We start from the raw sequence: 57,671 nt of genomic DNA, 5'->3' as shown, positions 1-57,671 counted from the left end.
GCGACAAGGGCGAGAAGGTCACCGACGGCGGCATCGACAAGGCGAAGGACGCGGCCTCCGAGAAGACCGGCGGCCAGTTCGACGACAAGCTCGACCAGGGGGCGGAGGCTGCCGACAAGCGCGTCGGCAACGAGTAAGCCCCGAGCGTCTCACCGCCGCCTCGGCCGCGGAAGTTTCCCGTTGAGGGGACGGACGGAAAGCACACGACGCCCCATACAGGGTGCCGTGGTGCCGTGGCGCCGTGAGCCGGCGACTCCGCGGCCCGGTCTCCGCGCAAGGAGCGAAAAAAGGACACTAGGGCGTCGTGAGCTAGGCATTTTCGGAGGTTTACTTCCGGACATTCCGTCTGCGCGCCCGCCCCTTCGAGCCGTGCGTCGCAGATTGAGTGGTTTGGTCGACCGCTGAGACGATCCACGGGTCGGCCATCGACGTCAGAGGTCAGCCGTCATCGTCGAGATGTCCGGCACGATACTTCCGAAAATCGCTAGTTCACGAACGCCTCGATACTCTCCACCGGGATTTTGCCGCATGCGCGACGGGCCGCAGGGTCAACCCGATGTCCACCGAAACGTTCGCCGGGCCAGGAGACGCGCCCCGGGGACCGATATGCCCGACCCACACCCCGGCTGGCACAACGCCCCGGCCCGCGCCGCCCCCGGGCCTAGGCCCCGCCCACCACCGGCGCCGGCACCTCCCCCCGGTACCCCAGGTCGGCGGAGATCGCCTGCGCGGCCTCGTGGAGCAGCGGCAGCTGCGCCGTGAGCTCCTCGAAGCTCACGACGGCGGTGGGCGCGGCCACCGAGAGCGCCGCCCACACCGCGCCGTCGAGCCCGTAGACCGGGACCGCGATGTAGTCCGCCTGCTTCTCGTGCTCCTCGCGGTCCGCGGCCCAGTTCCGCCGGGCCGCCTCGTCCCAGGTGGCCAGCACCTGCTCGGGGGTCCGCAGCGTGTTCGGGGCGTGCTCCGTGAAGTCGACGCGCGCCAGCATCCGCTGCCGCTCCTCCGGCCCGAGGCTGCCCACGAGCACCTTCGCGACCGCCGTCGCCCCCAGCCAGGCCGGCAGGCCCACGCGCGAGGGGGTCCGCACCGAGGTGCGCGGCTCGATCTTGTCCACGTAGACGACGTCGTCCCCCTCCAGGACGGCCAGGAGCACCGTGTGCCCCACCTGCCGGTTCAGCTGGACGAGGTGCGGGTGCGCGACCGACTGGATCCCGCGGTCCTCCATCGCGGCCGCGGCCAGGGCGAAGACGCTGCGGCCCAGGTGATACCGCTCGTCCGGGTAGCGCACCACGTAGTGCCGCTCCTCCAGGGCGTGGAGGGCGCGCATGATCGTGGTCTTGTGGACGTCGAACGCGCGGCTCAGCTCGGCCAGCGACGCCGGGCCGTCCGACAGGTGGTCCAGGATGTCCATGGCGCGGCCCAGGACTTGGCTCACGGTCGACCTCCCCCGAGGATGCGCGCCGGTGCGCGGGGTGCGGGCCCGCCCGCGCGTCCGCGCACGGGCGGGACAGCGCCCCCGCCGGCTCAAGGCCGGTCGGACGGCGCGGGAGCCGGGGCGGTGAACGGGAGGGAGACCGGCCGGCGGCCGGTCTCCCTCCATTATCCCCCGAGAAAGGGGAAAAGGACCGTCACGCCCCGGGGCCGAGGGCCGCGGAAGGGGCCCTCACGCCCCCGGGGCCGAGGACCGCCGAAGAGCCGGCCGCGCCCCCGGGAGCGAGGACCGCCGAAGGGGCAGGCCGCACCCCCGGGGGGGGCGAGGATCGCCCAGGGATCGATCACGTCCCGGAGACCGCGGCCGCGGCGGAGGCAGCCGGCACGGGAACGTCACCGCCGAGCCGCTCCGCCCACCACCGGTGGAACTCCTCGATGTGGTGCTCGCTCGGCACCAGCGCCCCACCGCGCTCGTAGGCCTTGGAGCTCATCGAGGGCTGGGTCAGCTCGCAGGCCTCGAAGTCCTGCTGATTGACCCGGTGGAACAGCTCGACCGAGTTCGCGACGTCGAGCCCCTGCTCCACGACCTCCGGCATGAACAGCCAGTCGCAGACCACGATGGTCCGCTCGTGCGAGACCGGGAACATCCGGTGGATGATCACGTGGTCCGGCACGGTGTTGATGAAGACCTGCGGCTTCACGGTGATCGCGTAGTACTTCCGGTCCTGGCCCGGCGCGATGGCCGGCAGCGAGCCCACGCCCGAGGAGCCGTCCACGGTGAAGCCCTCGACGTCGTCGCCGAAGCTCGCCCCGTGGATCTCCCCGTTCTTGCGCTGCGAGGCCAGCCCGTCCGCGAACTCCGGGATGACCTCGGTCAGCTCGGGATGGATCGTGGCGCAGTGGTAGCACTCCATGAAGTTCTCGATGATGAGCTTCCAGTTGGCCGCGACGTCGTAGGTCTTGGTCTCCCCGCACCTCAGGCCCTCGATGCCGTAGTTGTCGATGGACTCGACCTCGCCGAAGCGCGTGCTGACCTCCCCCAGCACGGTCTCGTCGAACGACGGCGGGTCCTCGGCCAGGCAGACCCACACGTAGCCGAGCCACGTCCGGACGTGCACGGGCTTCAGGCCGTACTCCTGGCGGTCGACGTCGGGCATGGAGGTCAGGTTGGGCGCGGCCACGAGGTCGCCCTCGAGCGCGTACGTCCACGCGTGGTACCCGCACTGGAGGGTCTTGCTCTTCCCCTCCCCCGAGGTGCAGACCCGCATGCCGCGGTGCCGGCACACGTTGTAGTAGGCCTTGATGCCCGCCTTGCGGGTCCGGACGACGATGATCTCCTCGCGCCCGACGCTCACGGTCTTCCACTGCCCCGGCGAGGCGAGGGCGTCCTCGCGCAGGACGCAGTTCCACATCTTCTCGAAGATCTCCGCCTGCTCGCGGGCGAAGATCTCCGGGTCGGTGTAGGCGTCCCCCGTGGGCGTGGAGAGCAGGGAGGTGCCGGGGACGGGCTCGTTCAGCTGGTCGATGATCATGGGTGGGCCTCCTCGGAGGGTCTAGCGGGACAGCGTGGCGATCCGGCCCGACGCTGCCGATGTCTGGGATGCGGGGGCGGAGATCTGGCGGCGCTTGCGCCAGCACTTCACGTCGCGCAGGCGGTTGATGCCCAGAATCCCGGTCTCCTCGCCGTCGCGGAGGTACCGCACCAGGAGGTTGCCCTCCTCGGGCGTGCCCTCCAGGACCTCGTGGTGGTCGGCACTGTGGATCCGGCCGGCGCCCTGGATGCGGAGGTCGAACTGGTCGGACCAGAAGTACGGCTCCTGCAGCGAGACCGGGGCGGCCCCGGTCAGCGCGGCGGAGACGACCGCGGCCTCCTCCACGGCCTCCTGCCAGTGCCCCACGGGCCGCAGCCCGCTGGAGTGCGAGGCCCACTGCGCGCAGTCGCCCGCGGCGTAGACCCCGGGCACCGAGGCCGCGCCGGCGTCGTCGCACAGGATGGCGGAGGTGTCGTGGGTGAGCCGGATGCCCGACTCCCGCAGCCAGTCGGTGCGGGGCTGGGCGCCGATCGCGCAGATGACCACGTGGGCCCCCAGCGTCGCGCCGCCCGCCAGGACGACCTCGTGGCGCATCGTGTCCCCCACGTACGCGGTGCGCAGCGCCTCGGCGCGGGCGCCCGGGGCGAACCGGACGCCGCGGGCCTCGTGCGCGATGCGGATCGCCTCGGCCACCGGGCGGCCCAGGCGCTTCTCGCCCGGGTAGTCCTCCCCCGCGGCCACGGTCACCGACTCCGCGCCGCGCCCGACGCAGGTCGCCGCGGTCTCCAGGGCCAGGAACCCACCGCCGACCACCACGACGTCGGCCCCGTGCAGGTTGGCGTCGCGCAGCGCGAGGGCGTCCTCCATGCTGCGCAGCACGTAGGGGCGCACGTAGCTCCCCTCCTCGGCGCTCGCGGGCGGCAGGGTGCAGGCGGAGGCGCCGGTGGTGACGACGACGGCGTCGGCCTCGTGGAAGGCGCCGTCGTCGGTGCGGACCCCGAGCGGGCGCTCGGAGAGCCCGACGACGCCGCGGCCGCTGACCCACGCGACGTCGAGCGGGTTCTCCGGGTCGTCGAGCCGGAGGTCCTCCTCGCACACGGCCCCCGTCAGGTAGGCCTTGCTGAGGGCGGGACGGTCGTAGGCGGGGCGGTTCTCCTCGCCGATCACGGTGATCGGGCCGGTGTGGCCGTGGGCCCGCAGCCCGCGGGCGGTGTGGTATCCGGCGAGGCCGGCGCCCACGATGAGGATGCGACAGTCGGGGGTGACGGTCATGACAGGGTCACCCCCGGGGGCAGCTGGGGCGCCTTCTCGGAGAGCTCGACGAGGACGTCGTCGCCGTCGAGTTCCACCTCGTGGACGCGGACCCCGCGCTTGGCCGGCGGCTGGTCCACCTCGCCGGAGATCAGGGAGAAGGTGCTCTCGTGGAGGGGGCACTCGACCCGGCAGTCCTCGACCCAGCCGGCCGCCAGCGAGGCGTCCTGGTGGGTGCACGTGTCGTCGATCGCGTGGACGGTCCCCTCGTCGGTGAGGAAGACCGCTATCGGAGGACTGACGGAGTCGATGCGCAGACCCTCCCCGGGAGTCAGATCGTTCAGGGAGCAGGCTTTGAATGCCACTTCTGGTCACCAACCATTCGGGCCCGTGTTGCATTCTATGCAACGGTTTATGTAATGCACGCCGTGCGTGTCCCCACAGTATGACCCAGGTCATTCTGGGGTCGTCAAGGGATGTGGATGATGTGATGGGAAATTAATGAGACGGAAACTCCGAACGCTTCGGCGGTGCGCTCTGTGCAACGCTACGGGCCGGAATCATGCGGATCTGCGAGCCCCCTGGGAGTCGCCGGGGAGCCGCCGCGACGCCGATCCCGGGGTCGTCAAATCATCAGCGTGCTGGGGAAATAAGTACAAATAACAGATCAGCGTGCTGTTTGTTTACCGGGGCACCAAATGACTTCCGAACGATAATTTTTATGCGATCCCCCGAAAACTCTTGCCGACCGGATTCGGCTATCCGTACTGTTATCGCCTAAGACACACCGAGGGCTCCTCCCCGGTGCGTTCTCGAGAGATCAGGAGGGTCCGGCATGGCAGAGACTCGGTCCGGAGCGGAGGCGCGCGTCGTCGTCGTCGGGCTCGGCGTGGTGGGGGCCGCGGTCGCGGACGAGCTGGTGCTGCGGGGGTGGCGCAACGTCACCGTCGTCGAGCAGGGGCCGCTGTACGTGACCGGCGGGTCGAGCTCGCACGCGCCCGGCTTCGTCTTCCAGACCTCGCCGAGCCGGTCCATGTGCCTGCTCGCCCAGCGGACGCTGGACAAGCTGGACGGTTGCGAGGTCGAGGGCGAGTGGGTCATGAAGCGCGTGGGCGGCTTGGAGATCGCGACGACGCCCGAGCGCGTCCGCGAGCTGCACCGGCGCCACGGCTTCGCCCGCTCGTGGGGCGTGCCGGCCGAGCTGGTCTCGGCCGAGGAGGTCGGGAGGCTCTGGCCCGGGCTGGACACCTCGGAGGTGCTGCTCGGCATGCACACCCCGACCGACGCCGTCGTGAAGGGCATCCGCGCGGTGCAGTTCCAGGCCGAGCGGGCCGTGGCCGGCGGCGCGAGGATCCTCGCCCAGACCGAGGTCACGGGGATCAGGAGCGAGGGCGGGCGGGTCACCGGCGTCGAGGTCGTGCCGGTCGGCTCGGGAAGCCCGCCGGAGACGCTGCCGGCCGACGTCGTGGTCTCCTGCGCGGGGCTCTGGGGGCCCAAGATGGCGCGGCGGATGCTGGGCACGGACCTGCCCATGCTGCCCGTGGAGCACGGCTTCGGCTTCAGCACCCCCGTCCCCTCGCTGACGGACGTCGACGCCGCGACCGAGGTCGTGAGGCCGATGCTGCGGCACCAGGGGCACGCGATGTACTTCCGCGAGTGGGGCGACCGGATCGCGATCGGCGCCTACGAGCACCGGCCCCTGCCGGTCCCGGACGAGATGATCGCGGACCCGGACCGGTTCCTGGCCAGCGGCGTGCACCCGGCGATCCACGACTTCACCCGCGAGGACTACGAGTCCACGTGGGAGGAGGCCCAACGGCTGCTGCCCGGGCTGCGCGGGGCCGAGCTCGACGAGTCGATGAGCTTCAACGGCATCTTCTCCTTCACCCCGGACGGCGGGCCGCTGATGGGCCCCGTGCCGGGCCTCGAGGGGCTGTGGATGGCCCAGTCGGTGTGGGTCACGCAGTCCGCGGGCGTGGGGCAGGTGATGGCCGACTGGATCACCACCGGCGACCCGGGCATGGACACCCACGACCTCGACCTCTCCCGCTTCGACCCGGCCCTGACCTCCCAGCGGTGGGCCCGCGAGCAGGGCGAGGAGTCCTACGACGAGGTGTACGACGTCGTGCACCCCAAGTCCGCGACGCTGCGGCTGCGCGGCATCCGCACCTCCCCGTTCTACGAGCGGCAGCGGGAGCTGGGCGCGGTGTTCAGCTCGGCCAACGGGTGGGAGCGCCCGCTCTGGTACGAGGCGAACGCGGGCCGGGCCGAGCCGATGCTGGGCGAGCGGCCCCTGCCGGAGCGCGACGCCTGGTCGGCGCGGTACTGGAGCCCCACCGTGGCGGTCGAGGCGCGCGGGCTGCGCGAGTCGGCGGGCCTGGTGGACATGTCCTCGCTGCCGCGGCTGACGGTCTCGGGGGCGGGGTCCACCGACTTCCTCAACGGGCTGGCGGAGCGGGGGCGGCTGAGCCGGCCGGTGGGCAAGACCGTGGGCAGCGTGGTCTACGCGCTGATGCAGGACGACGCCGGGGGCGTGCTCTCGGACATCACGATCGCCCGGACCGGGGAGGAGAGCTACCACCTCGGGGTCAACGGGCACCAGGACGAGACGTGGGTGCGGCGGCAGCTCCTGGCCGACCTCGCGGAGGAGCGCGGGGCGGCGGCGTCGGGGTCCATCCGGGTGGCCGACGCCGGGTCCGGGTCCTGCGGCCTGGGGCTGTGGGGGCCGAACGCTCGGGCGATCCTCGCGCAGCTGGTCGAGGAGGACGTCTCCCACGAGGCCTTCCGCTTCTACCGCTGCAGGGAGCTGCGGGTCGTGGGCGTGCCGGTCCTGGCGCTGCGGCTGAGCTACGTGGGCGAGCTGGGCTGGGAGCTCTACGCGCCGGCCGAGTTCGGGCGCTTCCTGTGGGACGCCATCATGGACGCGGGCGCCGAGCACGGGATCCTCCCCGTGGGGCGCCGGGCCTTCGAGAGCATGCGGCTCGAGAAGGGCATGCGCCTGTGGGGCACGGACATGCACCGGGAGCACACGGCCGCCGAGGCCGGCATCGCCTTCGCGGTCAAGGGCGCGGCGGCGGAGCGGCTGGAGGCGATGGGACCGCCCGAGCGCCGGCTGACCTGCCTGACCCTGTGCGACCCCTCGCGGGTGCTGCTGGGGCACGAGCCGGTTTACCGTTCCGGCGGGGCCGCGGCCGGCGAGCGGCCCGTGGGGTACGTGACCAGCGCGGACCAGGGTTACTCGACCGGGCACTCGATCGCCTACGCCTGGCTGCCGGCCGAGCTGGCGGAGCCGGGGGCGGAGGTCGAGGTCGCGTACTTCGACGAGCGCTTCGCCGCGGTCGTCGCCGAAGAGCCCCTGTTCGACCCGACGGCGGCGCGGATGCGATCCTGAGGGGAGCGGGCGGGCGACGTCGTGCGCCCGCCCGAGCCGACATCGAGCCGAGAGGACGCTCCGTTGACCCCTTTCCGGACTGAGGACCGCTCGATCCTCCAGCGCCGCTCGTGCAGGTGGGGTGCGCCGTTGCTGGCGGCGCTCCTGCTCGGAGCGGCCCGCGAGGTCTTGGTACGGGTGCTGACCGGCGGTGGGACGGTCTCCATGCCGATAACGCTGCTGGCAGCCACGGTGCCGGTCGCGATTATCGCCTGCTGCGCGATCCCGCCCCTCCGCCCCGTCGGGCTGATGCAGGAGGTGCTGACCCATCCCGCCAAGGCCTTCGCCTTCACCACGGCCGCCTGTCTGCTCTACGCCCTGCCCGGCGTGTGGGGCTCGCCGGACCCTCTGGAAGCCGGCATCACGTTGGTCCTGAGCGTGGGGCTGGGCGCCGCTGCCGCAGGAGCAGTGGGAGTTTCCCGGCGCCGACGAACACGGGATGCCGCGAGGCGGGCCGGCTCGTGAGCGATCCCCATTCAATGACGACGCCGCCGCCTCCCGAGGGTCCCCGCGAGGGCCGCCCCGCGAACCCGCGCGGGACTGATCGGCTGAGATGGGCGGTCGCGGCGGCCTGGATCGCAGTGGCCCTCGCCGTGACGCTGCGCGCAGTCCTAGGTACGGGCGGCTTCCTAGTCGTCGTGACCGGCGTCGTGGCGCTGAGCGTCTCTGGGCTGGTCGCCGTCACGGGTTCCTCCCGCTCGGGACGCCCCGGGCGCTTCGGTCGTCGATAATTCGGGCCGCGCGTCGGCGAGCCGTGGGATTCAGCTGTCGGGTGCAGGCTTCCACGCCTGCACCGCGGGATCCCAGATGCCACTCGCGCGCGACCGGCCCAGCACCTCCTCGAGGCAACGCGCCGCCACCTCCAGCGAGCTCCGGAGCGAACGGAGGCCCGGCGGGAACTCCGCGAAGTCCCGGGCGGCCCGGGGGTAGGCGGCCTCCCATCCCGGATCCGGCGCGGTCATCGCCGTGGGGCGCGGCGTCCTCCGTGTCCGGGGGACTCCGCGATGTACAGGAGCGGGTTGCCCTGGCCCTCCAGGTCCCGCAGGGCGTCCCAGAAGGACGACGCGATCAGCGCGGCGCATGCATCCGTCACCTGGTCCGCGGTTGCCGGAGAGGCGAGGGCCACCTGTTGAAAGGCTTGCCGCAGCGAGGGTTCGATGCTCCGCTGAACCTGCGACGCGATCGCGCGCCCCCACGCCTCGGACTGATGCTCGAGAACGTCCTGAGCCGTCTCCGGCAGGCCAGCGCTCCTGAGACACGAGGCGACGAGGTCTTCACCACTGCCGTGGCCGTACATCGCCGCGGCAGGCGAGAGGGCCTCAGCCAACGCGCCGTACGTGCCCGGGGCGACCTGGAGGGCGTCTCGGAGGACGGGTGCGAGGTGGTCGACGTCGATCCCATCCCGCACGAGGTCGGCCACGGTCCTCACGACGGAGGTCACGGGCAGGCCGTCGAGGAGTACCCAGTCACCGGCGACCAGCGACGAGCGATGAAACCTCACGTCCAGCTGCGACGTCTGCCGCCGCACCGGAGACGTGAAGTGATGATGGGAAGCGAGGAGATCCCCCAGCCCGTGCGCGACGGCGGCGGACAGATGCGAGACCACCACTTCTGGCTCCCCCAGGGCTCGTTCGTCGGCATCGAGGGAGGGACCGGTCGCGAGCCAGGCGGCCCGGACATCTTGCAAGGGCCCGGAGCCCGCAGAAGGCAGTGCGTAGACCCCGTGCCGGAGGCGCTGCACCGCGCCTCTGTCGGCCAGACGCCCCAGGGTCACCCGATCCACTCCGCGGCTGACCGCCTGCGCGGAGGTGACAAGACCCCACTGAGCGCCGCCGAGCTCCTCGAGGACGGTCAATGCCTGGATTGATTTCACGAGCCACCTCCTTATCTTGCTCGATATGTAACCTATAACTGTTATCTTTCAAGATAACCCGGTTCCTGAAGGGTCGCCAGAGGCGCATCTTCCCTCCTGCTGAAGATCCTCCGCTCCGTTGGGGCGGCTTGCATCCATTGCGCGCCCAGAACACGCCGGATATACCTGGGTCATGAGGGTCCTCGTCCTGGGCGGCACCCGGTTCATCGGCCGGCGCGTCGTCGAACGCCTGCACGAGCGCGGCGACGCCGTCCTCGTGGTGCACCGCGGCCGCCACGAGCCCTCGCCGTGGGTCCCGGTCGAGCACCTGCGGACCGAGCGGCGTCGTCTGGCCGAGCACGCGGACCGGATCCGCCGCTTCGCCCCCGACACCCTCGTGGACGCCTATGCCATGACCGCCGACGACGTCCGCGCCGTCCTCCCCGTCCTGCCGGAGGTCCCCGCCGTCGTGCTCTCCAGCCAGGACGTGTACCAGGCCTTCGACGGGCTGCGGAACGGCCGCTTCGAGTCGCCCGTGCCGCTGGCGGAGGACGCCGAGACGCGCCGCGAGCGCCGCCCCTACCGCGGGGCCGGGCTCGCCGGCGTCCCGGAGGACTACGAGAAGCTCGACGTCGAGGAGCTGTGGCTGCCGCGCGGCGCCGTCGTCCTGCGCCTGCCCATGGTCTACGGTCCGCACGACCCGCAGCGGCGCGAGGAGCTCGTGCTCCGCCGGATCCGGGCCGGACGCCGCGAGGTGCCGGTGGGCGCCGGGAACCTGCTGTGGAGCCGGGCCCACGTGGACGACGTCGCCACCGGCGTGCTCGCCGCCCTGGACACGCGCGCCGCGGACGGACTGGCCGTCAACCTCGCGGAGCCAGCCACGGCGCCGATCCGGGCGTGGATGGAGCAGATCGCCCGGGCGGCCGGGGCCCCGCTCGAGCTGGTGCGCGTCCCGGAGGAGGCGCTGCCGCCCGACCTGGCCCTCACCGGCGCCCCGGCGCAGCACGTCCTCGCGTCCGTGGAGCGGGCCCGGCGGCTGCTGGGGTGGGACCCCGGCGAGCCGGAGCGGCGGGTCGCGGAGTCGGTGCGCTGGCATCTGGCGAACCCGCCGGAGGACGCCGGGTGGACCGAGGCGGACGCGCGGCGGGACGACGAGGCGCTGCGGGCGGGGTGACGGGCCGACGCCGGGGGTGGGGCGCCTGCCCGGCCGGTCCACCCGCCTCGCCCGGCCCGCCCGGCCTCCCCGCCGCCCCGCCGTCCCGCCGTCCCGCCGTCCCGCCGTCCCGCCGTCCCGCGACCAGGCTAGGCTGGGACGATGGAACCGCCCCGCCCCCAGCCCACCGCCCGCCCATGAACCGAGTGATCCGCGCGGCGCTGCGGTTGTTCTCCGCCCCGCGGGTGAACATGCGCGAGGACTACGAGAAAGTCCGCCGCCTCCAGCACCGCCTGGCCGCGCTGCCGCCCTCGCGCTACCACACGCTGGACCGGCAGATCGTGTCCGAGGACGGCTCCCACCGGATCCCCGTCCGCATCTTCCAGCCGAGGGAACGGCGACGCGACGACGTCCTGCTCTTCTTCCACGGCGGCGGATGGGTCACCGGGGACATCGAGAGCTACACCCCGGCGTGCGCCGCGATGGCCGACCTCACCGGCTGCGTCGTCGCCTCGGTGGACTACCGGCTGGCCCCGGAGCACCCGTTCCCCGCCGGGCTCGAGGACTGCTACCGCGTCGCCCGGCTCCTGCTGGAGGATCCGCGGCGGGCGGGGATCGACGACGCCGGCCGGATCGTCCTGGTGGGCGACTCCGCGGGGGCGAACCTCGCCGCGGTGGTCTCCCTGCGGCTCCGGGACGCCGGCCTGCGCAGGGCGAGCCGGCAGATCCTGCTGTACCCGGTGACGCACTGGGACCACGACCCGGCGACCTCGCCCTTCGAGTCGGTGCGCGACCACGGCAGCGACTACCGGCTGACCAACACGGAGATCCAGGACTACTTCGAGCTCTACGCCCCGGACCCGGTGCAGCGACGGGATCCGCTGATCGCGCCCCTGAACGCGGCGGACCACTCGGGGCAGCCGAAGAGCCTGCTGATCACCGCCGAGCTGGACCTCCTGCGCGACGAGGGGGAGGCCTACGGCCGAGCCCTGGAGGAGGCGGGGAACACGGTGCGCACCCATCGCGTGGACGGTGCGCTGCACGGGTTCATCACCCTGCCCCGCTTCTCACGGCCGCTCCGGGAGGCCTACGAGACGGTCAACCGGTTCCTCGACGAGGACTCGGCGCCCGCTGCGAGGGGCCCGGCGTGACGCGCCGGGCTTGGGTGCGGCTCGACAACGCCTCCAACATCTTCCTCGCCGCCCGCAGCGACGTCGACCCCAAGGTGTTCCGCCTGAGCGCCGAGCTCGACCACGACGTCGACCCGCGGCTCCTGCAGCAGGCCCTGGACGCGACGTACGAGCGGTACCCGCTCTACCACGCGGTGCTGCGCAGCGGCGTGTTCTGGCACTACCTGCAGGACAGCGACCTGCGGCCGCTCGTCACCGCGGAGGACCAGCCCACCTGCGCACCCCTCTACCAGGAGGGGCGGCGCACCCTGCTGTTCCGCGTGGTCCACCACCGCCGACGCATCGTGCTCGAGATCTTCCACGCCCTCTCGGACGGGACGGGCGCCCTGTGGTTCATCACCGACCTCGTGACCGCCTACCTCCGGCTGCGGGAGCCCGGGCAGGCGCCCGCCCTCGACGGCGCAGGCGCGGCACCCGGTGGGCCCGGCCCGCCCGCCGGACCGCGGCACGCCCGAGGCCGGTCCGCGGCGGCAGCCGATCCCGACCGCGACACGGCGGAGACCGTCCACGAGCTCACGACCGACAGCTTCGCCCACTACTTCCGACGACGACGCCGCCACCGCCACCGCGCCGCCCCCGCGATCGAGCCCGACGTCGGCCGCCTCGCCGAGCCCACGGCCGGACGCCTCCCGGGCCCGCGGCCGGACGCCCCGCCGGGCCCGCCGCCTCCGCCGCGCGCACGGACCCCGCCGCGCCGCCCGAGGAGGACCGCCCGGCACGGGCGACCTCCGCACTCCGCAGAATCGACCGGCTGGCGCGTCCCCCCGCGCAGAGGGTGCACCGGGTCAAGGGCACCCGCACGCCCGACCACCGCACCCACGCCGTCGAGCTCACCCTGTCCGCCGCCGAGGCACTCGCCCTGGCGCGCGCCGAGGGCGTCTCGCTCACGATGTTCCTCACGGCCCTGTTCTTCGAGTCCCTCCGCGTCTCGGCGGGTGGGCTCGGGAGGTCCCGCACCGTCGCGGCGTCGATCCCGGTGAACCTCCGCCAGTTCTTCCCCTCGACGTCGGCGCGCAACTTCTTCGCCACCGCCCGGGTGGAGCACACCTACGGCGAGGGCCCCGACGACCTCGGGACCATCTGCCGGAACCTCGAGCGCCAGTTCCTCCCGCAGGCCACCACCGCGTCCCTGGAGCGGAAGCTGCGCCGCTTCATCCGGTTCGAGCGGGCGCCGCTGCTGCGGGTCATGCCGCGCGTGGCCAAGGACGCGATCCTGAGGCTGATCAACTGGGGCACCAACCGCGGCCTGAGCGTTGCGGTCTCGAACCTGGGCCGCGTGGTGCTGCCCGAGCCGGCCGAGGCGGGCGTGGGAAGGATGCTGTTCCACGTCTCGGCGGTCCGCCCGCAGTTCTGCGCAATTTCGCACGCGGGCCTGCTCACGGTCAGCTTCACCTCCCCCTTCGTCGAGACCGACCACGTCAGGGAGTTCGCCCGGATGCTCACCGCGAGCGGGGTCCGCGTGACGGTGGCAGCTGCCCGCGTCACCGAGGCCGACATCGCGGAGGGAGAGCGATGAAGCGCTGCGAGGCGTGCGCCGTCGACGTCGAGGGGGACTGGACCCGCTGCCCCCTCTGCGGGGAGCCCCTCGGCGGGGAGGCGGTCCGCAGCCCTCTGCCGGCCGTCCCGCTCAGGTTCTCGCGACGCCGCGTGCTGCGGGCGCTGTTCCTCACCTCGCTCGCGGCCATCCTCGCCTCGTTCCTCGCCCAGCTGCTCTTCAGCCGCTTCAGCGACCTGGGGGCGCTCCGCTCCGTGTGGCTGGGCGTCGCGACCCTGTGGCTGGTGGTGCTGATGGCGGTGCGCAAGCGCCGCAACGTGGCCAAGGGGACCGTGTACCTCGTGGTCCTCGTCGGGCTGGTCTGCGTGTACTGGGACTACCTGACCGGGTGGCACGGCTGGTCGCTGGCGTACGCGGTGCCGATCGTCTGCGGGTCCTCCATCCTCGCCCTGCTGATCACGGTGCGCCTGATGCGCATCGAGGCGGGAGAGCACGTCCTCTACAGCGGGCTGACGGCGATCCTCGGCCTGGCGCCCATCGTGTTCCTCGTCTTCGGGTGGGTGCAGCAGCCGGCCCCCTCGGCCATCTGCGGCGCGCTCGGCGTCGTGGCGCTGGCGCTGCTGCAGCTCACCCGGGGGCCGGAGGTCCGGCATGAGCTGGCCAAGCGGCTGCACCTCTGAGGGGCTGCAGGGCGCCCTAGCCGCGCGGGTCCAGGCCCTCCAGCGGACCGGTCGGCAGCGCCACCCACCCCTCCTCGCGCGCCAGCTCGCGCATCTCGGCGGGCGGCTCGAGCGTGACCCCGATCCGGTGGGCCCGGGCGTTGAGCGCGGCCAGCACGGCGTCGAGGGCGTGGTCGGTGCGGACCAGCTCGCGCCGCTGGGCCGCGGAGACCTCGAGCCACGGCGCCCGCTCCAGCAGGCGGGCGAGCAGGTCCTCCCGGGCGTCCTCGCGCACCTTGTACCCCGCGGTGTACAGGCCCCAGATCCTGAGCGCGGCGGCCGGGTACACCTCCGCGTGCCGGCCCGCGCCCGAGCGGTCCACGGCACGGCCGTCCTCGGCCTCGAAGGCGGCGAGCAGCTCCGCGCAGCGCAGGGCCGTGACGCCGAGCCGGTCCGTGGCGGCGCTGAGCGGCCAGCGGCCGGTGACCTCGCGGACCACCCGGTCGGTCTCCCGGAAGGACAGGCGCCGCCGCCACTCGGCCCCGCCGACCTCGCGGGGCGGGATCGCACCGTTCCGGTAGGCCGTCAGGAACTCCACGAACTCGCGCGGCCATCCCAGGGCGCAGTCGATGCCCACGGCCTCGGCACCGGATGCGGAGCGCACGACGTCGGCGTCGGAAGCCCCCACAACGACGTCGAGCAGGCGGGCGCCCCCGGGGCTCCAAGCCAGGGCCGCGGTCGCGGTCTTGGCGTCGCTGGCGGCGAGGTCGACGCCGACGGTGACGGTCATGGCCGGGTCCCCGCGGACGATGCGGCGGCGGGCTCAGGGGGATCAGGTCGGCGGATCCGTCCGAGCGTCCCGGTGGGGCACGCTTCGGCGCCGAGGGGGTGGGGGCCCGACCATTCGGGGCGGGGGCAAGAGCCTGCCGCGGGCATCGGCCGGACGCGGCAACCGCGTTCCGGCCTCATACGGCGTCCGCGTTCCAGCCTCATGCTGCGCCTGCGTTCCGGCCTCATACGGCACCCGCGCCTCGGCCTCACGCGACGAGCTGCGCGTAGACGACGTAGTTGTCGTCGAACTCCCCGGTGGCCGGGTCGTAGCCGTCGCAGGTGATCAGGCGGAGCTCGGAACCGATGGTGTTGCCGTAGACCTTCTCGGTGGGGAACTCGTTCTTGGCGTACTGCTCGCCGTACTCGACGCGGAAGGTCGCGGTGCTGCCGTCCTCGCGGGCGACCTCGACCTCGTCGCCGGGCGAGAGGTCCCGCAGGCCGGCGAAGACGCCGTTGCCGCCCTCGGTGTCGTTGACGTGGCCCAGCAGGACGGCGGGGCCGCGGTCGCCGGGGGCGGGAGAGCCGTCGTACCAGGCGGCGGGGGACCCGGGCTCACCGGGCGGCACCTCGAGCGAGCCGTTGTCCCGCAGGCCCAGGTGCATCAGCTGGGAGTCGACGCCGGTCAGGGGAATCTGCACCGAGACCGGGTCGGAGGCCGCCATGCCCGGCGGGAGGGTGGGCGCCGCGTCGCTGGGTGCCGGGGCGTCCGGGGTGGCGTCGCCCGGTTCGGACGGCGCGGCGGAGGTCGCGGCGTCGGGTTCGGGGGCGGAGGGCTCGGGCGTCTCGGAGGCGGACGGTATGGCGGAGGCGGACGGCGTCGTCCCCTCGTCCGACGGGGTGTCCGAGACGACGAAGGTCTCCGACGGGGCGGGTGTGGACTCCGCGGAGCCCCCTCCCCCGCCGCAGGCGGTCAGGGCGAGCAGAACGGCCGCCGCGGATGCTGCGAGGCATCCACGGCGGCCGGTCGGTGAGCTGATCATACGAATCAGGATAATCCGAGCGGGTCGGCAGACCGGCGAGGACCGGGCCCGCGCGCGGCGGGTGCCGGACCCCGGCGGAATGACGGCACGCGGCCGAATGATGGCACGCGGCGGATCTCGCACCGCCCTCGACCGCAGGCCTCGGGACCGGGAGGTCCGCCGCGCGATACGAAGGCGGCGGGCCCCGAGCTACGCCACGACGGCGACGGCGTCGATCTCCACCAGCATCGGCTCGTCCGGAAGACCCACGAAGACGGTGGTGCGGGACGGGAACTTCTTGGACGGCACGTACTTCTCCACGAACTCCGCGTAGGCCTCGTTCATCGCCGCGAAGTCCTCGCGCTTGGTTAGGTAGACGCGCAGCATCAGCACGTCCTCCATCGAGGCGCCGCCGGCCTCCACGATGGCGCGGACGTTCTCCAGAGTCCGCGTGGTCTGGACCTTCACGTCGCCCGCGCCGATGTACTCGTTGAGCTCCGGATCCTTCGGGCCCTGCCCCGAGACCTGCAGCATGTTGCCGATGCGGATCCCCTGCGAGAAGACGTACGCCGGGGCCGGCGCCTGGTCGGTGGTCACGATCTGCTTGTCGCTCATGGCGACTCCCTTCTGTCGATGTCGTTGATGACGGAAAACTGGTGGCCGGCGGCGCGGTCGGACGCCGCCCCAGCCGGAGGGCGCAGAGGCGAGCGCCCGACGACGGCCGCTTTGGCCCCGGCCTCTCGGACCCCGGACAAGACGGTCCCTACTCCACCTCGGGAGCCGGCACCTCGCCCCTGAACCCCAGGTCGGCCGAGATCGCGCGCGCGGCCTCGTGCAGGCGCGGCAGCATCGCCGTCAGCTGCCCGAAGTCCAGGACCATGGTCGGCACCGTGACGGACAGCGCCGCCCACACCGTGCCGTCCGCGCCGTAGATCGGGACCGCGACGCAGTGCACCAGCCGTTCGTGCTCCTCGCGGTCCGCCGCCCAGTGGCGCAGGCTCGCCTCGTCCCACGCGGCGAGCACCTGCTCCGGCGTCGTGAGGGTGTGCGGGGTGCGCTCGGCGAGGTCCGCGCGCACGAGCAGCCGCTCCCGATCCGCCCGGCCCAGGCTTCCTGCCAGGATCTTCGCGACCGCCGCAGAGTTCAGCGACGCCGAGAGCCCCACGCGGGAGTACATGCGCACCGGCGTTCGCGGCTCGACCTTGTCGATGTAGACCACCTCGTCGCCCTCCAGGGCGGCGAGGTGCACCGTGTGCCCGATGTCCATGTTCAGCCGCACCAGATGCGGGTGCGCGGCGACCTGGATGCCCCGGCCGGTCGCCGCCGCCGACGCCAGCGAGTAGAGCCCGTGACCGAGGTGGTACCTCTCGTCCGGATACCTCACCACGTAGTGGCGCTCCTCCAGCGCATGCAGCACGCGCATGATCGTGGTCTTGTGCACGTCGAACACGCGGCTCAGCTCGGCGAGCGAGGACGGCTCGCTCGCCAGGTGGTCCAGAATGTCCATCGCACGGCCCAGGACTTGGCTCAAGGTCAACCTCCACGGTGCACACCCGACTCGTCCACGCGGATGCTCTTCCACTCATCTTCGGTCACCGCGAGCAGGGCGTTCAAAGTCTTCTCAGCCGGTGGCAGCGCGCGGTCCGCCGTGGTGGTCAGCGCGGCGGACGCGTGGAGGTGACCGCGGCGCAGGCAGCGGACGGCGTCGTCCCCCCGGAGGAGCCCCGCCAGGAAGCCCGCCGCGAACGCGTCGCCCGCCCCCACGGCGTCGACCACCCGGACCTCGAGGGATGGGACCGCGCTGACCGAGCCGTCGAGCCGGCACAGCGCGCGGCGCGCGTCGTCCTTGACCACGAGGCACGGGACGTCCGGGAGCGCGGCGAAGACGTCCTCGACGTCCTCCGCCCCCCACGCCGCCCGCGCCTCGTCGGCCCCGACGAACACGACGTCGGCCCGCCGGGCCAGGTTCAGCAGGTCCTGGGGTGAGACCCGCGGCAACGAGGGACGGTAGTTGACGTCGAAGGACACCCGGGCGGTCCGGGGGCGGGAGAACAGCGCCTCCAGCAGATCGGAGCACCCGTCCGAGAGGGAGGCGGTGATCCCGGAGGTGTGCACGAGATCCGCGGTGGTCAGGCGGCGGGCCGCCTCGGCGTCGTCCAGCAGCGCGGGCGTCATCGCCGATGCGGCCGAGCCCTCGCGGTAGTAGAACACCTCGCTCTTGCCCGCCTCGCCCCGCCGCGATTTCAGGTACAGCCCGGTGAGCCGGTCCGGGTCGCGGACCACGGCGCCGACGTCGACGCCGGCCCCGCCGATCTCCTCCAGGATCAGGTCCCCGAGTGGGTCCGTCCCCAGCCGCGAGATCCAGGAAGTCGGCACACCTGCCGCCTCGAGGCCGGCGGCCACGTTGGACTCGGCGCCGCCCGCCGTGCAGGACAGCGTGCGAATGGATCCATCCCCCGCTTGACCTGGCGACATGACGGCCATCGTCTCGCCGAGGCAGACAGCGTGCGGCATGAGGGCCTCCTGTTCCCGAACCGTTGACAACTTTCGAGTGTGACACTAGACATAGACTCAGGTTTTTGCAACTGCCGTTGCAAAATACGCAACGAACCTCATCGACGGAGGAAAGATCACTATGCTCCCCACACCCCACCAGCCCCTGGACCGCCCGTCGCACGGCGCCAACAAGGCCCTCGGGGGTCGCGATCTCGCGTCCGGCGACCGGGGCGTCCTCGGGACCCCCGCAACCGAGCTGAACACGCCCCTGGTCACGCTCGACGAGCAGGCCCTGAACCACAACGCCCGGACCATGGCCACGTGGTGCCGCGACCACGGCGTCGCCCTGGCCCCCCACGGCAAGACCACGATGTCCCCGCAGCTCTGGCAGCTGCAGCTCGACCACGGCGCCTGGGGCATCACCCTGGCCAACGTGCCGCAGCTGCGGGTCGCCCGCCGGTTCGGGCACCGCACGCTGATGCTCGCCAACTCGCTGACGTCCCCGGCGGACATCGCCTGGGCCTCGGCCGAGTCCGCCGAGGGCGTGCGGCTCGTCTCCTGGGCCGACTCCGTGCGGACCGTGGAGCTGCTGGGCGAGCACGCCGCGGCGGGCCCGCTCGAGGTCATGGTCGAGCTCGGCGGGGTCGGCGGCCGCACCGGGGCCCGGACCGTCGAGGAGGCGCTCGACGTCGCCCGCGCCGTCCACCGGGCGCCGAACCTGGTGCTCTCCGGGGTCGGCGGGTACGAGGGCGCGCTGGCGCACGAGCGGACCGAGGCGGACCTGGACATCGCCCGCGAGTACCTGGAGCGGGTCGCCGAGCTGCACCGCCGGGCGACCGGCCTCTACGACGTCGAGCGCCCCTTCCTGAGCGCGGGCGGCAGCGCGTTCTTCGACGTCGTCTCCGAGGTCCTGCGGCCGGCTGCGGAGGAGACCGGGGCGGACGTGATCGTCCGCGCGGGCGCCTACCTGGTGCACGACGCCGGCTTCTGCCGCGGCGTCTCCCCGCTGACCGGCACCGAGCACGAGTTCGCGAACGCGATGACCGGGTGGGCGCGAGTGGTCTCGCAGCCCGAGCCGGGCCTGGCGATCGTCGACGTCGGGCGGCGGGACGTGTCCTTCGACGTCGGGCTGCCCACCGTCGCGGCGGCCTGCGAGGCCCCCGGCGGCCCGGAGCGGGAGTTCCGGGGCGACGTCGTCGAGCTCAACGACCAGCACGGCTACGTGCGCTACGCGGAGGGCCAGGAGGCGCCGCTGGTCGGCGAGGTGCTGCGGCTGAACCTCTCGCACCCCTGCACGGTGCTGGACAAGTGGGCGGTGCTGCCGGTCCTCGACGCCGAGGGCACCGTGACCGACCTCGTCACCACCTACTTCTAAGGCACGGGACCGACCGAGGAGGACCCCATGGACATGGACACCACACGCACCCTCATCTCCCGCGCCACCGTCGTCGACGGGACGGGCGCCCCCGGGCGGGAGGCCGACGTCGTGCTCGAGGGCGGGCGGATCCGCTCGCTCGCGCGGCCCGGCTCCCTGCAGCCCGGGGAGCACGCCGAGCACCTCGACGCCGCCGGCCTGATCCTGGCGCCGGGCTTCATCGACATGCACGCGCACTCCGACCTGCAGATCCTCTTGAACCCCGAGCACACCGCCAAGCTGAGCCAGGGGGTCACCACGGAGGTCCTGGGCCAGGACGGGCTCTCCTACGCGCCCATCACGCCCGAGGTGCTGGCCGTGGTGCGGCAGAAGATCGCGGGGTGGAACGACGACCCGGAGGACCGCGAGATCGGCTGGCCCACCGTACGCGCGTACCTCGACGAGCTCGACGCCGCGGGGATCGCCACCAACGCGGCGTACCTGGTGCCGCACGGGGTGCTGCGCGCCCTGGTCATGGGCTTCGAGGAGGGGGCCGCCGACGCCGGCCAGATCCGGCGCATGTGCTCGCTCCTGGAGGATGGGCTGCGCGACGGCGCCGCGGGCCTGTCCACCGGGCTCACCTACACCCCGGGGATGTACGCGGACCGGGACGAACTGGTCGCCCTCTGCGGGGTGCTGGCGAGGCACGGCGGGTACCTCTCGCCCCACACCCGCTCCTATGGGCGCGGGGCGCTGGAGGCCTACGCCGAGATGGTCGACCTGGCGGAGGCCAGCGGCTGCGCGCTGCACCTGACGCACGCCACCATGAACTTCGGCGAGAACAAGGGGCGCGGCGGGGACCTGCTGGAGCTCGTCGACGCCGCGCTGGCCCGCGGCGTCGACGTCACCCTGGACACCTACCCGTACCTCCCCGGCGCGACGACGCTCTCCGCCGTGCTCCCCTCGTGGGCCGCGGCGGGAGACACCGAGGCGATCCTGGCCCGCTTCGAGGATCCCGCGGCCCGCGCGCGGATGCGCGAGGACATGGAGGTCAACGGCTCGGACGGCTGCCACGGCGTCACCGTGGAGTACGAGACGCTGGAGATCTCCGGCGTCCGCAGCCCCGAGCTGGCCGGTCTCGTGGGAAAGACAGTCCGGCAGATCGCCGAGGAGGCCGGCGAGGCCCCGTTCGACACGGCCCTGCGCCTCATGGCCGCCGACCGGCTCGGCACCGGGATCCTGCAGCACGTGGGACACGAGGAGAACGTCCGGACCATCATGGCCCACCCCGCGCACACCGGGGGCAGCGACGGGATCCTCGTCGGCGCCAAGCCGCACCCTCGGGCGTGGGGGACCTTTCCCCGCTTCCTCGGGCACTACGTCCGAGACGAAGGGCTCATGGGCCTCGAGGAGATGGTGCACCACTTGACCGGGAGACCCGCCCGGCGGCTGCGGCTGCGCGATCGGGGCGAGATCCACGAGGGGTGGACCGCCGACCTCGTGCTCTTCGACCCGCGGACGGTCGACGCGGCCTCGACCTTCGCCAAGCCTCGACAGCCCGCTCGGGGGATCCGGGCCGTGTGGGTCAACGGGGCCCTCTCCTACGCGACGGAGGGGGTGACCGGCCTGCGCGCCGGCCGGGCGCTGCGCCGCGAGGAGGCCGCGCCCCACCAGCTCTCGCCCACGCCCCTCTGAGCCCGCACTGTGCCCTGCGGGCCCCGGACCCGGTGCGCCCCCCCTTCTCCCGGGCCAACCGTTCCAACCCGCCCACCCACGCACACCGTCATCCCGACAGACAAGGACCCCTTCATGACCACGTTCACCGACCAACTCCGCAGCAGCCGCGTCGTCGCGGTGGTACGCGCCCAGCGCATCCCCGACGCCGTCGCCCTGGCAGAGGCCCTCGCCGCCGGCGGGGTCTCCATCCTGGAGCTGACCTACACCACGCCCGACGTTGAGTCGCACCTGCACGCGATCAGCACCGGTGCGCCCGGCACGCTGGTCGGTGCGGGCACCGTGCTCGACGCCGCCCAGGCCCGCGGAGCGCTGGGGGCCGGGGCGCAGTTCCTGGTCACCCCCGCCGTCATCGAGGAGGTCGCCGAGGTCGCCCGCGAGGCCGGCGTGCCGGTGCTCCTCGGGGCGATGACGCCGACCGAGGTCCTGCGGGCCCGGGAGCTCGGGGCGGAGCACGTGAAGATCTTCCCGGCCGGCGTCGTCGGACCGCGGTTCGTCAAGGACCTCCAGGGACCCTTCCCGGGGCTGTCCACCGTCCCCAGCGGGGGGATTGACGAGAGGAATGCCCGGGACTTCATCGACGCCGGGGCCACGGCCGTGTGCTGCGGGTCCTCCGTGGTCTCGGCCGCCGACGTCGAGGGCGGGCGGTGGGCGAAGATCACCGCGAGCGCCGCCGAGTTCGTGGAGCGGGCCACCGGCGTCGCTCCCGCCGCCGGGCCCGCCGAGCGCGGAGAGGGACGGTGACCCCGATGACCTTCATCGACTGGCTGCAGAACGACACCCTGGGCCTCCTCCTGCTGGCCGCGGCCAGCGTCGCCGTGCTCCTGGTCCTCATCATCAAGGCCAAGCTGGAGCCGTTCATCGCCCTGCTGATCGTCGGCATCCTGACCGCTTTGGCCGGGGGCGTCTCGGTGGCCGACCTCGTGGGGTCCGCGACCGGCGCATCGCAGTCCATCCTGGAGAAGGGGTACGCCGGGACGCTGGGGCACATCACCGTCATCATCGGCCTCGGAACGGTGCTCGGCGCGCTGCTCGAGTCCTCGGGGGCCGCCGAGGTGCTGCTGGCCCGGCTGACCAGGGTCTTCGGGACCAAAGGGACGCCGGTGGCGATCGGCATCTGCGGGTTCGTCCTGGGCATCCCCGTGTTCTTCGACATCGGCATCTTCGTCCTGGCGCCGCTGGTCTACGTGGCCGCGCGGCAGGGCGGCGGATCCCTGGTCAAGTACGCGATGCCGCTGCTGGCGGGCCTCTCGGTGACCCACGCCTTCCTGCCGCCGCACCCCGGACCGGTCGCCGCGGCTGGTCTGTTCGGGGTGGACCTGGGTTGGGTGCTGATGATGGGCTTCGCCGTCGGCATCCCGGCGTTCATTGTCTCCGGCCTGCTGTGGGGCATCTGGATCGGCAAGCGCGTGCACGCCTTTGTCCCCGCCACCTCGGCCAAGCTCCAGGAGGAGGCCGAGGACCGGACGCCGCCGAACATGGGCGTGGTGGCGCTCGTGATCGGCCTGCCGCTGCTGCTGATCCTCGGCGGTACCTTCGGCAACATCCTGCTGGCGGAGGGCCCGCTGCGCGACGTCCTGACCCTCGTGGGCACCCCGGCGATCGCGCTGGCCATCGCGGTGCTGCTGTCCATGTGGCTGCTGGGGCTGCGCCGGGGCCGCTCCTCCTCGGACATCGCCTCGATCATCTCCAAGGCGCTGAACCCCGTCGGCATGCTGCTGCTGGTGATCGGTTCGGGCGCGTTCTTCGGGGCGGTGCTCTCCGCGACCGGGATCGGCGAGGCCGTGGCCGGCTCCCTCAGCTCGCTGGGGTGGCCGCTCATCCTCTCCGCCTTCGTGATCTCCTCGGGGCTGCGCATCGCCCAGGGATCCGCGACGGTGGCGATCGTGACCACCGGCGGCATCCTGCAGGCGGCCGTGGAGTCCGGCGGGTATTCGCAGCCGCAGCTCGCGCTGCTCGTCGCGGCAGTGGCCAGCGGCTCGGTGATCGCCTCCCACGTCAACGACGGCGGGTTCTGGATCATCCAGCGCTACTTCAACATGACGGTGGCACAGACGCTGAAGACCTGGACCGTCCTCGAGACCGTGCTGGCGCTGACCGGGTTCGCGGTGGCAGCCGGGATCTGGGCGATGGTCTGATCCCGCCGTCCGTCTCCCCGCCTCGTCGAGACGGGGAGACGCTGGAAGGCGCGGTGCGACGACGATGGACCCGGTCCCGATGACTCTCGCGGACCCAGGGCCTACCCTCGCAGGCACATGCGAAAAGACCGCCGTGGATGCGATGCTGCATCCACGGCGGTCGTCTCATGTGCCGAGCCACCCGGGAGGGGATTCCCTATCCGACCAGCTCAGCCCCGAGAGATCAGGCCCGCGCGCGGCGGATGCCGAAGACGGCGCCGGCCGCGGCGATCAGGGCCAGGCCGCCGCCGAGGGCGAGGGCGCCGGCGCCGTTCGAGGACTCCTGTGCGACGCCGGTGTCGGCACCGCCCACGGGCATCTGGGCGACCTGCTGGTCAGCGGCGGGCCACTGCTGGTCCCAGTTCCCCTGCTCCCAGTTCTGCTGGCCCCAGTCACCCGTCACGCCGTCGCCGACCTCGGGGGTCACGTCGTCGACCTCGTCGGCGCCACCGGCGTCGCAGCCGAAGCCGTCCTTGTCTCGGTCCAGGTGGGGGCCGTAGAAGGGCGAGGTGGAGGGGATGTTGGTGTAGCCGGCGTTGCGGGCCTCGGTGCAGTTCTTGAAGGGCGTGGTTCCGGCATCGGTGGGCTGCTGAGCGACCGGAACCTCGGGCTGCTCGGCGACCGGGGTCTCGTAGCCGGGCACCAGAGTCTCGTCGTACACTACGGTGCTGTCCTCGCAACCGATGCCGTCGCTGTCACGATCCAGGTGCGCGCCATAGCCGGGCGAACCCGCGGGGATGTTGTAGACACCGTAGGCGGCAGCCTCGGAGCAGTTGCTGAACACGATGGGGGCGGCCATGGCCGGCGTGGTCGCGAGGGCGGAGAATCCGACGGCGGCGGCGAGTGCCACGGTGGCGGTGGTCTTCTTCACGGAGTGCCTCATTCTTCTTCAAAGATGTGAGAGATGGAATATTCGGTGCGTACCGAACAGTTCACATCTCATCAAAACGCTTCAAATCTTGTCTATTCTGGCGAGAATGTTTCCGCGGCCTCATCCCGTACTTGACATTTACGGTGACGATCGTACTGGCCAGTAGCTTGTCACTCACCATGTGGAGCCAGGACTCGGAGTCGTCCATCGCCCCCGGCGGGACGGCCCGGTCACTCGGCCCGAGGTCCGCGGCCGGCAGACAGAATGGGTCACGGAGGAAGCAACCCTGAAACATTTGACTCGGTATGACGTAGCGCACCTCGAGTGAATCATCGGGGGATCCGTCCATTCCGGGCGAATGGACTGCGAGCGCGGCCGGCCATACGACCCAAACCGTTCAGCGGTCGCCGCCCACGAGTTCTCCCCACTCCTTCCCCAGCCCGTCCCCCACCGGCTTAAGTTGTCAGTCCCCTCCCCTACGCTGGTCCCAACGACCAAAACCCCTCGTCAGACCCACGACGAGGGCATCACCCCGCGCCTCAGGAGGCAGACGTGTTCTTCGTGCAGGCCCCCACCGCTCCGGCATCCGGCCGCCCGGTGGAGTCCGCCCTCGGCGAGCCGGAACGCACGCTCGTCTACTCGGCCACCGACCTCGTGCGCGCCGCCGAGTGCCCCTGGGCCACCCTGCGCATCCTGGACGAGAAGCTCGGCCGCGTCCCCCGCCTCGAGGTCCCCGAGGACGCCATGCTCGAACACACCTCCCGCCTGGGCGACGAGCACGAGGCCGCCGTCCTGGCGGACCTCACGGCACGGTACGGGCCGTTCCGGGCGGCGGCCGGGGCGGCGGCGTCGTCGGGCCCGCAGAACACCGGCGGGCCCGCGGGCAGCGGCGTCTACGAGATCGAGCCCGCGCGCCGCATGGACCACGCGACGCTCACGGCCAAGCACGAGGAGTCGGTCCGGGCGCTGCGGGAGGGGGCCGACGTCGTCTTCCAGGCCTCCTTCTACGACGGCCGCTTCCACGGCCGCTCCGACTTCCTGATCCGCCGGCCGGACGGCACCTACGAGGTCTACGACACCAAGCTCGCCCGCCACGCCAAGGTCACCGCGCTGCTGCAGCTCGCGGCCTACGCGGACCAGCTGGCCGCGGCGGGGATCCCGGTCGCGGACCGGGTCACGCTGATCCTGGGGAACCGGGAGCACGCGAGCTTCGACGTCGGGGACTTCCTCGCCGTCTACCGCGAGCGCCGGGAGCGCTTCGAGGCCCTGACAACCGCCCACCGGGATCCCGCGCGGGGCCCGGTGCGGTGGTTCGACGACGACGTCGCCCGCTGCGGCCGCTGCCCCCACTGCGAGGCCCAGATCGCCGAGCACCGGGACGTCCTGCAGGTGGCCGGGATGTCGCTGACGAGCCGCAAGAGGCTGCGCGAGCGCCACGGCGTGCGCACGGTCGAGGACCTGGCCGGCCTCCCCGAGCTGGACGAGCGCGGGCACCGCCTCCCCGACGCCGTCCGGCAGGCCCGGCGGCAGGCGCGGATGCAGTGCGGGCTGGCGCGCCCCGACGGCACGGTCGAGTACCTCGACGCCGCCGGCGAGAACCGCACCGTCTCCTACACCGTGGAGGACCCGGGCCCGCTCCGGCGCATCCCGCGGGCCAACCCGGGGGACGTCTTCTTCGACTTCGAGGGCGACCCCCTGTGGCAGGACGCGCACGACTCCTCGTGGGGGATCGAGTACCTGTTCGGCGTCGTCGAGCTGCCGGAGGACGCGGCGGAGGAGCCCCGCTTCATCTCGTTCTGGGCCCACTCCCGCGCCGAGGAGAAGCAGGCCCTGCTGGACTTCCTCGCCTACCTCCGCGAGCGCCGCGAGCGCCACCCGGGTCTGAAGGTCTACCACTACGCCAACTACGAGAAGCGGGCGCTGCGCGACCTCGCCGCGCGCCACGGCGTCGGCGAAGAAGACGTGGACGACCTCCTGCGCCACGAGGTCCTCGTGGACCTCTACGACGCCGTGCGCTCGAGCATCCGCATCTCCCAGCCCTCCTATTCGATCAAGAAGCTCGAGCCCCTCTACATGGGCGAGCAGCTGCGCGGCGGGGACGTCACCGACGCCGCGGCCTCCGTGGTCGCCTACGCCGACTACTGCCTGGCCCGGGACTCCGGGGAGGAGACCGAGGCCGCGCTCATCCTCGACTCCATCCACGCATACAACCGCTACGACTGCGTCTCGACCCTGCGCCTGCGCGACTGGCTGCTGGGCCTGGCCGGGCGCGACGTCGCGGAGGAGCTCGCCACGCCCCAGGCCCCGCCCCCGCCCCCGCCCGACCCGGACGCCGCCGACGCCCGCACCACCCCCGTGGAGGCCTCGCTCAACCACTTCGTCGAGACCGCGACCCCGGAGAGCACCGGTCTGGCCCCCGAGGAGCTGGAGCGGACCGCGCGCGCCGTCGCGATGGTCTCCTCGGCCACCGGCTACCACCGCCGCGAGCGCAAGCAGTTCTGGTGGGCGCACTTCGACCGGCTCTCCGCGCCCGTGGGCGAGTGGGAGGGCCAGCGCGACGTCGTCGTCTTCGAGCGGCTCGCGGTCGCGGAGGACTGGCACACGCCCGGGCCCCGCGCCAAGACCGAGCGGCGGACCCTGGCCGGGACCGCCCGCATCGCCGACGGGTTCAGCCTCAAGCCGGGCGCCTCGGGCCTGTTCGCGATGTACGCCGCACCCCTGCCAGGGTACCTCGCGGACAAGGTGCTGCAGAGCCAGGAGCGGCTGAACGCGCTGACCGGCGGCAACGCCCCCGTGGTGAGCCGGGCCAGCGACGCCCGCGCCACGGTCGAGTCGATCGAGCCCGCCGGGGCGCAGGGCCTCTACCGGGTCGAGGTTACCGAGACCCGCCCCCAGGGCACCGACGCCTTCCCCCAGCTGCCCCTCGCGCTCACGCCGCCGGCGCCCATCCGCACGCAGGCCCAGGAGGACTCGCTGGCCGAGCTGGCCCAGGAGGTCGACGCCGCCCTGTGGAGCGGGCCCGGCGGCGCCCCGCACCTGCCCCACGGCGCGGGCCTGGACGTCCTGGCCCGCCGCGCGCCCCGGCTGACGGGGGAGGGCCCTCTCCCCCAGCCCGAGGATCCCGAGCACACCGCCGCCGAGCTGCCCATGGTCAGCGCGATCCACGCCGCCGTGAGCCGCCTCGACGACTCCTACCTCGCCGTGCAGGGGCCGCCGGGCACGGGCAAATCCTTCGTCGGCTCGCACGTGATCGGGCGGCTGGTCGCGGAGGGGTGGAAGGTCGGCGTCGTGGCCCAGTCGCACGCCGTGATCGAGAACCTGCTGCGCGGGTGCCTCACGAACGGCGGCGTGCCCGGCGAGGCGATCGCCAAGGCCAAGCCGCGCGCCGCGAAGAAGGCGGAGGACGACGTCGAGCTCCCGCCCCCGCCGCCGTGGCGGCAGATCGGGCCGAAGGAGATCCCCGGCTTCCTCGCCGAGGAGGGCGGCCGGATCTACGGCGGCACCGCGTGGGACTTCGCGAACCAGGACCGGTTCGAGCCCGGCCGCCTGGACCTGCTGGTGATCGACGAGGCGGGGCAGTACTCGCTGGCCAACATGCTCGCGGTCTCCCGGGCGGCGCGGAACATGCTGCTGCTCGGCGACCCGCAGCAGCTGCCGCAGGTGACCCAGGGCAGCCACCCGTACCCGGTGGACGAGTCCGCGCTGGGCTGGCTCTCCGCCGGGGAGCGCACGCTGCCGGCCGAGTTCGGCTACTTCCTGGACGCCTCGTGGCGCATGCACCCGGAGCTGTGCGCGCCGGTCTCGCGGCTGTCCTACCGGGGGCGGCTGCACTCGGCGCCCGCGGCCGGCGAGCGGGACCTGGTGGCCACGCGGCCGGGGGTGTACCGTCTCGACATCGGCCACCTCGGCAACGCGACCTCCTCCCGCGAGGAGGCGCGCGGCGTCGTGCGGGTGGCCCAGCAGTTCCTCGGAAGGGGGTGGCGCCGTGCGCCGGATCAGGAGGAGCGGCCGCTTCAGCCTGCGGATGTCCTCGTCGTGGCTGCCTACAACGCCCAGGTGGACGCGATTCGTCAGGCCCTCGAGGAGGCGGGGCTGGCGGATGCGGATCAGGAAGGCGTCCGGGTCGGCACCGTCGATAGGTTTCAGGGTCAGGAGGCCCCGGTAGTCGTCGTCTCGATGGCCGCCTCCTCCGCGGAGGAGGTGCCCCGGGGCATGGACTTCCTGCTCTCCCCGAACCGCCTCAACGTCGCGGTGTCCCGGGGCCAGTGGTGCGCGGTGATCGTCAGCTCGCCGCACCTCACCGACTACTGGCCGGCCACGCCCGAGGGCCTGGCGACGCTGGGCGGATTCGTCACCCTGCGCCAGGAGGCGAAAGCCTGGAATGCGGTAGAGAGAAGGGGGGATTCCCGTGAATAATGGCACGAACAGCAGCGACCGGGACGAGGAGGTGGAGATCATCAAGCCGAGCTTCAAGGCCCGTACCCCGTACATCCTCCACTTCGAGGAGCAGACGGTGGCCGTGGGGGACCCGGAGTTCCTGAAGCAGATCGAGACGTTCCTGCTCTCGGCAGATCTCGCCACGCGGACCACGTACTGGGAGCGCAGCGGCTCCGACGACGACGCGGTCTTCGAGCCGGACCCCGAGCCCGAGGACATGAACGCCGTCGGCATCGAGGGGGACGAGGAGGTCTTCTGGAACGCGATGCACGCGGCGATCTTCTCCCGGACCGAGTGGCCCGAGGAGGAGAGCGCGACCGTGTACTTCCCGGAGATGCCCGACTGGCTGGAGCGCGCCCAGTCCTGGTACTTCGACCCGGCGTGCCCTCCCCTCGGGCCGGGCACCCCGGGCGGCTGGGTGCGGCGCCACTCCATCGAGGAGCGCGGGCACCCCGTGGGACTGTTCCAGCTGACCGACCAGGACTCGTTCTGGGTCTTCGCGACCGAGGAGGACCTCCGGGACGTGATCGACCTCTGCCAGTCGCTCTCCCGCTTCCGCGCCGGGTTCGCGCAGGCCACGCCGTACCTGGGTCCGGACGACACGGTCGGGTCGATGGCGCTGCCGCTGATCTGCCGCGACTCGCTCATGGAGGAGCTGGTGATCCGCGGCGTCGACGTGGAGACGATGTTCTGGGAGTGAGCTCGCTCCCGCGCACCCTCCCCTGATCCGAGGCGCTCCCCGGCCCGTGGCCGGCGGGCGGCCCGGTCCGGCGACCCACGCCACCGCACACGGCGTCGTCGGCCGCATCCTCCCGCCGGGCTGAGCCCGCATTCCCTCCCTTTCTCGCGCGATTCCTGACGCGTGCGGGGATTTCGCCGTGCCTCCAGGGGGGGGTGCGTGGCCTCCCCGTGCAGGTATCCACGACCCCTCAAACGGGTGTCTTGCAGGCCTCAACCGGGAGACTCTGCGGGCCCGAATGAGTACCTGCTCGCACTCAGCCAGCCCCCGGTCTCACTCGGCGCCGGCACGACGTCGGGCGGGCGGCCCGACCAACCGAAACACACCTCACCACACCCCACGAAGGAGACGATCGATCCCATGATGGGAAAAGGCCACGCCATCCTCGGCGCGGCGACCTGGACGGCCGGGGCGGCCTACGCGTTCCCGGTCCTCGGCTACGCGGCCACCCCGGCGATCCTGCTGATGGGCTGCCTGCCCGTGGCGGGCGCCGCTCTGCGCCCCGACATCGACCACCCCAGCGGCTCCATCGCCCAGTCGGGCGGTTTCATCACCAAGACCATCGCGTCCGTAACCGGCAGACTCTCCGGCGGGCACCGCCAGGGCACGCACCGGATCTGGTTCCTGCTCTTCTGCGCCGCGTTCGACTTCGCCGCGGTGACCCTGTTCGGACGGTGGGGCGGGCTCGGCCTGTTCTTCCTCTACACCGCCTTCGGGACCCAGGCGCTGGCCAAGACGGCCCTGCACCGGAAGCTGAGGCGCCGGTGGCAGAGGAGCACGCGGCTGTTCTCGGACCTGTACAGCTGGGTCTTCGCGGCCGCGGCGACCTACGGAGCCGCCCGGGTCTTCCCCGACGACGACGCATGGTGGTGGCTCGCGGCCGCCCTCGCGATCGGGCACCTGTCCCACCTCATCGGGGACTCGCTGACCTCCTCGGGACTCGAGTGGGCGAGCGGCCACCGCATCCGCTTCCCGATCCTCGGCAACGCGGGCTCCGGCCGTGAGAACGTCTTCGTCGGCGGGTGCGTCCTCGTCATGGTGGTCGTCATCTCCTCGAGCGTGTTCGGCGTGAGCCTGGACCTCCCCACCCTGGCCGACCTGCCCGCCTGGCTGGGCGACCCCATCGGGACGCCGTAGGCGCTCAGCCCAGCTCCGGGCACACCACACGACGTCACACCGACATACACGGGCGAACGCCCGGCTCCGGGGCATACTGGGAGGGATGTATGTACTGATCGTTGCCCAGCACTGCGCGACCGGCCGGGAGAAGGCCCCCGTCCTGCCGCACGACGACGTCGCGCGCCACCCCGCGCGCACGGACGACGCCGGGCCCGCCTCGACCGCGCGGGAGCTGGCCGCCCGCCTCAACGCCCTCCCCGCACCCGAGGACGCGAGGCCCGTCCCCTTCGCGGTGACCTACCCCGACGAGATCAGGGCGGTGTTCACGGACCCCGTGCACGCCGTGGGCGCGGCGCTGTGCGCCATCCGGGAGCGGGGCGTGCTGGCCGGCATCGGCGTCGGCGGGGTCGAGCTCGGCGGCGACGAGCCCGAGGGGCCCGCGCTGGGCTACGCCCGGGCCGCGATCGAGCGCTGCACGGCGGGGCTGCCGTGCCGCGCGATCGCCGTCGAGGGCGGCGACCCCGGACTCTCGGACGCGATCACCTCGCTGCTGCGGATGCTAGCCCGGCTCATCGACCACCGGACCGAGGCGGAGTGGCGCGTCGTGGACCTGCTGGTCCCGGACGTGCGCGGCCAGCACCGGGCGATCGCCGAGGCGCTGGGCATCTCGCCGCAGGCGGTCAGCAAGGCGCTCATCCGCACCGGCTGGCACGAGGAGACCGCCGCGCGGGCCTCGGCCGCGGAGCTGCTGGCGCGGCTCTGACGCGCGCCGGGCCCTACTGCGCCTGCTCCTGCACGTTCCCGCCGGGGTCGCTGATGAACCCCTCGGAGACCATCCAGTCGAAGGCGACCTGGGCCGGCTCCTCGCCCTCCACGTCCACGCGGTAGTTCAGCTGCTGCAGCGTCTCGTTGTCCAGCCGCTGGGCGACCTGCTCGTAGCGGTCCATCAGCTCCGGGTAGCGCTCGTCCATCTCGGTGTTGAGCACCGGCGCCACGTTGTAGTGCGGGAAGAACGCCCGGTCGTCCTCGAGGACCGTGAGGTTCAGGGCCGGGATGCGGCCGTCGGTGGTGAACACCTCGCCGAAGTTGCAGGTGTCCCCCTGGGCCGTGGCGGAGTAGATGGTGCCGGCGTCGAGGATCGCGATGTTGGCGTCCGGGACGCCGTCGGGGGTGCCGCGCGGGATGCCGTAGGTCTCCAGCATGGGGTTGATGCCGTCCTGGCGGGAGTTGAACTCGGCCTCGATGCAGAAGGTCCGCTCCTCGACCGGGACCTTCGCGATGTCCGAGAAGGTCTTCAGGCCGTACTCGTCGATGACCTCCTGCCGCGTGGCGAAGGCGTAGGTGTTGTTCATGGGCGCCGGCGGGCCCCAGGTCAGGCCGTACTCGGCGTCGGCGTCGCGGACGGCCTCCCACTGCTCCTGCTGGTCCTTCAGGCCCTGCTCGTGGCCGAGGTAGGTCAGCCAGGCCGAGCCGGTGTACTCGAAGAACATGTCGGCCTCGTGGCTGACCATGACCTGCCGGGTGGGCTGGGAACCGGGGATGTTGCTGAGGTCGGTGACCTCGAAGCCCGCGGCGGAGGAGGTCAGCGCCGCGATCTTGCCCAGGATGAGCTGCTCGGTGTAGTTCTTGGACGCCACCACGAGCGGCTGCCCCTCGGCGCCCTCGACGGGCTGGATGCTCCCCGGCCCGATCTCGGGGACGAAGGATCCGGAGGGCTGGAGGCCGCAGCCTGCCAGGGCCAGCGTCGCGATGGCGCCGATCCCGAGGGTCTTGATGCTGTTGTGAACGGACAACGTGCTTTCCTTGGTGCTGCTCGAGTGGTGAACCGGGGCGGCCCAGCCGCCCCGGGGGGAGTCCTACGACTCCGAGATGAGGCCCTCTCCCACCATCCAGTCGAAGGCGACCTGGGCGGGGTCCTGGCCCTCGACGTCGACCTTGAGGTTCATGTCCCGCATCTTCTCGTCGGTCAGGCGGGAGACGACCTCGTCGTAGCGGTCCTCGAGCTCCGGGTAGCGGTCCAGGAACTCGGTGTTGAACACCGGGGAGGCGTTGTAGGCGGGGAAGAAGTTGCGGTCGTCCTCGAGGACGGTGAGGTTCAGCGAGTCGATGCGGCCGTCGGTGGTGAACACCTCGCCGAAGTTGCAGGTGTCCCCGCCGGCGGTCGCTGTGTAGACGGTGCCGGTGTCGAGGATCGCGATGTTGGAGTCCGGGACGCCGTCGGCCGCGCCGCGCTCCAGGCCGTAGGCGCTGAGCATCGGGTTCAGCCCGTCGCTGCGGGAGTTGAACTCGGACTCCACGCAGATGGTGCGGTCCTCCACGGGCACGCGGGCCAGGTCGGAGAGCTCGGTGATGCCGTTGGCCTCCGCGTACTCCTGCCGGACCGCGAGCGCGTAGGTGTTGTTCAGCGTCCCCGGGGCACCCCAGGTCAGGCCGTTGCCGAGGTCCTCGTCGTGGACCGCCTGCCACTGCTCCTGCTGGTCCGGGATGCCCTGCTCGTGGCCCATGTAGGTCAGCCAGGCGGTTCCGGTGTACTCGACCGTGACGTCGGCGTCGCCGCTGGTCATGAGGTTGCGCACCGGCTGGGAGCCCGGGACGTTGGTCATGTCCTGGGGCTCGAAGCCGGCGGCCTCGGCCGTCAGCACGGCGATCTTGCCGAGGATGATCTGCTCGGTGAAGTTCTTGGACGTCACCACCAGCTCCTGCCCCTCGGCGCCCTCCACGGGCTCGAGGCTCCCCTGCCCCACGGCCGGGACCGTCGAGGTGGAGGGTCCCAGGCCGCAGCCGGCCAGGGCGAAGATCCCGACGACGCCGAGCGCCGCCGCTCGGGTGTGCTTTCTGCTGAACATGGTTCTCACGGCCTCCTCGGGCGCGGCGGTGCGACGGACGGTCCTACAGTCCCTTCGGCCGGGCGACCTGCTCGAAGAGCCGGGCCAGCCAGTCGATGGTGAGCGCGAGCAGCGCCACGAGCAGGGAGCCGGTGACCAGCACCGAGTCCAGGGCGAGGTTCACGCCGGTGGTGATGAGCAGGCCGAGCCCGCCGCCGTCGATGAACGCCCCCAGCGTGGCCGTGCCGACCAGCAGCACCAGGGCGGTGCGGATGCCGGCGAGCATGACCGGGATGGCCAGGGGCAGCTCGATCTTGAACAGGACGGCGGCCGCGCTCATGCCCATCCCGCGCCCGGCCTCGATGAGCCGGCCGTCGACGCCGCGCAGGCCCACGATCGTGTTCCCGAGCACGGGCAGGAAGGCGTAGAGGATGAGCGCGACGACGGTGGCCTCGAACCCGAAGCCCAGCCAGAACGCGAAGAGCACGACGAGTCCGATGGCCGGCGCCGACTGGCCGATGTTGGCGATCGCCATGACCGGCGTCGTGTACCGGCGGAACGCGCCGCGGGTCAGCAGGATCCCGAGCGGGATGGCCAGCAGCAGCACGATGACGGCCGCGACCACGGTCAGCTTGAGGTGCTCCAGCGTGAGGTCCCACAGGTAGGACACGCTCAGGGTCACGCGCTCGGTCTCGGTCAGGTCCGCGCCGCGGATCCACAGGGCGATGGCGGCCAGGGCCGCGGCGATCACGAGGGGCTGGACCACCAGGCCGACCCAGCGGCGTCGGCCGGTGTCCAGCGATGCGCTGTCGGTTGCGGTGCTCACGGGCGTCCCTCCGGGCGGTCGGGGTTCTCGACGCCGCTCTCCGGGCGGGCCTGCTCGGGGCGGGTGCCCGCCCAGGGGGTCCCGGAGGTGGTCTCGGGCTCGGCGGAGGCCGACGCCGGGCGGGCGGCGTCGTCGGCGGTGCGGGCTGGGTCCTCGCGCTCGGCGTCGGCGTCGGCGTCGGCCCCGGAAGAACGGTCCGCGGCGGCGCGCTGGGCACCCTCGCGCTCGGTGTCGGCGTCGGCCGGTGCCGCGGAGGACCCGGCGGCGCCCTCCCGGGGCTCGCGGTCCGCGGCGTCGTCGCGGCCGTGGCCCTCGACGCGGGGGATCTGGCCGGTGTTGTTGCCCACCGGCGCCTCGCGCTGCGCCGCGGTGTCCCGGAGCTCGCGGATGGCGTTCATAACCGTCTCCACCGAGATCAGCCCCTGGAACTGGTCCCGGTGGCCGACCACGATCGCCGAGCCGGTGCTCGCCTGGAGCATCGAGTCGAGGGCGTCGTTGAGCGTGGAGCGGATGTTGACGAGCGGCAGGTCCTCGTCGCGCTCGCGCGGCAGGCGGTCCATCCGACTCAGCTGCTCCCGGGAGAGCCAGGCCAGCGGGCGGTCGCGCTCGTCGAGGATCACGGCGTTGCGGCGCTCGGCCAGCTGCACGAGCTTGAGCACCTCCTCCGGCGTCTGGTCCGGCCGGCCGATGACGCCGGGGCGCAGCTCGGCGTCGGCGACCCGGGCGAAGTTCAGCTGCTTGAGCCCGGCCCCGGAGCCGATGAAGTTCTCGACGAACTCGTTGGCGGGGTTGGCGAGGATCTGCTCGGGGGTGTCGTACTGGACGATCCGGGCGCCCTCGTCGAAGACGGCGATCCAGTCGCCGAGCTTCACGGCCTCGTCGAAGTCGTGGGTCACGCAGACGATGGTCTTGTGCAGCTCCGACTGGATGTTGATCAGCTCGTCCTGCAGGCGCTGGCGGGTGATGGGGTCCACCGCGCCGAACGGCTCGTCCATGAGGAGCACGGGCGGGTCGGCGGCGAGCGCGCGGGCCACCCCGACGCGCTGCTGCTGCCCGCCGGAGAGCTCCTTGGGGTAGCGGTCCCGGTAGGTCTCGACGTCGAGGGAGACCAGGTCCAGCAGCTCGTCGACGCGGGCCGCGATGCGGGCCTTGTCCCAGCCGAGCATCTTCGGGACGAGCCCGATGTTGGCCGCGACCGTCAGGTGCGGCAGCAGGCCGCCGGCCTGGATCACGTAGCCGATCTTGCGGCGCAGCTTGTCGCCGTTGATGTCGGTGACGTCCTCGCCGTTGATGATGAGCCGGCCCTCGGTGGGCTCGATCAGGCGGTTGATCATCTTCAGCGTCGTGGTCTTGCCGCAGCCCGAGGGGCCCACGAACATGACGATCTGACCGGCGGGGATCTCGAGGGTCAGCTGGTCCACGGCCGGCTTCTTCCCGCCGCCGTACCGCTTGGTGACGTTCTCGATCAGGATCGCGGCGCCGGTGGACGGCTGGTCGGTGTGCTCAGACACGGATTCCCCTTGAAGTGGTCAGGCGGCCGATGATGACGAGGACCGCGTCGAGTATTTGCGCCAGGATGACGACGGCGATGACGCCGACGGCCACTGACTCCAGCGAGTTGGCCCCGCCCAGGCGGGAGAGGCCGGAGAAGATGTAATTACCGAGCCCGGGGCCCAGCACGTAGGCGGCCACGGCGGCGATGCCCATGGTCATCTGCGCCGAGACCCGCATCCCGGCGAGGATCACGGGCCAGGCGAGCGGCAGCTCGACGCGGAAGAAGGTGCGGGCCCGGCTCATGCCGATGCCGCGTGCGGCCTCGATCGTGGCGGCGTCGACCCCGGCCAGCCCCACCACCGCGTTGCGCAGGATCGGCAGCACGGCGAAGAAGACGACGACGATCACGGCGGGCAGCACGCCGAACCCGAACGGGATGATCAGCAGGCCGATGAGCGCGAAGGACGGGATGGTCAGGCCGACGGCGGAGACGTTGTTGGCCGCGGAGGTCAGTCCGCGGCTGCGGTAGCACAGGGCCGCCAGCAGGATCGCGATGACGGTGGCGAGGATCAGGCACTGCACCACCAGGCTGAAATGCTGCCAGCTGGCGGACAGGATCTGCTCCCACCGCTCGGCGAAGAATGCGCTCATAGTGGTCCTTGGGTGGATCGGCGAGTGACGTGTGAGCCGGAGCTCTAATGTTCCACAATAATCAGTCTGCTGATATAGACCAACTCGCCGGCGCCGCGTCGTCGGCCGGGACCCCGCCGGCGGGCCCCTGTCACCCGAAACGTGAGGCGCAGTTGCGCCGGGGCACCCCCGCGCCGGACGATAAGGGGTGGACCATCCCCTCTTCTGTGAAGGATTCGCATGGCTGAACACACCTTCGGATTCCGCACCCGGGCGCTGCACGCGGGCGGGACCCCCGACGCCGAGCACGGGGCCCGCGCGGTGCCGATCTACCAGACCACCTCGTTCGTCTTCAAGGACGCCGACGACGCCGCCAACCTCTTCGCCCTGCAGAAGTACGGCAACATCTACTCCCGCCTGGGCAACCCGACCGTCTCCGCGTTCGAGGAGCGCGTGGCCTCGCTCGAGGGCGGGATCGGCGCGGTCGCGACCGCCTCCGGCATGGCCGCCGAGTTCATCACCTTCGCCGCGCTGACCCAGGCCGGGGACCACATCGTCTCATCCTCCCAGCTCTACGGCGGCACGGTCACCCAGCTGGACGTGACGCTGCGCCGCTTCGGCGTCGAGACCACCTTCGTGGACTCGATGGACGCCCAGGCGTTCAAGGAGGCCCTGCGCCCCAACACCAAGGCCATCTACACCGAGGTCGTCTCCAACCCGTCCTGCCAGGTCGCGGACCTGGAGGGCCTCGCCGAGGTCGCGCACGAGGCCGGCATCCCGCTGGTCGTGGACGCCACGATCTCGACGCCGTACCTGATCCGTCCCATGGAGCACGGCGCCGACATCGTCATCCACTCGGCCACCAAGTTCCTGGGCGGGCACGGGACGACGCTGGGCGGCGTCGTCGTCGAGTCCGGCCGCTTCGACTGGGGCAACGGCAACTTCCCCTCGATGACCGAGCCGGTGCCCTCCTACAACGGCGTCTCCTGGTGGGGGAACTTCGGCGAGTACGGATTCCTGACCAAGCTGCGCTCGGAGCAGCTGCGCGACATCGGGCCCTCACTCGCGCCGCAGTCGGCGTTCCAGCTGCTGCAGGGGGTCGAGACCCTGCCCCAGCGCATGGACGCCCACCTGGCCAACGCCTCCGAGGTCGTGTCCTGGCTCATGGCGGACCCGCGCATCGCCTACGTCAACCACTCCGGCCTGGCCGACCACCCGCACTACGAGCGGGGGCGGAAGTACCTGCCGCTGGGCGTGAGCTCGGTCTTCAGCTTCGGCGTCGCGGGCGCCGGGGAGCTGTCCGGCCGCGCGGTCGGCGAGCGGTTCATCGGGTCGCTGCAGCTCGCGAGCCACCTGGCCAACATCGGCGACGCCCGCACCCTGGTGCTGCACCCGGCGTCGACGACGCACCAGCAGCTCACCGCCGAGCAGCTCGCCGCGGGCGGGGTGAACGAGGACCTGATCCGGATCTCGGTGGGCCTCGAGGACCCCGAGGACATCCTGTGGGACCTGGACCAGGCGCTCGTCGCGGCGACCGGCCTGGACCGGGCCGGGGAGCCCGTGGCCGGGGCCGGGGCTCCGGCCGGCGCGCACGCGTCGTCGGGGGCCGGGGAGGCCACGCCCGGGGCGAGCGCCGAGGGCAACGCGGCGGTCGAGGGCGGCGGGACGGCCCTGAGCGCCGCCGCCACCGCGTCCGCCGGCCGGAGCGCGGCCACCGCGTCCGCCGGCGCGGGCTCGCCCGTTGCGTCCGACGCCGGGAATCCGCCCGCCGCCGCATCCGCCGACCAGAGGGAGGGCTAGACATGGCCGAGGCCAATCCGCAGCAGCCGGTGCCCGTGCGCACCTGGACGGGGCCCTCGGCCCCCGAGCGGCTGGGCATCCTGCACAGCACCCGCTCCGTGGCGATCGTGGGCATGTCCGACAAGCCCGCGCGCGCCTCGTACTTCGTGTCCACGTACCTGCTCTCGAGCTCGCCGTACACGGTGTACTTCGTGAACCCGATCCTCGCGGCCAAGGGGAAGGAGGTCCTGGGGCAGAAGGTCTACGCCTCGCTCGAGGACCTGCCGGAGGCGCCCGACGTCGTCGACGTCTTCCGCCGGGACGAGGACCTGCCCGACGTCGCGCGCGAGGCCGTGGCCGTGGGCGCCAAGACCCTGTGGCTGCAGCTGGGCTCGTGGAACGAGGAGGCCGCGCGGATCGCCGAGGAGGCGGGGCTGAGCGTGGTCATGGACCGGTGCATCAAGATCGAGCACGCGCGCTTCCACGGCGGACTGCACCTCTCCGGCTTCAACACCGGGGTGATCTCCTCGAAGCGTCAGCGCCGCGCGTAGGCGCCGGCGCCGCTGCGCCGCGGGGGTGCGCGTTCCGCGCCGCCCTCGGCCACCCGATGCCCCCTCCCCGCCGCGTTCCCCCGTGGAACGGCGGCGTGGAGGGGGCATTGGCGTCCTCGCGGGGCGCCGAGTGGCCCCCGGCGTCCCTCCCTGGGCGCCGGTCGCCCCATCTCGGAGTCCTCGCGGGGCGCCGGGCGCTCACTCGCCCCGCTGGCGCTGCTGGGCGATGGCGCGGCGGATCATGATCACCGCGTGCGGCACGTCCGCGGTGCCGAGCCGGTGCGTGCGCTCGAGGTCCCGGTGCCCGACCACCACCTCCACCCACCCCATGCTCTCCGTGCGCCGCCGACGCCGCTGGTCCCGCTGCCGCTGCCGCGCCTCCCCCGCCCGCGGATGCCGCACCTGGACGCTGACGGCGTCGGCCATGTCGGCGAGGTCGGAGCGGAACACGATCTCACCGTAGGCGTTGCGGATGGTCGCCCCCGCGTGCAGGCCCTTGATCCCGTGATCCTCGCACGCGAGCCGCAGCCGGGTGTGCAGCGCCGACGCCGCGCCGGGCCGCGCGCGCCGCATGGCGGCGTCGAACGCCTTGATGCCCCGCATCCTCCGATGCGCCCTCCGGAACTCGACCAGCTCGGCCCGCGTCACGGGCCGGTGCCCGACCGGGACGCCCTGCCCCTCCCAGTCGGCGGGACCGCCGGATCGGCCGCCCGCCGACCCACCGGCCGACCCACCGGCCGACTTGCCGGCGAGCCTGCCGGCGGGCATGCCGGCGAGGCCGCGGACGGCTCCGCGCCCGCTCGCCCCCGCCCCTGCGCCCGAGCCCCGCCGACTCGCGGCACCGCCCGGGCCCGTCACCCCGTTCGGCCCGCCGGACGCCCGCCCCGCCGCGCCCGCGCCGCCCGGCCTGGCGCGCTGCTCGAGCAGTCCGTCGAGCACGCACACCAGCTCCTCGTGGTCCAGCAGCTCCGTCAGGTCCAGCACCGTGCGCAGCGGCGAGGTGACGACGACGCCGCCCGCCCGCACCACGTCCAGCGGCCCGTAGGTGCACTGCCTGCTGATGACGCCCGCGCGGCGGATCCGGCTGCGGCCCGGGCCCCGGTTGAGGTGGATCATGCGGTAGCCGCGCAGCCTCTCCGGCAGGCGCAGCCCGTACATCTGGGCCGCCGTCACCGAGTTCACCACGCTGCCGGGAAGCGCGAGCGCCAGGTCGACGGCGTCCACCCACGGCTCGCGCGGGGTCTCCTGCCCTGCCGCCGCCGGGTCCGCGGCGGCCCACGGAACGTCCACCGCGCCGCGTGCTGGGCCGGCCGGGCGTTCGATCCGCGGATCAGCCGCCCGGTCGATCGCCGGCCCCGCGGCCCGCCCGGCCGCTGGCCTCGCCCCCCGTCCGGTCGCCGAACCTTCTCCCGCGGGGGCTCCCGCGCTCCGCCTCGCCGCGCCCGCTCCGCGGCGCCCGCCCCCAACGGACCCGCCGAGCGGCGCGGAGCCGCTGCGCCGCGGCGTCGCGCGCGGCCGCGAGCAGGTCCGCGGCCCCGCCGTACCTCTCCGGGTCGGTCCAGTGCTCACCCGTTCCGTGTCCGGGCCCATCTGTCACGTTCATGACTCTCACTGTCGCGATCCCGGTACGTCGGGCACAGGGGCGGGCCCCGATTGTGGAAACTCCTCCGATGTTTGAAAGAGATCCGGGGCGGACGGCGTCGGCGACTCGTCAGCACGCCGCGTCGAACCGCCGGGCTGCCACCGGGGCGCTCGTGGATCCGCCCGGATGCGGGCCGACGACTCGTCGTCCTCCCATGCCAGCGGCCCGTGACGACTCGTCGACGCCGCCCGGGGAGCCTCCCCTGACGAGTCGCCACCCCTCAGCGGGCGGGCCTCCCGGCGGGCCCGGAGCCCCGGGACGCGGAAGGGCCCGGACCGACGTCGTCGGCCCGGGCCCTCCCGGCGGTGTGCGGCGCCGGTTCGGCGCGCTGCGGCGGCGTTATCGCCGCAGCACGCGCAGCGCCCCGTTGTTCATGTTCCACGTCAGGGTGTAGCCGTTGGAGAAGTCTTGCCGCATCTCGTTGCCCACCTGGTACTCGCCGTTCAGCGGGTAGCCGTAGCCGCGCTCGTAGCCGCGCAGCGACCACTCGAAGCCGATGGCGCCGAACTCCTTGACGGGGTGCGCGCCCGTCGCGGGGGTCCACAGCATCTTGGTGCGCTTCCCGGCCAGGTCGAAGATCTGGTACTGACCCCCGCCGGAGGAGGGCGCCTCGTTCATGACGGGCTTGCCGAAGACGGCGGCCCCTCCCCCGCGGAGGTAGCGGTCGCCGATGGCGCCGCGGAGGGTGTACCCCGAGGTGCCCGAGGGGACCAGGCCGGGGTTCGTGGTGGGGGCCGGAGCCTGGGCCGGGGCGCCGTTGACCGCGGTGGAGGCGTCCGCTGGCGCTCCCCCGTTGGCGTAGCCGTAGAGGTTCACCGTGGACAGGAGCCGCCAGCCCTGGCGGGTGTTCTGGAGGCTGCCGTCGGCGTAGGTCAGGCCGATGCCGATCACCTCCGCCTTCGGGCTGATCAGCGCCGCGTTGTGGGCCGGGGAGGACTTCCACCAGCTGACGAGCTGGTCCACGCTGTCCTGGTGGGACAGGGCGATGATCTCATTGGTGTGGGTCCACCGGCCCGCCCGGGGGTCGGTCATGAAGGTCGTGGAGTGCCAGAAGGACTCCGCGACCACCTGGCGGTCCGAGTGCTCCTGGACGATCCCGGACAGGGTGCGCGAGTACCTGACCGGCTTGAGGCCCTTGGTCGCGCGGTACTGGTTGATGAGGGTCAGCATGCGCTGGGTGTCGGCGGTCCGCTTGGCGGCGCTGACCTGCACGATGTCGCTCTGCGCCGACTGCGCGGGGGGCGCCGCGGCGATCTGCCCGGCGGTGAGCCCGCCGGCGGCCAGGGCCGCGACGAGCGCGCCCGCCCCGACCTTCCGTCCGATCCCCGCCCCCCGGGCGGCGGGGGCGATGTGGCGCGGCACGTACCGCCGCGCGAAGGCCGCTCGGGCGTTCCCCAGGTCCAGGGTCATGGTCTGCTCCACTGCGTTCTCCAACGATCGATGCGAGTGATAGGTGCCCCGGGCGCGCAGGGCACAGGGGTACCTCGGATGCGGGGAAGAAGATCAAGGAAAGGTCACGAAATTGCCTTAGCTTGCGAAAAAATATATATCACCGTGATTCAGGGAGTTCTAGGGATTCACCCGACTTGCCCACAGATCACGACCAAAGTCTGATCAGACGCGACGAAAGACGAAGGCGCCCGGCCGGTCCAGAGGGACCGGCCGGGCGCCTTCGTCGCTGACTGGTGAAAACGTCAGCAGTCGGGGTGAGAGTCCAGCTCCGGAGAGCGGCGTCGCGCCGTACGGCGTCCGAGCACCGGCGTCGGAACGAGAGGCAGCGCCGCCCCCAGAACGAACGTCTCCATCGGGACATCGACCGCCATCAAAACCACCGCCTCGACGAGGAGTGCGAGGGGGCCCAGCGGGCGGCCGAGGCGGGCGCAGAACGACGCGGCGACCGTTCACACCGGGACGTTTCAACTAGTGAGGCGGAGGTGAGGTGACGCGAGTCGAGAACCGCCGGGGCGCGCTCGATCCCGGTCGAGACGAGACTTCGGGACGATCCGGGCGGGCACCCGGGAACAGCGCGAAATCGAGCGCGACGCCGCCCTCGAACACTTCGGCAGGGCGGCGGTGGCGACTCCGGTCGCGGCGGAGGGGCGCGGCGTCGACATCGATCAGGGAAGAGGATGTGACGCAGGGTGACCCGTCGGCGGAGGGCCTCGCGACGAGCCGGGCACCCGCCGGCGGGATGCCGGCGCGCCCGGCGCGAGGCCTCGGCAGGGTCAGCCCTCGCCGCCCGGGCCGCGCCCCTCCCCGCGGTCGGGCCGCTCACCGGAGTCGGGCCGCTGCCCGGAGTCGGGACGCTCACCGCGGTCGGGGCGCTCACCGGGGCCGCCCGCCGCGCCGCGGCCGCCCGCGGGCGCCTCCCCCTCACCCTCGTCCTCCCGGACGTGGATGTAGACCTTGGCGCCGTTCTTGGCCGGCGCCCGCCGAGAGTCCTGCAGCGAGATCGGCTCCACGATCACCGGGTAGGTGCCGGTGTACCCCTCCCGGGCCTCGGCGATCTCCCGCACCCGGTGCCGCACGACGAACCACCCGAGGACCAGCAGCGGGATCACGATCGCCATCGAGGCGAGCGTGTAGGTCCCCACGGGGAAGTCGAAGGCGATGAGCACGACGACGCCCACCAGGAAGGCCATCGTGAGGTAGTTGGTGAAGGGCGCCAGCGGGGCCCGGTACCCGGGCCGCTCGTGCACGCCCTGCCGGGTCAGGCTGATGAACTTCAGGTGCGGCATCGTGATGCCGGCCCAGCCGACGATGATGCCGACCGCCGAGACGTTCAGGACGATCTCGAAGGCCTGCTCCGGGACGTAGTAGTTGAGCACGACGCCGAGCAGCGCGACCACCGCGGTCAGCAGGATCCCGCCGAACGGCACGCCCGACTTGCTGAGGATCCCCGCGAACCGGGGCGCCGAGCCGTTCATGGCCATCGAGTGCATCACGCGCCCCGTGGAGAACAGCCCGGCGTTCAGGGAGGAGAGCGCCGCGGTGATGACCACCAGCTGCATGATGGGCCCGGCGGCGTCGACCCCGATCGAGGAGAAGAACGTGACGAACGGCGACTCGTCGGCCGAGTAGGCGGTGTAGGGCAGCAGGAGGGTCAGCAGCAGGACCGAGCCGACGTAGAAGATCGCGATGCGCAGGATCACCGTGTTGATGGCCTTGGGGATGGTCTTCTGCGCGTTCTCCGTCTCACCCGAGGCCGTGCCGACCAGCTCGATGCCCGAGTAGGCGAAGACCACGCCCTGCGAGACCACCAGCGCCGGGAGCAGGCCGTTGGGGATGAGCCCGCCGTTGTCCGTGATCAGGGAGAGACCCGTGACCGAGCCGGTGGGCGTCCCGAAGATCACGAAGAAGATGCCCACGACCATGAAGATCACCAGCGCCAGCACCTTGATGAGCGCGAACCAGAACTCCAGCTCGCCGAAGACCTTGACGGAGATCAGGTTCATCGCCACCACCACGGCGATCACGACGAAGGCGATGACCCACTGCGGGATGCTCGCGACGAACTCGCTGTACTGCCCGAACCAGCGGACGTAGATCGCGATCGCGGTCGCGTCGACGATGGTCGTCGCGGCCCAGCTGAGCCAGTACATCCAGCCGGTGAAGTAGGCGGAGCGCTCGCCGTAGAACTCGCGGCAGTAAGAGACGAAGGAGCCCGACGACGGCCGGTGCACCACGAGCTCGCCGAGCTGGCGCAGGATGAGGTAGCCGAAGAACCCGGCGATCGCGTAGACGACGAACAGGGCCGGCCCGGCCGACTCGAGCCGGCCGCCGGCGCCCAGGAACAGCCCCGTGCCGATCGAGCCGCCGATGGCGATCATCTGGATCTGCCGCGGGCGGAGGCTTTTGTGGAACCCCGCCTGCTCCTCGGCGAAGGCGCCCTGCGGGTCGGCCGCGGGCCGCCCCTGCGACGCCGTCTCCGTCCCGGCACCTGCCCCCGCTCCCGGGGTGGACGAGCTGCTCATGTGACACCTTCCCTGCGACGGTCCCCGCGCTGAGCACGCGGTGCTCCCGGTAGCCTACGCCCCCCGCACGCCAAAGTGTAATCTCAGACACACCATAAGTTGATCAAGAGGAAACACGACGCCGGGGCGCCCCCCGGAGGCTGCCCGCTCCCGCTCAGGACACGCCGCCCTCGCGCCGCACCGGGGTCCCGTGCCACGGCTGGAAGCGGCCGGGGACGGCGTCGAGCCCCGCCGCGGGGTCCTCGGGCAGGGTCAGGTCCCGGAGCAGCTCGCCCAGCAGGGGCGCGAACTTGCCGCCGTGGCCCGAGCACGGCGAGGCGACCACGACGCCGTCCCACCGGTCCAGCACGAAGTCCTCGCCGGGCGTGTTGGTGAACAGGCAGGTGGTCTCGGCGTAGGGCTCGGGGACGAGGCCGGGCAGCCGCTCCCGGACGAAGTCCACGACGTCGCGGCGCTGCGCCTCGGTGATCCGGAGGTCCTGCCCGGAGGCGTCGCGCAGGGGCCGCCCCGCGTTAAACCGGGCGACCTTCTGCCCGCGGTGCCCGGCGTCGCGCCCGCCGGGCAGGGCGTAGACCGGCAGGCCGTCCCCCATGTGGATCAGGACGGGCCAGGGGGCGGGGGTCGCAGACGGCGGGCCCGGGGCGGAGGGCGGAACCGGACCGGCCGCGGGGGCGGAATGCGGCGGCGAGCCGGGGGCGGAGGGCGCCGCCGGACCGGGGGCGGAATGCGTCGCCGGACCGGCCGCGTCCACCCCGTCGCGGTAGGGGAAGTGGAACGCCGCCTCCTGCATGACCCGCAGCGCCGGGAGCCGTTCGAGGCAGCCGGGCGGCAGGGGCAGCTCGCCCAGCAGGCCCGGGAGCCAGCCGCCCGCGGCCACCACGACCCGGCCCGCGCTCGCCCGGCGCCCGTCCCGGGCGAGGACCTCGTAGCCGCCGGTCCCGCGGGGCCCTCGCGCACCGAGGCCACGTCCCAGCCGGTCAGGACCCGCGCGCCGGCGGCCCGGGCGGCGTCGAGCAGCGCGGCGACCGTGCCCTCGGCGTCGAGGACCCCGGCGTCGGGCTGGAAGAGCGCCGGGGAGTCGAAGGAGATGCCCGGCCAGCGCTCGGCGGCCTCCCCGGCGGCGAGTAGCTCGTGGGGCCGGCCCGCCGCGGCGAAGGCGCCGGCGACCGCGTCGAGGCGACGCTCGGGGCCGAAGTCGAGGCCGCCGGTCCGGGTGATCAGGCGCGCGCCCGAGGCCTCCTCCAGCTCGCGCCAGCCGGCCTCGGCGCGGCGCAGCAGGTCGGTGTAGAAGCCGTCGGCGTACCCGTAGCGGAAGATCCGCGCCGAGCCGTGCGAGGAGCCCAGGCGCCCCGCCGGGACGTCGCGCTCGAGGACCAGCACGTCCCGGCCCGCCTGGGCGAGGCGCCAGGCCGCGGCGGCGCCCGTCAGGCCGGCCCCGACCACCACGACGTCGGCCGCCTCCCGCTGATCCACGGGTCCTACTCCGGGACCACGCGGACCGCGCCCTTGTCGGCGCTGGTGACCATCGAGGCGTAGGCGCGCAGCGCGCGGGAGACCTCGCGCTCGCGCGGCTTGGTCGGCTTCCAGGGCAGCGGGCCGCGGGCCTCGCGCCGGGCGGCCAGCTCCTCGTCGGAGACGTTGACGCGCAGCACGCGGTTCGCGACGTCGATCTCGATCTCGTCCCCGTGCTGGATCAGGCCCACCGCGCCGCCGGAGGCCGCCTCGGGCGAGATGTGCCCGATCGACAGCCCCGAGGTGCCGCCGGAGAACCGCCCGTCGGTGATGAGCGCGCAGTCCTTCCCCAGCCCGAGCCCCTTGAGGTACGACGTCGGGTACAGCATCTCCTGCATGCCCGGCCCGCCCTTGGGCCCCTCGTACTGGATGACGACGATGTCGCCCGGGTTCACGTGTTTGGAGAGGATCTCGAAGACGGCCTCGTCCTGGGACTCGACCACGAAGGCCTTGCCGGTGAAGTGGAACAGCGACTCGTCGATGCCGGCGGTCTTGATGATCGCGCCGTCCTCGGCGATGTTGCCGAACAGGACGGCCAGGCCGCCGTCCTTGGTGTAGGCGTGCTCGACCGAGCGGATGCAGCCATCCTCGGGGTCGACGTCGTGCGAGTCGAACTTATTGGCCGTGGAGAACGCCTGCGTGGTGCGGACCCCGCCCGGGGCGGCGAGGAACAGCTCGCGGGCGCGCTCGCTCGCGGTCTCGCGGCGGATGTCCCACTCGTCGAGCCACGCGTCCACCGACTCGGCGTGCACGGTGCGCACGCCCTCGTGGGTGAACAGCCCGGCGCGGTCCAGCTCGCCGAGGATCGCGGGGATGCCGCCGGCCTTGTGGACGTGCTCGATGTGGAAGCGGGTCGAGTTGGGCGCGACCTTGGTCAGGCACGGCACCCGCCGGGAGATCCGGTCGATGTCCTTCAGGGTGAAGTCGATCTCGGCCTCCTGCGCGGCGGCCAGGATGTGCAGCACGGTGTTGGTCGAGCCGCCCATCGCGACGTCGAGCGCCATCGCGTTGCCGAACGCGCTCTTGTTGCCGATGTTGCGCGGCAGGACCGACTCGTCGTCCTCCTCGTAGTACTTCTTGGCGAGCTCGACGACGGTGCGGCCGGCCTTGAGGAACAGCTCCTTGCGCGCGACCTGCGTGGCCAGCGTCGTGCCGTTGCCGGGCAGCGAGAGGCCGAGCGCCTCGGTCAGGCAGTTCATCGAGTTGGCGGTGAACATGCCGGAGCAGGAGCCGCAGGTCGGGCAGGCGTTCTCCTCGATCTGGGCGAGCTGCTCGTCGGTCACGCTCTCGTCCACGGCGTAGGACATCGCGTCCACCAGGTCCAGGCGGTGCTCGATCACGCCCTCGATCGCGTTGCCCGACTCCATGGGCCCGCCCGAGACGAAGACGACCGGGATGTTCAGGCGCATCGCGGCCATGAGCATGCCGGGGGTGATCTTGTCGCAGTTGGAGATGCAGACCAGGGCGTCGGCGCGGTGCGCGTTGACCATGTACTCGACCGAGTCGGCGATGATGTCGCGCGAGGGCAGCGAGTAGAGCATGCCGTCGTGGCCCATCGCGATGCCGTCGTCCACGGCGATCGTGTTGAACTCCTTGGCGACGCCGCCGGCCTCCTCGATGGCGCCGGCCACGAGCGAGCCCATGTTCTTGAGGTGGACGTGGCCGGGGACGAACTGGGTGAAGGAGTTCGCGATCGCGACGATGGGCTTGCCGAAGTCCTCGCTCTTCATGCCGGTGGCGCGCCACAGGGCGCGGGCGCCGGCCATGTTGCGTCCGGACGTGGATGTTCTCGAGCGCAGCTCGGGCATGGGCTCCTCCTCAGGTCAGACATGCTGTTAAAGAGGGTACTCCCGGTGCGGGGGCGGCCCGCACTCACCCTCCCCCGTCTCGGATGCTGAAACATCGTCTCACCCATCGGCGTCGAGAAGGATGCCTCGTGCTTCATATGCACCGGTCGCGCCGTCATGTCGTCACACCGCCGTGATCCCGGAGGGCGGTTGGCACGGAGGCCCCGGGCGGGCCAAGCTGGGAGGGGAGCGCACGACGCCGTCCGGGCGGCGGGCCCTCCCCGCGACACGACCCCAGGAGGAAGCATGCTCAACAGCTCGGACCGCATCCGCACCACCCACGTCGGCTCGCTGCCGCGCCCCACGGCCCTGCGCGAGGCCAACGCGGCCCGGCGGGACGGCTCGCTGAGCGAGGAGGACTTCCGGTCCGTCCTGACCCGCTCGGTGGACGAGGTCGTGGCGCGGCAGGTCGAGATCGGCCTCGACACCGTCAACGACGGCGAGTACGGCCACGCGATGGCCGGCACGGTCGACTACGGCGCGTGGTGGCACTACTCCTTCGCGCGGACCGGCGGGCTCGACGTCGTCGACGGCGTGACCTTCGACGAGATCCTCAAGACCCCGGGCAACGGCCGGTACAACAGCTTCGCGGTGCGCCGCGACTGGACCCGCTTCGCCGACTTCTACGCCGAGCTCGAGCTGGGCAACGACCCCTCGCGCGAGTTCCCCATCGCCACCGGGCCCCTGACCTACGAGGGCGGGGACGCCGTCGCGGCGGACATCCGCAACCTGACCGGCGCCGTCGAGCGCAGCGGGGCCTCGGAGGCCTTCGTCGCCGCGCTCTCCCCCGGCTCGGCCTCGCGGATCGGCAACCGCCACTACGCGACCGACGAGGAGTTCATCTACGCGTGGGCCGACGTCCTCCACGAGGAGTACAAGGCCATCACCGACGCCGGGCTGATCGTGCAGCTCGACGACCCCTCGATCGCCGAGGCGTGGGACCAGCTCAACCCCGAGCCCACGATCGAGGAGTACCTGCGCTTCAACCGGCTGGCCATCGAGGCCGCCAACTACGCGCTGCGCGGCATCCCCGAGGAGCAGGTGCGCTTCCACCTGTGCTGGGGCTCCTGGCACGGGCCGCACACCACCGACATCGAGATCAAGCACCTCATCGAGTCGCTGTTCACGATCGACGCCGGGGCCTACAGCTTCGAGGCCGCCAACGTCCGCCACGCCCACGAGTGGAAGGACTGGGAGGGTGTGAAGCTGCCCGAGGGGAAGCTGATCCTGCCCGGCGTCGTCTCCCACTCGACCAACGTCGTCGAGCACCCCGAGCTGGTCGCGCAGCGGATCGAGCAGTACGCCTCCGTGGTGGGGCGGGAGAACGTGATCGCCTCGACCGACTGCGGGCTGGGCGGGCGCATCCACCCGGAGATCGCGGAGGCGAAGCTGCGGTCGCTGACCGAGGGCGCGCGGATCGCGAGCGGGCGGCTGTTCTGAGCGGGACCGGGCGGACCCTCCCGCGCTCGCCCCCTGATCGGTTCGGCACCGATGCCGCGCGCACGGCACCCTCGCACGGCCCGGAGGCGCCCGCACCCGTCTAGTCTGAGAGGCGAGTCGAGGGATCCTGGCCCCGGCCGGGAGACCCCATGCTCCCCGGCGGCCTCCCGCGACTCGCGAGATCCCCATCTCACGCCGGCCCCTCGCCACGCGCGAGGGGCCGGACTCGTTAATGAACGGCCTCGTCAGGCCGGTGCGGATAGTGTGATGCATACCATTCGCACCGGTGCCCGACCTCGGGAGGGCACCGGCAGACCTCGACGCTGAGGAGACCCTGCATGGCCCCGCATTCCGAATCGAAGACCGTCGAACTCCTCTCCCCGGTGGCCGGCCGCGTGGTCGGCATCGAGGAGGTGCCGGACCCGGTCTTCTCCAAGAAGCTCGTGGGGGACGGATTCGGGGTCAGCGACCCGCCCGGCGGCGCCGTCCTCGCGCCGGTCAGCGGCAAGGTCACCATGTCCGCCGAGTCCAAGCACGCCCTGGGCTTCCGCACCCCGGACGGCCTGGACGTCCTGGTCCACCTCGGCATCGACACCGTGGAGCTGGAGGGCAGGCCGTTCACCCTCCACGTGGGCAAGGGGGACGAGGTCGAGGCCGGCCAGGAGATCGGTCGGATGGACGTCGAGGCCATCCGCGAGGGCGGCAAGGACTCGACCGTCATCCTCGCGGTCACCAACACCCCCAAGGTCCTGGCCTCGCTCGAGGTCAACCCGCGGCAGGTCGAGGCCGGCGAGGCCGCGGCCACCGCCGGGCTGAAGGAGCGCGAGGAGGCGGCGGAGGCCGCGGACGGGCGGTCCGTGGCGTCGGCATCGGCCTCGGCGTCCGGCGGCGAGGCGTTGGCAGGCGGCGGGGCGGCGTCCGGCGGCGAGGCCACGGCCGGTGCCGCGGCGTCCGGCGACGCGGCGGGCGACGGCGACGAGGCGGCCCCGGGCGGCGGCGTCGCCACCCGCGAGGACTCCGAGCGCCCCGCCGACCTCGAGGGCTTCGACGCGCTGGCCTGGGACATCCTGAAGCACATCGGCGGCAAGGGCAACATCCGCAGCGTCACCCACTGCATCACCCGGGTGCGCTTCTATCTCAAGGACCAGGCGAAGGCGGACGACGACGTCGTCGCGGACCTGGACGGCGTGATCGACGTCGTGAAGGCCGGCGGGCAGTACCAGGTGGTGATCGGCCCGGCCGTGGAGGACGTGTACGACGCCGTCGTGGCCCAGCTCGGCGAGGAGAAGGCGTCCGGCGAGCAGGCCGCGGGCGAGGACGACGTCGAGCGCCCCAGCACCGCGTGGGGCTGGGTCAAGCACGGCTTCAGCTCGCTGATCGGCGTGATCACCGGCTCCATGATCCCGGTGATCGGCCTGCTGGCCGCCTCGGGCATCATCAAGGGGATCCTGTCCCTGCTGCTGACCTTCGGCGCGATCACCGAGGAGAGCCAGACCTACGCCGTCATCAACGCGATGAGCGACTCCGTGTTCTTCTTCCTGCCGATCTTCGTCGGCTTCACCGCGGCCCGGCGGCTCGGGGCGGACCCGATCATCGTGGCGATCGTCGGCGGCGTGCTCACCTACCCGTCGCTGGTCTCGATCTCCGAGACCGACGGGCAGCAGTCGATCCTGGGGATGTCCCTCAACGCCGAGTTCTTCGGCCTGCCGTACCACATGGCCGCCTACACCTACTCGATCTTCCCGATCATCGTGGCCGCCTGGCTCGCCTCGATCCTGGAGCCGTGGCTCAAGAAGGTCATCCCGGTGACCGTGCGCATGATCTTCCTGCCGCTGATCGAGGTGGTCGTGGTCTCGCTCGCGATCCTGCTGGTGCTGGGGCCCGTGGTCACGTTCCTCTCGGGCGGCATCGCGGCCGGCATCCAGGGTCTGTACGACCTCTCGCCCACGGTCTCCGGGCTGGTCATCGGCGGTCTCTACCAGTGCCTGGTGATCTTCGGCCTGCACTGGGCCGTGATCCCGCTGATCGCCCAGGACATCGCGGCCACCGGCAGCTCCTCGCTCAACGCGATCGTCTCCGCGACCATGGTCGCCCAGGGCGGCGCCGTGCTCGCGGTGTTCTTCAAGTCCCGCGTCCAGAAGATCAAGACGCTGTCCGGCCCGGCCGCGATCTCCGCGTTCTGCGGCATCACCGAGCCCGCCATGTACGGCGTCAACCTCAAGTACGGGCGCGTGTTCGTCATGGCCCTGGCCGGCGGCGCCGTCGGCGGCTTCCTCACCGGGATCCTCAACGTCAACATGTGGGGCTTCACGGGCGCCCTGGTCGGGTTCACGTCCTTCGTCAACCCCGAGGGCCTGGACGCCAGCTTCTGGGGCTACCTCATCGCCTCGGGCGCCGCGCTGACCGTGTCCTTCGTGCTGACCTGGTTCTTCGGCTTCAAGGACGCCGACGTCGAGAAGGCGCGGGACGTCAAGAAGGTCCGCCTGGGCCGCCGGGACCCGGTGCAGAAGTAGGACGACGCCGGGGCCGGCGGGCGGCGCGGCCCGCTGACCGCCCGGCCGCGTCGGGTCTGACGGCGGCCGGCGGCCGGCCCCGCCTCAGCGGGACAGCAGCAGCGCCTCGCCCTGCCCGCCGCCCCGCACAGCGCGACCGGGCCCCGCCCCCCGCCCCGCCGGGAGAGCTCCAGCGCGGCGTGCAGCGCCAGCCGCGCGCCCGAGGCGCCGATCGGGTGCCCCAGCGCGATGGCCCCGCCGTGGACGTTGACCCGCGCGGCGTCGAGCCCCAGGTCCCGCGCGGACTGGTAGGACACGGCGGCGAACGCCTCGTTGATCTCCCAGAGGTCCACCTCCGACGCCGTCCACCCCGCCCGGCGCAGGGCCGCCGCGGCCGCGCGCGAGGGCTGGGAGTGCAGCGAGGCGTCGGGCCCGGCGGTCTGCCCCGAGGCGCCGACCTCGGCCAGCCGCGGCAGCCCGTGCCGCTCGGCGTAGGCCCGCGAGGCGAGCACCAGCGCGGCCGCTCCGTCAGAGAGCGGCGAGGAGTTCCCGGCGGTGATGGTCCCGCCCTCCCGGAAGGCCGGCCGCAGGCCCGCCAGCGCCTCGGACGTGGAGTCGGGGCGCACGCCCTCGTCGGCGTCGACCCTCTCCGACCCGCGGCGCCCGGGCACCTCGACCGGCACGATCTCCGCCGCGAAGACCCCGGCCGCGGCGGCCTCCCCGGCCCGCCGGTGCGAGGCCGCCGCGATCTCGTCCTGGACCGCGCGCCCGATCCCGCGGGCGGCGTTGTCCGCGTCGGCGCCCTCGCCCATGCTGCGGCCGTCCTCGGCGTCAGTCAGCCCGTCCCGGGCCACGGCGTCGAGCAGCCGCAGGTCGCCGTAGGTCCGCCCGGCCCGGATCCCGGGGGCCAGGTGCGGCGCGCCGGACATCGACTCCTGGCCGCCCGCGACCACCACCTCGGCCTCCCCCAGCCGGATCAGCCGGGCGGCGTCGGTGACGGCCAGCAGCCCGGACAGGCACACCTTGTTCAGCGTGGTCGCGGGGGCGCGGCGCGGGATGCCCGCCCGCAGCGCCGCCTGTTTGGCCGGGTTCTGGCCCGCACCCGCCTGGATCACCTGGCCCATGAGGACCTGGTCCACGAGCCCGGGGTCGACGCCGGCCCGCTCGAGCGCCGCCGCGATGGCCCGGCCGCCGAGCTCCACGGCGCTCAGCGGGGCGAGCCGCCCCATGATCCGGCCCTGCGGGGTGCGCGCCCCGGCGAGGATGACGACGTCGTTCGGCTGCTGCACGTGGGCTCCCTGGCGGTGTCCGGCGATGGTGTCCTGCGTCTCATCGTACCGAGGGGCGGCCGCCGCCGAGGCGGGCGCCCCGGAGGCGGGGCAGTTCGGGAGGCGGAGTCAGGCTCCGCAGGGGGCCGGTTCCGCAGGCGGGACCGGTTCCACGGGCGGGCCGGTTCCGCAGGCGGGTGCAGCTCCGGGGGCGGGTCAGCGCCGGCTGATCCTCCGGTACTGCGCCACGGCGAGCGGGGCGAAGACCGCGATGATCGCCAGGCAGCACAGCAGCGCGTAGAGCGGCGCGTGCTCCGCCGGCCACCCCCCGGCGGCCTCGAACCCCGCGGGGGCCGGGTTGCCGAAGCCCTCGCGCGCCGCGGTCGCCACCGCGGTCACCGGGTTCCACTGCGCGATCAGCCGCAGCGGCCCGGGCAGCATCTCGGCGGAGACGAAGGCCCCGGAGATGAAGCAGACCGGGAACAGCCACAGCAGCCCGAGGCTCTGCGCGACCTCGACGCTGCGGGCGGTCAGCGCGATCACCGCGCCGATCCAGGAGACCGCGAAGGCGAAGAGCAGCAGCAGGAGGAACGTCAGGACCACGCTGGCCGGGTCCGCGTGCGTCCGCCAGCCGATGGCCAGGCCGCAGGCCAGGATCACGACCAGGGAGATCACGCTGGTGACCAGGTCGGAGCTGGTGCGCCCCAGGATCACGCCCACCCGCGACATCGGCAGGGCGCGGAACCGGTCCACGATGCCCTGCTGCAGGTCCTTCGCGAGGTACACGGCGGTGAAGGAGGAGTTGAACGTCAGCGTCTGGGCGAGGATCCCGCCGATCAGGAACTGCCGGTACGCCCCGCCGCCCAGCGCCCCGCCGAAGACGAAGGCGAGGATGAGGACGAAGATGATCGGCTGGGCGACGCCGGTGACCAGGGCCCCCGGCGTCCTGCGGACGTTGACGATGTTGCGGCGCGCGATGACGACGCCGTCGCGCAGTGCGGTGGCCGCGCTCATGAGTCGCTCCTTCCGGTGGAGGCTTCGGCCGGGAGGCGGGCCGCGCCCGGCGTCCCCGTGATCTTCAGGAAGACCTCGTCCAGGGTGGGCTGGCGCAGGGCCGCCTCGGCGACCGGCTCCCCGGCCGCGGCGAGGCGGCCGAGCACCCGCCGCAGGGTCTCGGGCCCGTCCGGCGCGGAGGCGGTGATCCGGTGCGCCCGCTGGTCGTACTCGGCGCCGGGGGCCGCCTCCGCGACCGCGCGCAGGGCGCCCTCGGGCGGCGCCCCCGGGACCAGCAGGACGTCGATCCGCGAGCCCCCCGCCTGGGCCTTGAGCTCCCCGGCCGTGCCCTCGGCGATGATCCGGCCGGCGTCGATCACGGCGATCGAGTCGGCCAGCTCGTCCGCCTCCTCGAGGTACTGGGTGGTCAGCAGCACCGTGGTGCCGCCCGCGGCCAGGTCCGAGATCGCGTCCCACGTGTCCCGGCGGCCGCGCGGGTCCAGCCCGGTGGTCGGCTCGTCGAGGATGACCACGGGGGGCCGGGCCACGATCGCGCCGGCCAGGTCCAGGCGGCGCTTCATCCCGCCGGAGTAGGTGCCGGCGCGCTGCCCGCGGGGGACGGTGTCGAGCCGGAAGTGCTCCAGCAGCTCCTGGGCCCGGGCCTTGGCCTCCCGGCGGCGCATGCCGTAGAGCTCGCCCACGAGGGTCAGGTTCTCGTGGCCGGTCAGCTTGTCGTCCACCGCGGCGTACTGGCCGGAGACGCCCAGGCGGCGGCGCACCTCGTGGGGCTCGGTCCGCACGCTGTGGCCGGCCACCAGGGCGTCGCCGTCGTCGGGCTCCAGCAGGGTGGTCAGGACGCGGACCGACGTCGTCTTCCCGGCGCCGTTGGGGCCGAGCAGGCCCTGGACGCGCCCGGCGGGCACCTCCAGGTCCACGCCGTCCAAGGCCCGGAAGCCGCCGAAGCTCTTGCCGACCCCGCGCAGTGAGATCACGAGGCGGCCAGGTCCCGGTCGGCGACCGGGGTGATGTCCCGCCAGTTCTCCTCGACGTAGTCCAGGCAGTCCCGGCGCGCGGCCGGCCCGTAGACCGCCACCCAGCCCTGGGGCACGTCGGCGAAGTCCGGCCACAGGGAGTGCTGCCGGAGCTCGTTGACCAGCACGCGGAACTGTCCGTCCTCGTTGTCGAAGGGGTTCGTCATCTCTCTCGCACTCGCTTCTCCCCGCCCGGCGGGGTCGCCGGGCACGGGTGTCGATGGGTCCTATCGGTTACGTCTTTCGTACTACCCGGTATTCGTCGCCGCCGCGGATTCGGATGGGCCGATGCGGGATCGGATCGCCGCCGCCCCGCGGTCAATCGCGTGACGCCGAAAGCAATCGACGCAGGTCGGGGGCCATCTGGGCGACCGCGGCGGGGGCCAGCATGCCGTCGTGAGCGGCGTCGACCGCGCTGCTGGTCACCCGTCCCGTGACGTGCTCCTCCCAGGCCTCCGGGGCGGGGCGCCCGGCGGGGACCTCGCGCGTCGCCTCGAAGACGTGGAGGTTGCCGTCGAAGGTCGGGATCGGGGCCTCGTCGAGGATCCGGCCCGTCCGGCGGAAGCGCCGCGCGATCCGCTCCACCGTCCGCTCGGGGACGTCGCCCAGGGGGTTGCCCGCGGCCCGCAGGGTCTCGAGCACGGCGCCCGCGCCCAGCTCCTCCGGCAGGCCCTCGGTGAGCCCGTGGGCGGCGAGCAGGCCGCGCCACATGCGCTGCTCGTCCGCGACGCCGGCCAGCGCCTCCTCGCTCGGGTAGGCGTCGATGAGCCCCAGCGTCGCGACCTCCCGGCCCCGGTCCCGCAGCCGGGCGGCGATGGCCTGCGCCAGCCGCCCGCCGAAGGACCAGCCGACCAGGTGGTACGGCCCCTCCGGTTGGATCTCCAGGATCGTGTCCAGGTAGTCGGCCACGAGCTCGTCGAGGTCCTCCGGCTCGGCGCGTTCGGGCTCGTCCGGGGCGATCCCGGGCATCTGCAGCCCCATCACCGGGCGGTCCTGCGCCACGTGGGGCAGCAGGGCCGAGAAGGCCCAGCTGAGGCCGCTGGCCGGGTGGACGGCGAAGAGCGGGGCGGCGTCGCCCTCCGGGCGCAGCGGCAGGACGGGCCGTAGGCTCTCGGCCACGGCGCCCCCGCCGCCCTCGACCAGGGCCGCGAGACCGGCCACGGTGGGCGCCTGGAAGACGGCCTGGACCGGCAGCTCGGTCCCGAGCGCCTCGTTGACGGCGCTGACCACCGGCTGCGCGACGAACGAGTGGCCGCCGAGGTCGAAGAACGAGTCGCCGGCGGCGACCCCCTCGACGCCCAGCAGGCGCTCGTAGGCCTCGGCGACGGCGCGCTCGGCGCCCTCCCGGGGCGCGCGGCCGGTGCCACCGGCGGTGCGCGGCTGCGGGAGCGCCGCCTCGTCGACCTTCCCGTTGGCGGTCAGGGGGACCTCGGGGATCGTCGCGAGCGCCGCCGGGACCATGTAGTCGGGGACGCGGCGGCCCAGCTCGGCCAGGAGCTCCTCCCCCGGCTGCGCTTCCGGGTCCCGCGGGACCACCCAGGCGATCAGCTCGGCGCCGCGCTCGGTCCGCCGGGGGCGCACCACGGCCTGGGCGACGCCGTCGGCGGCGCGGAGCAGGGACTCCACCTCGCCGGGCTCCACCCGGTAGCCGCGGATCTTGACCTGGTCGTCGCTGCGCCCGAGGGTCTTGACGGCCACGCGGCCGCCGGCGTCGGGCTCCCCCGCCACCACGACGTCGCCGGTGCGGTACATCCGGCTGCCGTCGGCGGCGAAGGGGTCGGCGGTGAAGGACAGCGCGGTGGTCCCGGGGCGGCCCGCGTACCCGTCGGCCAGCTGGGGCCCGGCGAGCCACAGCTCTCCCGAGGCCCCCGGCGGCACCGGGCGCAGGCGGTCGTCCAGGACGTAGGCGGCCGTGCCGGCGGTCGGCGCGCCGAGCTCGGGCGACGCCGCGTCGGCCACGCGGGCCACCATCGAGTCGACGCCCACCTCCGTGGGGCCGTACAGGTTCCAGGCGCGCACGGCGGGCCGCTCGCGCAGCCACGACCACAGGCCCGGGTCCAGGGGCTCCCCGCCCAGCATCAGGTGGAAGGGCTCCTCCGCGGGGCGGTCGTCGAGGTGCTCGGCCAGCCGCGTCTGGGCCGCGAGGGCCGCGACGTAGCTGGGCGTGGTCTCCCAGGCCGTGATCCCCTGCTCGGCGAAGCGCTCGACCAGCGCCTGGGGGTCGCGCCGGACCGCGTCCGGGAGGACGTGCACCTCGTGGCCGTCGGCCAGCCAGAGCAGCGGGTCCATCGCGGCGTCGAAGCCGACGCCGGTGGTGTGGGCCAAGCGCGCCGGGGGCTCGCCGGGACCGGGCAGCACGCTCGCCCGGTGCGAGGCGAGCAGGTGCGCCAGCGCGCGGTGGGGCACCTGGACCCCCTTGGGCTCCCCGGTGGTCCCGGAGGTGAAGATCAGGTAGGCCGGGTCGGAGAGGCCCGGGGCGGGCGCCTCCGCCGCGTGCTCGGGCAACGCGGGCTCGGGCTTTGCGGGCTTCGGCGCCGCGGACTCGGGCGACGCGGGCCGGGGCACCTGGAGGTCCCAGCGCAACAGGTCGGCGAGGCCGAGCAGCCGCCGGCCGTCGAGGCCCGCGCGCTCCGCCCCGGCCCGGGCCGCCTCGGCAC

At 72.8% G+C, this 57,671-nt stretch carries 45 protein-coding genes and 1 pseudogene (1 of these 46 running past the window's edge); 19 read left to right on the top strand and 27 right to left on the bottom strand.

The annotated features are described in order from the left end of the window. Positions 1 to 137: the 3' portion of an antitoxin gene (locus NBM05_RS02780; protein ID WP_254164960.1), read on the top strand. 37 nt of this gene lie to the left of the window's left edge; only the last 137 of its 174 coding nucleotides appear in the window; its start codon lies beyond the left edge, outside the window; it ends in the stop codon at positions 135 to 137. Between the two features lie 524 nt (positions 138 to 661). Here NBM05_RS02780 and NBM05_RS02775 read toward each other — a convergent pair. From NBM05_RS02775 to NBM05_RS02760, 4 genes are all read right to left on the bottom strand, one after another. After that, on the bottom strand, positions 662 to 1,435 hold the full coding sequence (locus NBM05_RS02775) for an IclR family transcriptional regulator (protein ID WP_254164958.1): 774 nt from the start codon (positions 1,433 to 1,435) through the stop codon (positions 662 to 664). A 340-nt stretch (positions 1,436 to 1,775) separates the two neighbouring features. Beyond that, positions 1,776 to 2,963, bottom strand: coding sequence for an aromatic ring-hydroxylating oxygenase subunit alpha (locus NBM05_RS02770; protein WP_254164956.1), 1,188 nt, complete (start codon positions 2,961 to 2,963; stop codon positions 1,776 to 1,778). A gap of 21 nt (positions 2,964 to 2,984) precedes the next feature. Next, complete coding sequence (locus NBM05_RS02765; RefSeq protein WP_254164954.1) at positions 2,985 to 4,235, bottom strand: NAD(P)/FAD-dependent oxidoreductase; 1,251 nt, start codon at positions 4,233 to 4,235, stop codon at positions 2,985 to 2,987. After that, entirely contained in the window at positions 4,232 to 4,579 is a 348-nt protein-coding gene (locus NBM05_RS02760) for a bifunctional 3-phenylpropionate/cinnamic acid dioxygenase ferredoxin subunit (RefSeq protein WP_254164953.1), read from the bottom strand. Before NBM05_RS02760 ends, NBM05_RS02765 begins: the two co-directional genes overlap by 4 nt. Before the next feature lie 470 nt (positions 4,580 to 5,049). On the opposite strand from NBM05_RS02760, the gene NBM05_RS02755 reads away from it, so the two are divergent. Both NBM05_RS02755 and NBM05_RS02750 read left to right on the top strand, forming a co-directional pair. Further along, positions 5,050 to 7,605 (top strand): GcvT family protein, encoded by a 2,556-nt coding sequence (locus tag NBM05_RS02755; protein ID WP_254164952.1) that lies wholly within the window; start codon positions 5,050 to 5,052, stop codon positions 7,603 to 7,605. Positions 7,606 to 7,668: 63 nt separating this feature from the next. Further along, positions 7,669 to 8,109 carry a hypothetical protein gene (locus tag NBM05_RS02750; RefSeq protein WP_254164951.1) on the top strand — a complete coding sequence of 147 codons (441 nt, stop codon included), beginning with the start codon at positions 7,669 to 7,671 and terminating at the stop codon, positions 8,107 to 8,109. A gap of 493 nt (positions 8,110 to 8,602) precedes the next feature. Here the strand turns inward: NBM05_RS02750 and NBM05_RS02745 are convergent, their stop codons facing one another. Continuing rightward, entirely contained in the window at positions 8,603 to 9,517 is a 915-nt protein-coding gene (locus NBM05_RS02745; protein WP_254164950.1) for a type IV toxin-antitoxin system AbiEi family antitoxin domain-containing protein, read from the bottom strand. A 172-nt stretch (positions 9,518 to 9,689) separates the two neighbouring features. Between NBM05_RS02745 and NBM05_RS02740 the strand changes: the two genes are divergently transcribed. The 4 genes from NBM05_RS02740 to NBM05_RS02725 all read left to right on the top strand — a co-directional run bounded on the left by NBM05_RS02740 (position 9,690) and on the right by NBM05_RS02725 (position 14,014). After that, a complete protein-coding gene (locus NBM05_RS02740; RefSeq protein WP_254164949.1) occupies positions 9,690 to 10,670 on the top strand; it encodes an NAD-dependent epimerase/dehydratase family protein in 981 nt (326 codons plus the stop codon). 176 nt (positions 10,671 to 10,846) lie between these two features. Further along, entirely contained in the window at positions 10,847 to 11,800 is a 954-nt protein-coding gene (locus NBM05_RS02735) for an alpha/beta hydrolase (protein ID WP_254164948.1), read from the top strand. Positions 11,801 to 12,614: 814 nt separating this feature from the next. Next, the gene (locus tag NBM05_RS02730) at positions 12,615 to 13,355 is read left to right on the top strand and encodes a hypothetical protein (protein ID WP_254164947.1); all 741 of its coding nucleotides are present in this window, start codon (positions 12,615 to 12,617) and stop codon (positions 13,353 to 13,355) included. Beyond that, the gene (locus NBM05_RS02725) at positions 13,352 to 14,014 is read left to right on the top strand and encodes a DUF6320 domain-containing protein (RefSeq protein ID WP_254164946.1); all 663 of its coding nucleotides are present in this window, start codon (positions 13,352 to 13,354) and stop codon (positions 14,012 to 14,014) included. Before NBM05_RS02730 ends, NBM05_RS02725 begins: the two co-directional genes overlap by 4 nt. A 16-nt stretch (positions 14,015 to 14,030) precedes the next feature. Here NBM05_RS02725 and NBM05_RS02720 read toward each other — a convergent pair whose 3' ends face one another. The 5 genes from NBM05_RS02720 to NBM05_RS02700 form a co-directional block, all read right to left on the bottom strand. Then, positions 14,031 to 14,783 carry a DUF429 domain-containing protein gene (locus NBM05_RS02720; RefSeq protein WP_254164944.1) on the bottom strand — a complete coding sequence of 251 codons (753 nt, stop codon included), beginning with the start codon at positions 14,781 to 14,783 and terminating at the stop codon, positions 14,031 to 14,033. Between the two features lie 247 nt (positions 14,784 to 15,030). After that, positions 15,031 to 15,804 (bottom strand): class F sortase, encoded by a 774-nt coding sequence (locus NBM05_RS02715; RefSeq protein WP_254164942.1) that lies wholly within the window; start codon positions 15,802 to 15,804, stop codon positions 15,031 to 15,033. A gap of 189 nt (positions 15,805 to 15,993) precedes the next feature. Continuing rightward, positions 15,994 to 16,398, bottom strand: coding sequence for a RidA family protein (locus NBM05_RS02710; RefSeq protein ID WP_254164940.1), 405 nt, complete (start codon positions 16,396 to 16,398; stop codon positions 15,994 to 15,996). Positions 16,399 to 16,546: 148 nt separating this feature from the next. After that, positions 16,547 to 17,314: an IclR family transcriptional regulator gene (locus tag NBM05_RS02705; protein ID WP_254164939.1), complete on the bottom strand. Its 768-nt coding sequence runs from the start codon at positions 17,312 to 17,314 to the stop codon at positions 16,547 to 16,549. Positions 17,315 to 17,316: 2 nt separating this feature from the next. Beyond that, positions 17,317 to 18,297, bottom strand: coding sequence for a sugar kinase (locus tag NBM05_RS02700; RefSeq protein WP_254164938.1), 981 nt, complete (start codon positions 18,295 to 18,297; stop codon positions 17,317 to 17,319). A 121-nt stretch (positions 18,298 to 18,418) separates the two neighbouring features. Between NBM05_RS02700 and NBM05_RS02695 the strand changes: the two genes are divergently transcribed. The 4 genes from NBM05_RS02695 to NBM05_RS02680 all read left to right on the top strand — a co-directional run bounded on the left by NBM05_RS02695 (position 18,419) and on the right by NBM05_RS02680 (position 23,505). Then, positions 18,419 to 19,654 (top strand): alanine racemase, encoded by a 1,236-nt coding sequence (locus NBM05_RS02695; RefSeq protein WP_254164937.1) that lies wholly within the window; start codon positions 18,419 to 18,421, stop codon positions 19,652 to 19,654. Positions 19,655 to 19,687: 33 nt separating this feature from the next. Next, a complete protein-coding gene (locus NBM05_RS02690) occupies positions 19,688 to 21,328 on the top strand; it encodes an N-acyl-D-amino-acid deacylase family protein (protein ID WP_254164936.1) in 1,641 nt (546 codons plus the stop codon). A gap of 114 nt (positions 21,329 to 21,442) precedes the next feature. Then, the gene (locus NBM05_RS02685) at positions 21,443 to 22,111 is read left to right on the top strand and encodes a bifunctional 4-hydroxy-2-oxoglutarate aldolase/2-dehydro-3-deoxy-phosphogluconate aldolase (protein WP_254164935.1); all 669 of its coding nucleotides are present in this window, start codon (positions 21,443 to 21,445) and stop codon (positions 22,109 to 22,111) included. Between the two features lie 5 nt (positions 22,112 to 22,116). Continuing rightward, positions 22,117 to 23,505 carry a GntP family permease gene (locus NBM05_RS02680; protein WP_254164934.1) on the top strand — a complete coding sequence of 463 codons (1,389 nt, stop codon included), beginning with the start codon at positions 22,117 to 22,119 and terminating at the stop codon, positions 23,503 to 23,505. A gap of 223 nt (positions 23,506 to 23,728) precedes the next feature. On the opposite strand, the gene NBM05_RS02675 is transcribed toward NBM05_RS02680, so the two are convergent. Beyond that, positions 23,729 to 24,415 carry an excalibur calcium-binding domain-containing protein gene (locus NBM05_RS02675; RefSeq protein ID WP_254164932.1) on the bottom strand — a complete coding sequence of 229 codons (687 nt, stop codon included), beginning with the start codon at positions 24,413 to 24,415 and terminating at the stop codon, positions 23,729 to 23,731. Positions 24,416 to 24,967: 552 nt separating this feature from the next. On the opposite strand from NBM05_RS02675, the gene NBM05_RS02670 reads away from it, so the two are divergent. The 4 genes from NBM05_RS02670 (at position 24,968) to NBM05_RS02655 (ending at position 31,473) form a co-directional block, all read left to right on the top strand. Then, complete coding sequence (locus tag NBM05_RS02670; protein WP_309248098.1) at positions 24,968 to 28,831, top strand: TM0106 family RecB-like putative nuclease; 3,864 nt, start codon at positions 24,968 to 24,970, stop codon at positions 28,829 to 28,831. Further along, the gene (locus NBM05_RS02665; protein ID WP_254164931.1) at positions 28,824 to 29,552 is read left to right on the top strand and encodes a hypothetical protein; all 729 of its coding nucleotides are present in this window, start codon (positions 28,824 to 28,826) and stop codon (positions 29,550 to 29,552) included. The genes NBM05_RS02670 and NBM05_RS02665 overlap by 8 nt, the downstream gene beginning before the upstream one ends. Positions 29,553 to 29,951: 399 nt before the next feature. Then, positions 29,952 to 30,728 carry a metal-dependent hydrolase gene (locus NBM05_RS02660; protein ID WP_254164930.1) on the top strand — a complete coding sequence of 259 codons (777 nt, stop codon included), beginning with the start codon at positions 29,952 to 29,954 and terminating at the stop codon, positions 30,726 to 30,728. Between the two features lie 85 nt (positions 30,729 to 30,813). Next, positions 30,814 to 31,473, top strand: coding sequence for a SatD family protein (locus tag NBM05_RS02655; RefSeq protein ID WP_254164929.1), 660 nt, complete (start codon positions 30,814 to 30,816; stop codon positions 31,471 to 31,473). A gap of 13 nt (positions 31,474 to 31,486) precedes the next feature. Here NBM05_RS02655 and NBM05_RS02650 read toward each other — a convergent pair whose 3' ends face one another. The 5 genes from NBM05_RS02650 to NBM05_RS02630 form a co-directional block, all read right to left on the bottom strand. Beyond that, entirely contained in the window at positions 31,487 to 32,503 is a 1,017-nt protein-coding gene (locus NBM05_RS02650) for a glycine betaine ABC transporter substrate-binding protein (RefSeq protein ID WP_254164928.1), read from the bottom strand. 63 nt (positions 32,504 to 32,566) lie between these two features. Continuing rightward, entirely contained in the window at positions 32,567 to 33,556 is a 990-nt protein-coding gene (locus NBM05_RS02645) for a glycine betaine ABC transporter substrate-binding protein (RefSeq protein WP_254164927.1), read from the bottom strand. 43 nt (positions 33,557 to 33,599) lie between these two features. Further along, a complete protein-coding gene (locus NBM05_RS02640) occupies positions 33,600 to 34,361 on the bottom strand; it encodes an ABC transporter permease (protein WP_254164926.1) in 762 nt (253 codons plus the stop codon). After that, positions 34,358 to 35,872, bottom strand: a complete 1,515-nt coding sequence (locus tag NBM05_RS02635; RefSeq protein ID WP_373689266.1) for an ABC transporter ATP-binding protein — start codon at positions 35,870 to 35,872, stop codon at positions 34,358 to 34,360. The genes NBM05_RS02640 and NBM05_RS02635 overlap by 4 nt, the downstream gene beginning before the upstream one ends. Next, positions 35,865 to 36,506, bottom strand: coding sequence for an ABC transporter permease (locus NBM05_RS02630; RefSeq protein WP_254164924.1), 642 nt, complete (start codon positions 36,504 to 36,506; stop codon positions 35,865 to 35,867). Before NBM05_RS02630 ends, NBM05_RS02635 begins: the two co-directional genes overlap by 8 nt. 219 nt (positions 36,507 to 36,725) lie before the next feature. Here NBM05_RS02630 and NBM05_RS02625 point away from each other — a divergent pair, with 219 nt between their 5' ends. Then, positions 36,726 to 38,285, top strand: coding sequence for an O-acetylhomoserine aminocarboxypropyltransferase/cysteine synthase family protein (locus NBM05_RS02625; protein WP_254164923.1), 1,560 nt, complete (start codon positions 36,726 to 36,728; stop codon positions 38,283 to 38,285). A 2-nt stretch (positions 38,286 to 38,287) separates the two neighbouring features. Continuing rightward, the gene (locus tag NBM05_RS02620; protein WP_254164922.1) at positions 38,288 to 38,815 is read left to right on the top strand and encodes a CoA-binding protein; all 528 of its coding nucleotides are present in this window, start codon (positions 38,288 to 38,290) and stop codon (positions 38,813 to 38,815) included. 198 nt (positions 38,816 to 39,013) lie between these two features. Here the strand turns inward: NBM05_RS02620 and NBM05_RS02615 are convergent, their stop codons facing one another. From NBM05_RS02615 to ilvD, 6 genes are all read right to left on the bottom strand, one after another. Further along, complete coding sequence (locus NBM05_RS02615; protein WP_254164920.1) at positions 39,014 to 40,105, bottom strand: hypothetical protein; 1,092 nt, start codon at positions 40,103 to 40,105, stop codon at positions 39,014 to 39,016. Positions 40,106 to 40,796: 691 nt separating this feature from the next. Beyond that, positions 40,797 to 41,891, bottom strand: coding sequence for a CAP domain-containing protein (locus tag NBM05_RS02610; RefSeq protein ID WP_254164918.1), 1,095 nt, complete (start codon positions 41,889 to 41,891; stop codon positions 40,797 to 40,799). A 791-nt stretch (positions 41,892 to 42,682) separates the two neighbouring features. After that, complete coding sequence (locus tag NBM05_RS02605; protein WP_254164916.1) at positions 42,683 to 44,431, bottom strand: amino acid permease; 1,749 nt, start codon at positions 44,429 to 44,431, stop codon at positions 42,683 to 42,685. A gap of 154 nt (positions 44,432 to 44,585) precedes the next feature. Beyond that, positions 44,586 to 45,023: an FAD-dependent oxidoreductase gene (locus NBM05_RS02600; RefSeq protein ID WP_309248097.1), complete on the bottom strand. Its 438-nt coding sequence runs from the start codon at positions 45,021 to 45,023 to the stop codon at positions 44,586 to 44,588. A 5-nt stretch (positions 45,024 to 45,028) separates the two neighbouring features. Continuing rightward, positions 45,029 to 45,904 (bottom strand): FAD-dependent oxidoreductase, encoded by an 876-nt coding sequence (locus NBM05_RS02595; RefSeq protein WP_254164914.1) that lies wholly within the window; start codon positions 45,902 to 45,904, stop codon positions 45,029 to 45,031. Between the two features lie 5 nt (positions 45,905 to 45,909). Next, positions 45,910 to 47,751 carry a dihydroxy-acid dehydratase gene (ilvD, locus tag NBM05_RS02590; RefSeq protein WP_254164912.1) on the bottom strand — a complete coding sequence of 614 codons (1,842 nt, stop codon included), beginning with the start codon at positions 47,749 to 47,751 and terminating at the stop codon, positions 45,910 to 45,912. 285 nt (positions 47,752 to 48,036) lie between these two features. Between ilvD and NBM05_RS02585 the strand changes: the two genes are divergently transcribed. Next, positions 48,037 to 49,230, top strand: coding sequence for a cobalamin-independent methionine synthase II family protein (locus NBM05_RS02585; RefSeq protein WP_254164911.1), 1,194 nt, complete (start codon positions 48,037 to 48,039; stop codon positions 49,228 to 49,230). A 338-nt stretch (positions 49,231 to 49,568) separates the two neighbouring features. Next, positions 49,569 to 51,743 (top strand): PTS sugar transporter subunit IIABC, encoded by a 2,175-nt coding sequence (locus NBM05_RS02580; protein ID WP_254164910.1) that lies wholly within the window; start codon positions 49,569 to 49,571, stop codon positions 51,741 to 51,743. 84 nt (positions 51,744 to 51,827) lie between these two features. Here NBM05_RS02580 and NBM05_RS02575 read toward each other — a convergent pair. The 5 genes and pseudogenes from NBM05_RS02575 to NBM05_RS02555 all read right to left on the bottom strand — a co-directional run. Further along, a pseudogene (locus NBM05_RS02575) lies at positions 51,828 to 52,951 on the bottom strand (acetyl-CoA C-acyltransferase). Positions 52,952 to 53,206: 255 nt separating this feature from the next. Next, the gene (locus NBM05_RS02570; protein WP_254164909.1) at positions 53,207 to 54,004 is read right to left on the bottom strand and encodes an ABC transporter permease; all 798 of its coding nucleotides are present in this window, start codon (positions 54,002 to 54,004) and stop codon (positions 53,207 to 53,209) included. Further along, positions 54,001 to 54,975 (bottom strand): ATP-binding cassette domain-containing protein, encoded by a 975-nt coding sequence (locus NBM05_RS02565; protein ID WP_254164908.1) that lies wholly within the window; start codon positions 54,973 to 54,975, stop codon positions 54,001 to 54,003. The genes NBM05_RS02570 and NBM05_RS02565 overlap by 4 nt, the downstream gene beginning before the upstream one ends. Further along, positions 54,972 to 55,181 (bottom strand): MbtH family protein, encoded by a 210-nt coding sequence (locus tag NBM05_RS02560; RefSeq protein WP_254164907.1) that lies wholly within the window; start codon positions 55,179 to 55,181, stop codon positions 54,972 to 54,974. Before NBM05_RS02560 ends, NBM05_RS02565 begins: the two co-directional genes overlap by 4 nt. Positions 55,182 to 55,332: 151 nt before the next feature. Further along, a partial coding sequence (locus NBM05_RS02555) for an alpha/beta fold hydrolase (protein ID WP_254164906.1) occupies positions 55,333 to 57,671 on the bottom strand: 2,339 nt, incomplete at its 5' end.

It is taken from the genome of Rothia santali, assembly GCF_024199905.1.
Lineage (GTDB): Bacteria > Actinomycetota > Actinomycetes > Actinomycetales > Micrococcaceae > Rothia > Rothia santali.
The sequence above is the reverse complement of the archived record's forward strand: the minus strand, read 5'-3'. Positions and strand labels throughout refer to the sequence as shown.

Bases quoted from the DNA above. Each gene is read 5' to 3' on its own strand.
- NBM05_RS02700 (WP_254164938.1), bottom strand. From the start codon at position 18,297: ATGCCGCACGCTGTCTGCCTCGGCGAGACGATGGCCGTCATGTCGCCA.
- NBM05_RS02645 (WP_254164927.1), bottom strand. From the start codon at position 33,556: ATGTTCAGCAGAAAGCACACCCGAGCGGCGGCGCTCGGCGTCGTCGGG.
- NBM05_RS02765 (WP_254164954.1), bottom strand. From the start codon at position 4,235: ATGACCGTCACCCCCGACTGTCGCATCCTCATCGTGGGCGCCGGCCTC.
- NBM05_RS02710 (WP_254164940.1), bottom strand. From the start codon at position 16,398: ATGAGCGACAAGCAGATCGTGACCACCGACCAGGCGCCGGCCCCGGCG.
- NBM05_RS02740 (WP_254164949.1), top strand. From the start codon at position 9,690: ATGAGGGTCCTCGTCCTGGGCGGCACCCGGTTCATCGGCCGGCGCGTC.
- NBM05_RS02560 (WP_254164907.1), bottom strand. From the start codon at position 55,181: ATGACGAACCCCTTCGACAACGAGGACGGACAGTTCCGCGTGCTGGTC.
- NBM05_RS02755 (WP_254164952.1), top strand. From the start codon at position 5,050: ATGGCAGAGACTCGGTCCGGAGCGGAGGCGCGCGTCGTCGTCGTCGGG.
- NBM05_RS02695 (WP_254164937.1), top strand. From the start codon at position 18,419: ATGCTCCCCACACCCCACCAGCCCCTGGACCGCCCGTCGCACGGCGCC.
- NBM05_RS02625 (WP_254164923.1), top strand. From the start codon at position 36,726: ATGGCTGAACACACCTTCGGATTCCGCACCCGGGCGCTGCACGCGGGC.
- NBM05_RS02735 (WP_254164948.1), top strand. From the start codon at position 10,847: ATGAACCGAGTGATCCGCGCGGCGCTGCGGTTGTTCTCCGCCCCGCGG.
- NBM05_RS02725 (WP_254164946.1), top strand. From the start codon at position 13,352: ATGAAGCGCTGCGAGGCGTGCGCCGTCGACGTCGAGGGGGACTGGACC.
- NBM05_RS02715 (WP_254164942.1), bottom strand. From the start codon at position 15,804: ATGATCAGCTCACCGACCGGCCGCCGTGGATGCCTCGCAGCATCCGCG.
- NBM05_RS02720 (WP_254164944.1), bottom strand. From the start codon at position 14,783: ATGACCGTCACCGTCGGCGTCGACCTCGCCGCCAGCGACGCCAAGACC.
- NBM05_RS02655 (WP_254164929.1), top strand. From the start codon at position 30,814: ATGTATGTACTGATCGTTGCCCAGCACTGCGCGACCGGCCGGGAGAAG.
- NBM05_RS02770 (WP_254164956.1), bottom strand. From the start codon at position 2,963: ATGATCATCGACCAGCTGAACGAGCCCGTCCCCGGCACCTCCCTGCTC.
- NBM05_RS02570 (WP_254164909.1), bottom strand. From the start codon at position 54,004: ATGAGCGCGGCCACCGCACTGCGCGACGGCGTCGTCATCGCGCGCCGC.
- NBM05_RS02660 (WP_254164930.1), top strand. From the start codon at position 29,952: ATGATGGGAAAAGGCCACGCCATCCTCGGCGCGGCGACCTGGACGGCC.
- ilvD (WP_254164912.1), bottom strand. From the start codon at position 47,751: ATGCCCGAGCTGCGCTCGAGAACATCCACGTCCGGACGCAACATGGCC.
- NBM05_RS02680 (WP_254164934.1), top strand. From the start codon at position 22,117: ATGACCTTCATCGACTGGCTGCAGAACGACACCCTGGGCCTCCTCCTG.
- NBM05_RS02690 (WP_254164936.1), top strand. From the start codon at position 19,688: ATGGACACCACACGCACCCTCATCTCCCGCGCCACCGTCGTCGACGGG.
- NBM05_RS02580 (WP_254164910.1), top strand. From the start codon at position 49,569: ATGGCCCCGCATTCCGAATCGAAGACCGTCGAACTCCTCTCCCCGGTG.
- NBM05_RS02605 (WP_254164916.1), bottom strand. From the start codon at position 44,431: ATGAGCAGCTCGTCCACCCCGGGAGCGGGGGCAGGTGCCGGGACGGAG.
- NBM05_RS02620 (WP_254164922.1), top strand. From the start codon at position 38,288: ATGGCCGAGGCCAATCCGCAGCAGCCGGTGCCCGTGCGCACCTGGACG.
- NBM05_RS02685 (WP_254164935.1), top strand. From the start codon at position 21,443: ATGACCACGTTCACCGACCAACTCCGCAGCAGCCGCGTCGTCGCGGTG.
- NBM05_RS02600 (WP_309248097.1), bottom strand. From the start codon at position 45,023: ATGGGGGACGGCCTGCCGGTCTACGCCCTGCCCGGCGGGCGCGACGCC.
- NBM05_RS02630 (WP_254164924.1), bottom strand. From the start codon at position 36,506: ATGAGCGCATTCTTCGCCGAGCGGTGGGAGCAGATCCTGTCCGCCAGC.
- NBM05_RS02585 (WP_254164911.1), top strand. From the start codon at position 48,037: ATGCTCAACAGCTCGGACCGCATCCGCACCACCCACGTCGGCTCGCTG.